Annotated in this window: 44 protein-coding genes and 4 pseudogenes; 30 read left to right on the top strand and 18 right to left on the bottom strand. The window is 63.3% G+C overall.

Features of this window, described 5'->3' with window-relative positions; genetic code table 11:
- A partial coding sequence (locus tag ACODRX_RS20565) for a TonB-dependent receptor (protein ID WP_488873398.1) occupies positions 1 to 1,482 on the bottom strand: 1,482 nt, incomplete at its 3' end.
- A gap of 88 nt (positions 1,483 to 1,570) precedes the next feature.
- Positions 1,571 to 2,059: a nickel-responsive transcriptional regulator NikR gene (gene nikR, locus ACODRX_RS20560; protein ID WP_488873397.1), complete on the bottom strand. Its 489-nt coding sequence runs from the start codon at positions 2,057 to 2,059 to the stop codon at positions 1,571 to 1,573.
- A gap of 200 nt (positions 2,060 to 2,259) precedes the next feature.
- Here nikR and ACODRX_RS20555 point away from each other — a divergent pair, with 200 nt between their 5' ends.
- The 10 genes from ACODRX_RS20555 to ACODRX_RS20510 all read left to right on the top strand — a co-directional run bounded on the left by ACODRX_RS20555 (position 2,260) and on the right by ACODRX_RS20510 (position 11,804).
- Entirely contained in the window at positions 2,260 to 2,619 is a 360-nt protein-coding gene (locus ACODRX_RS20555) for a DUF2946 family protein (protein WP_488873396.1), read from the top strand.
- Between the two features lie 250 nt (positions 2,620 to 2,869).
- Positions 2,870 to 5,071 (top strand): TonB-dependent siderophore receptor, encoded by a 2,202-nt coding sequence (locus tag ACODRX_RS20550; RefSeq protein ID WP_488873395.1) that lies wholly within the window; start codon positions 2,870 to 2,872, stop codon positions 5,069 to 5,071.
- Positions 5,072 to 5,087: 16 nt separating this feature from the next.
- Positions 5,088 to 5,687: an SCO family protein gene (locus ACODRX_RS20545; RefSeq protein ID WP_488873394.1), complete on the top strand. Its 600-nt coding sequence runs from the start codon at positions 5,088 to 5,090 to the stop codon at positions 5,685 to 5,687.
- Between the two features lie 48 nt (positions 5,688 to 5,735).
- A complete protein-coding gene (locus ACODRX_RS20540) occupies positions 5,736 to 6,191 on the top strand; it encodes a copper chaperone PCu(A)C (RefSeq protein WP_488873393.1) in 456 nt (151 codons plus the stop codon).
- Between the two features lie 30 nt (positions 6,192 to 6,221).
- Positions 6,222 to 6,647: a DUF2946 domain-containing protein gene (locus ACODRX_RS20535; RefSeq protein ID WP_488873392.1), complete on the top strand. Its 426-nt coding sequence runs from the start codon at positions 6,222 to 6,224 to the stop codon at positions 6,645 to 6,647.
- Positions 6,648 to 6,725: 78 nt separating this feature from the next.
- Positions 6,726 to 6,995, top strand: coding sequence for a hypothetical protein (locus ACODRX_RS20530; protein WP_488873391.1), 270 nt, complete (start codon positions 6,726 to 6,728; stop codon positions 6,993 to 6,995).
- A complete protein-coding gene (locus ACODRX_RS20525) occupies positions 6,992 to 9,175 on the top strand; it encodes a TonB-dependent receptor (protein WP_488873390.1) in 2,184 nt (727 codons plus the stop codon). Before ACODRX_RS20530 ends, ACODRX_RS20525 begins: the two co-directional genes overlap by 4 nt.
- Positions 9,176 to 9,184: 9 nt before the next feature.
- Positions 9,185 to 10,789 carry a PepSY domain-containing protein gene (locus ACODRX_RS20520; RefSeq protein WP_488873389.1) on the top strand — a complete coding sequence of 535 codons (1,605 nt, stop codon included), beginning with the start codon at positions 9,185 to 9,187 and terminating at the stop codon, positions 10,787 to 10,789.
- A gap of 323 nt (positions 10,790 to 11,112) precedes the next feature.
- A complete protein-coding gene (locus ACODRX_RS20515) occupies positions 11,113 to 11,463 on the top strand; it encodes a DUF2958 domain-containing protein (RefSeq protein ID WP_488873388.1) in 351 nt (116 codons plus the stop codon).
- A 62-nt stretch (positions 11,464 to 11,525) separates the two neighbouring features.
- Positions 11,526 to 11,804: a hypothetical protein gene (locus ACODRX_RS20510; RefSeq protein ID WP_488873387.1), complete on the top strand. Its 279-nt coding sequence runs from the start codon at positions 11,526 to 11,528 to the stop codon at positions 11,802 to 11,804.
- A gap of 66 nt (positions 11,805 to 11,870) precedes the next feature.
- On the opposite strand, the gene ACODRX_RS20505 is transcribed toward ACODRX_RS20510, so the two are convergent.
- The gene (locus tag ACODRX_RS20505) at positions 11,871 to 12,155 is read right to left on the bottom strand and encodes a hypothetical protein (protein ID WP_488873386.1); all 285 of its coding nucleotides are present in this window, start codon (positions 12,153 to 12,155) and stop codon (positions 11,871 to 11,873) included.
- Between the two features lie 501 nt (positions 12,156 to 12,656).
- Between ACODRX_RS20505 and ACODRX_RS20500 the strand changes: the two genes are divergently transcribed.
- The 3 genes from ACODRX_RS20500 (at position 12,657) to ACODRX_RS20490 (ending at position 15,907) form a co-directional block, all read left to right on the top strand.
- Positions 12,657 to 13,484 (top strand): DUF932 domain-containing protein, encoded by an 828-nt coding sequence (locus tag ACODRX_RS20500; RefSeq protein ID WP_488873385.1) that lies wholly within the window; start codon positions 12,657 to 12,659, stop codon positions 13,482 to 13,484.
- Positions 13,485 to 13,559: 75 nt separating this feature from the next.
- Positions 13,560 to 15,632 carry a ParB/RepB/Spo0J family partition protein gene (locus ACODRX_RS20495; RefSeq protein ID WP_488873384.1) on the top strand — a complete coding sequence of 691 codons (2,073 nt, stop codon included), beginning with the start codon at positions 13,560 to 13,562 and terminating at the stop codon, positions 15,630 to 15,632.
- Between the two features lie 62 nt (positions 15,633 to 15,694).
- Positions 15,695 to 15,907, top strand: coding sequence for a hypothetical protein (locus tag ACODRX_RS20490; RefSeq protein ID WP_488873383.1), 213 nt, complete (start codon positions 15,695 to 15,697; stop codon positions 15,905 to 15,907).
- A 204-nt stretch (positions 15,908 to 16,111) separates the two neighbouring features.
- On the opposite strand, the gene ACODRX_RS20485 is transcribed toward ACODRX_RS20490, so the two are convergent.
- On the bottom strand, positions 16,112 to 16,501 hold the full coding sequence (locus tag ACODRX_RS20485; RefSeq protein WP_488873382.1) for a GFA family protein: 390 nt from the start codon (positions 16,499 to 16,501) through the stop codon (positions 16,112 to 16,114).
- Between the two features lie 830 nt (positions 16,502 to 17,331).
- On the opposite strand from ACODRX_RS20485, the pseudogene ACODRX_RS20480 reads away from it, so the two are divergent.
- The 7 genes and pseudogenes from ACODRX_RS20480 to ACODRX_RS20450 form a co-directional block, all read left to right on the top strand.
- Positions 17,332 to 17,535: pseudogene (locus ACODRX_RS20480) on the top strand (DUF736 domain-containing protein); the annotation flags it as partial.
- Positions 17,496 to 17,996 (top strand): annotated as a pseudogene (locus ACODRX_RS20475) (replication initiator protein A); the annotation flags it as partial. The pseudogenes ACODRX_RS20480 and ACODRX_RS20475, both read left to right, overlap by 40 nt.
- A gap of 286 nt (positions 17,997 to 18,282) precedes the next feature.
- The gene (gene parA, locus ACODRX_RS20470; protein WP_488873381.1) at positions 18,283 to 18,921 is read left to right on the top strand and encodes a ParA family partition ATPase; all 639 of its coding nucleotides are present in this window, start codon (positions 18,283 to 18,285) and stop codon (positions 18,919 to 18,921) included.
- Entirely contained in the window at positions 18,918 to 19,190 is a 273-nt protein-coding gene (locus ACODRX_RS20465; protein ID WP_488873380.1) for a chromosome partitioning protein ParB, read from the top strand. The genes parA and ACODRX_RS20465 overlap by 4 nt, the downstream gene beginning before the upstream one ends.
- On the top strand, positions 19,187 to 19,723 hold the full coding sequence (locus tag ACODRX_RS20460) for a DUF2840 domain-containing protein (RefSeq protein ID WP_488873379.1): 537 nt from the start codon (positions 19,187 to 19,189) through the stop codon (positions 19,721 to 19,723). The genes ACODRX_RS20465 and ACODRX_RS20460 overlap by 4 nt, the downstream gene beginning before the upstream one ends.
- Positions 19,720 to 20,295, top strand: coding sequence for a S26 family signal peptidase (locus ACODRX_RS20455; RefSeq protein WP_488873378.1), 576 nt, complete (start codon positions 19,720 to 19,722; stop codon positions 20,293 to 20,295). The genes ACODRX_RS20460 and ACODRX_RS20455 overlap by 4 nt, the downstream gene beginning before the upstream one ends.
- 449 nt (positions 20,296 to 20,744) lie before the next feature.
- Positions 20,745 to 22,715 carry a DUF3363 domain-containing protein gene (locus ACODRX_RS20450; RefSeq protein ID WP_488873377.1) on the top strand — a complete coding sequence of 657 codons (1,971 nt, stop codon included), beginning with the start codon at positions 20,745 to 20,747 and terminating at the stop codon, positions 22,713 to 22,715.
- A 130-nt stretch (positions 22,716 to 22,845) separates the two neighbouring features.
- Here the strand turns inward: ACODRX_RS20450 and ACODRX_RS20445 are convergent, their stop codons facing one another.
- The 5 genes from ACODRX_RS20445 to ACODRX_RS20425 form a co-directional block, all read right to left on the bottom strand.
- Complete coding sequence (locus tag ACODRX_RS20445) at positions 22,846 to 23,847, bottom strand: helix-turn-helix domain-containing protein (RefSeq protein ID WP_488873376.1); 1,002 nt, start codon at positions 23,845 to 23,847, stop codon at positions 22,846 to 22,848.
- A 310-nt stretch (positions 23,848 to 24,157) separates the two neighbouring features.
- Entirely contained in the window at positions 24,158 to 28,195 is a 4,038-nt protein-coding gene (locus ACODRX_RS20440; protein WP_488873375.1) for an SdrD B-like domain-containing protein, read from the bottom strand.
- A gap of 802 nt (positions 28,196 to 28,997) precedes the next feature.
- Positions 28,998 to 30,647, bottom strand: a complete 1,650-nt coding sequence (locus ACODRX_RS20435; protein ID WP_488873374.1) for a putative Ig domain-containing protein — start codon at positions 30,645 to 30,647, stop codon at positions 28,998 to 29,000.
- Between the two features lie 24 nt (positions 30,648 to 30,671).
- Complete coding sequence (locus ACODRX_RS20430) at positions 30,672 to 33,050, bottom strand: IPTL-CTERM sorting domain-containing protein (RefSeq protein ID WP_488873373.1); 2,379 nt, start codon at positions 33,048 to 33,050, stop codon at positions 30,672 to 30,674.
- A 186-nt stretch (positions 33,051 to 33,236) separates the two neighbouring features.
- Positions 33,237 to 34,271, bottom strand: a complete 1,035-nt coding sequence (locus tag ACODRX_RS20425) for a helix-turn-helix domain-containing protein (protein WP_488873372.1) — start codon at positions 34,269 to 34,271, stop codon at positions 33,237 to 33,239.
- 354 nt (positions 34,272 to 34,625) lie between these two features.
- Between ACODRX_RS20425 and ACODRX_RS20420 the strand changes: the two are divergent.
- Positions 34,626 to 34,818, top strand: a pseudogene (locus ACODRX_RS20420) (transposase); the annotation flags it as partial.
- Positions 34,819 to 34,835: 17 nt separating this feature from the next.
- Here the strand turns inward: ACODRX_RS20420 and ACODRX_RS20415 are convergent.
- Positions 34,836 to 35,762 carry a response regulator transcription factor gene (locus ACODRX_RS20415; protein ID WP_488873371.1) on the bottom strand — a complete coding sequence of 309 codons (927 nt, stop codon included), beginning with the start codon at positions 35,760 to 35,762 and terminating at the stop codon, positions 34,836 to 34,838.
- Positions 35,763 to 36,051: 289 nt separating this feature from the next.
- Here ACODRX_RS20415 and ACODRX_RS20410 point away from each other — a divergent pair, with 289 nt between their 5' ends.
- From ACODRX_RS20410 to ACODRX_RS20395, 4 genes and pseudogenes are all read left to right on the top strand, one after another.
- Complete coding sequence (locus tag ACODRX_RS20410; protein WP_488873370.1) at positions 36,052 to 36,966, top strand: LysR family transcriptional regulator; 915 nt, start codon at positions 36,052 to 36,054, stop codon at positions 36,964 to 36,966.
- Between the two features lie 12 nt (positions 36,967 to 36,978).
- A complete protein-coding gene (locus ACODRX_RS20405) occupies positions 36,979 to 37,227 on the top strand; it encodes an EexN family lipoprotein (RefSeq protein ID WP_488873369.1) in 249 nt (82 codons plus the stop codon).
- Positions 37,228 to 37,436: 209 nt separating this feature from the next.
- Positions 37,437 to 38,063: pseudogene (locus ACODRX_RS20400) on the top strand (type IV secretory system conjugative DNA transfer family protein); the annotation flags it as partial.
- Positions 38,064 to 38,079: 16 nt separating this feature from the next.
- Complete coding sequence (locus tag ACODRX_RS20395) at positions 38,080 to 42,069, top strand: DUF7927 domain-containing protein (RefSeq protein WP_488873368.1); 3,990 nt, start codon at positions 38,080 to 38,082, stop codon at positions 42,067 to 42,069.
- Here ACODRX_RS20395 and ACODRX_RS20390 read toward each other — a convergent pair.
- The 5 genes from ACODRX_RS20390 to ACODRX_RS20370 all read right to left on the bottom strand — a co-directional run bounded on the left by ACODRX_RS20390 (position 42,050) and on the right by ACODRX_RS20370 (position 46,710).
- Positions 42,050 to 43,147: an IS630 family transposase gene (locus tag ACODRX_RS20390; RefSeq protein ID WP_488873367.1), complete on the bottom strand. Its 1,098-nt coding sequence runs from the start codon at positions 43,145 to 43,147 to the stop codon at positions 42,050 to 42,052. The two genes, ACODRX_RS20395 and ACODRX_RS20390, sit on opposite strands and share 20 nt — an antisense overlap.
- Positions 43,148 to 43,340: 193 nt before the next feature.
- Complete coding sequence (locus tag ACODRX_RS20385; protein WP_488873366.1) at positions 43,341 to 43,568, bottom strand: hypothetical protein; 228 nt, start codon at positions 43,566 to 43,568, stop codon at positions 43,341 to 43,343.
- A 520-nt stretch (positions 43,569 to 44,088) separates the two neighbouring features.
- Positions 44,089 to 45,567, bottom strand: coding sequence for an aldehyde dehydrogenase (locus ACODRX_RS20380; RefSeq protein WP_488873365.1), 1,479 nt, complete (start codon positions 45,565 to 45,567; stop codon positions 44,089 to 44,091).
- A gap of 10 nt (positions 45,568 to 45,577) precedes the next feature.
- Positions 45,578 to 46,174, bottom strand: coding sequence for a thiamine pyrophosphate-dependent enzyme (locus tag ACODRX_RS20375; protein ID WP_488873364.1), 597 nt, complete (start codon positions 46,172 to 46,174; stop codon positions 45,578 to 45,580).
- Entirely contained in the window at positions 46,171 to 46,710 is a 540-nt protein-coding gene (locus ACODRX_RS20370) for a phosphonopyruvate decarboxylase (protein WP_488873363.1), read from the bottom strand. The genes ACODRX_RS20375 and ACODRX_RS20370 overlap by 4 nt, the downstream gene beginning before the upstream one ends.
- Positions 46,711 to 46,814: 104 nt before the next feature.
- Between ACODRX_RS20370 and ACODRX_RS20365 the strand changes: the two genes are divergently transcribed.
- Positions 46,815 to 47,747, top strand: a complete 933-nt coding sequence (locus ACODRX_RS20365; protein WP_488873362.1) for a LysR family transcriptional regulator — start codon at positions 46,815 to 46,817, stop codon at positions 47,745 to 47,747.
- Positions 47,748 to 47,799: 52 nt separating this feature from the next.
- Here ACODRX_RS20365 and ACODRX_RS20360 read toward each other — a convergent pair whose 3' ends face one another.
- Positions 47,800 to 48,390 (bottom strand): c-type cytochrome, encoded by a 591-nt coding sequence (locus ACODRX_RS20360; RefSeq protein ID WP_488873361.1) that lies wholly within the window; start codon positions 48,388 to 48,390, stop codon positions 47,800 to 47,802.
- Positions 48,377 to 49,705: a sulfite dehydrogenase gene (soxC, locus tag ACODRX_RS20355; protein WP_488873399.1), complete on the bottom strand. Its 1,329-nt coding sequence runs from the start codon at positions 49,703 to 49,705 to the stop codon at positions 48,377 to 48,379. Before soxC ends, ACODRX_RS20360 begins: the two co-directional genes overlap by 14 nt.
- A 354-nt stretch (positions 49,706 to 50,059) precedes the next feature.
- Here soxC and ACODRX_RS20350 point away from each other — a divergent pair, with 354 nt between their 5' ends.
- From ACODRX_RS20350 to ACODRX_RS20335, 4 genes are all read left to right on the top strand, one after another.
- A complete protein-coding gene (locus tag ACODRX_RS20350; protein WP_488873360.1) occupies positions 50,060 to 50,647 on the top strand; it encodes a TetR/AcrR family transcriptional regulator in 588 nt (195 codons plus the stop codon).
- Positions 50,648 to 50,944: 297 nt separating this feature from the next.
- Positions 50,945 to 52,912, top strand: a complete 1,968-nt coding sequence (locus tag ACODRX_RS20345; protein ID WP_488873359.1) for an acetoacetate--CoA ligase — start codon at positions 50,945 to 50,947, stop codon at positions 52,910 to 52,912.
- Positions 52,909 to 54,066 carry a thiolase family protein gene (locus ACODRX_RS20340; RefSeq protein ID WP_488873358.1) on the top strand — a complete coding sequence of 386 codons (1,158 nt, stop codon included), beginning with the start codon at positions 52,909 to 52,911 and terminating at the stop codon, positions 54,064 to 54,066. The genes ACODRX_RS20345 and ACODRX_RS20340 overlap by 4 nt, the downstream gene beginning before the upstream one ends.
- Positions 54,063 to 54,209 (top strand): zinc ribbon domain-containing protein, encoded by a 147-nt coding sequence (locus ACODRX_RS20335; RefSeq protein ID WP_488873357.1) that lies wholly within the window; start codon positions 54,063 to 54,065, stop codon positions 54,207 to 54,209. Before ACODRX_RS20340 ends, ACODRX_RS20335 begins: the two co-directional genes overlap by 4 nt.
- A 20-nt stretch (positions 54,210 to 54,229) precedes the next feature.
- Here ACODRX_RS20335 and ACODRX_RS20330 read toward each other — a convergent pair.
- Positions 54,230 to 54,501 (bottom strand): transposase (locus ACODRX_RS20330; protein WP_488873356.1); only part of this gene is annotated, 272 nt, incomplete at its 5' end.

Below are 54,501 nucleotides of genomic sequence, written 5' to 3'. Positions count from 1 at the left end.
GGGACGATCCTCGATTACGGCATTCGATTCAAGATGGGTTCGCCGGACGGATACGATGGTGGCGCCGCGCACGTCGTTGCTGTGAAAACCCTGGCCCGCATTCAGATACAGCTCGTGCCTGGGCGTGATGGTCCAGGCCAGGCCGGCCTTGGGGCTGAGGCGCGAATCGTGCCCGCGGCCGCTGTTGGCGGTTCCATAGATGGGTTCGCGGCCCTGCACGTTGTAACCCAGCCAGTCCCCGCGCAGGCCAATGTAGCCGCGCAAGGTGTCCGTGAGGTAGACGAGCTGCTGCCCATAGACGGAGATCAGATCCTGCGACACCTTGTCATTGCGCACCGTGCTGGTGCGCTCGCGCGCGGTGGTCGAGTACAGGCCCACCTCACCGATGCGGTCACCGCGCCACTGCGCGCCCACGCTCAGCACGCCATCCAGGCCGGCCAGCCTGACCGCCTGGGTATGCGAGGCCTGCGCGCCGAAGACCCGCCGCCGGTCGGTCTGCTCGAATTGGTCACCCTGCTCAGGGTTGGCAAGAAAGTAGGTGAAGTCGGAAAACAAATCAAACCGGTAGTCGATAGCATAGGCACTGAGGCGCGTCTCGCCCTGCGGCCCCTTGTCGAACCACAGGCCCGACAGCGAGAGCCTGCGCGTGTTGCCACCGTCGGTCGGATTCATGCTGCCAAAGCGCGACAGCTCGCCGCTGTCGATCAGGCGTTCGGGCACCTGGTCGGTCGAGTTCCACCGGCTCTGGTAGGCCATGCCGGTGAGCTGGAATCCGCGTGTCGGCGATCCCTGCGAGTAGCGCAACACGGCATTGGCCTTGCGCAGGTTCTCGGGCACCTCCCACGGGCCATTGTTGCCTTCCAGCTCGATGGCGCCGAGCCAGGTCTGGTCGCCCACCGTGCGTGAGCCTGCCGCCAGCAGCCGGCGGAAATCGTGCGGCCCCAGCGTGGTCTCGATGAAAGGCCGCTCCAGCGCGCTCACATAGTCCAGGCTGGCGCTGCCCGCCAGCGAGAAATCGCCGCCGTCGGCGAAGTAAGGCCCCTTGCGGTAGCGCACGCCCGAAACCAGTTCGGGGATCAGGAAGTTCAAATCCGCAAAGCCCTGGCCATGGCCATGGGTGGGCATGTTCACCGGCATGCCATCGACGGTCACCGAGAAGTCGGTGCCGTGGTCCAGGTTGAAGCCGCGCAGGAAGTACTGGTTGGCCTTGCCGTCGCCCGAATGCTGGGTGGCGACCACACCGGGCACGGCCTCCACGATGTCGCCGGGCCGCAGCTTGGGCCGCGATTGGAACGAAGCTTTCTCGGCCGCCCCCTCGCTGGCGCTGTCGGCCGTGCCTATTGTTGCATCGCGCGGCCCGAACACCTGGACTTCCGGCAGGTGGGAGGACGGCGCGGCGGCCTCTTGTGCGCCAGCAGGCATGGCGCTGGCAGCCAGGGCCGACCAGAAGGCGCTTTGGAGCAGGGTGTGCCAAGTTGCCATGGATGATTTTTGTATGAGAAATTTTAAATTCTTCATACAAAAGCAAGAAGCAGGCCAAATTGCGCTTGGCCTGTTGATGCAGCTTGCTTCAGTTCAATGGCTGGAGGTGGGTATGCGGCGGCTCCTGGCCATGCTGGTGCGGCTCGCCGTCGCCAACCAGCGGCACCAGGTGGATATTGCCGTGGCGCACCCCGCGCAGCGCCACGAGCTGCTCTGCGAACGCTTGTACCTGGGCGGTGGGGCCGCGCAGCACCACGGTTTCCAGGCAATGGAGGTGGTCCAGATGGGTGTGCACGCTGGTGATGACCAAGTCATGGGAGTCGTGCTGCAGGTCCATGATGCGCGCGGACACGGCATGCTCGTGGTGGTCGTAGACATAGCTGACGTTGGCTATGCACCAGGCTGGTGCGGATCTGTGTGTGGATGCTGGCTGCTTTACATCCAGCCGGGCGTCGCCCAGCCGGGTACGGATCAGGTCCCGGACTGCCTCCGAACGATTGACGTAGCCTTTTTCTGCGATCAGCGCGTCGAATTGCTGCGCGAGTGTGTCGTCCAGGGAAATGGTGAAGCGTTGCATGTCGTGGCCGACCTCTCTGGAGGGTGAAACACTGGGAATCCTGCCGCAGCTTGGCGGTTCAGTCGGATTGTCATTCCTAAACCGATATGCACTTGCGTGTTTCCGAACGCCAGGCCTGACGCCATCGGCTGCGGGTGGGGCGATATGTCCATGGGTAGAAAGCAGTAATAACTTCATGACTGCTGCAATAATGTGAAGTTATGAACGCCCTGCGCACGTCCTCAATGCTGATCCGCCTGGTTCTGGCGTGGTTCGTATTGACGCTGGGCGTTGCCGTGGCGTCGCCCGTGGTTCATCCCCAAGCCATGGAAATGGTGTGCTCCGCTGGCGGGAGCATGAAAGTCGTCGTCATCGACGACGACGGCAGCGCGGTCCAGGCGGGGCACCACACGCTGGACTGCCCGATGTGCCTGGCGGCAACGCTGCCTCCAACGCCTGTGAACGTGCGCGCGGACATGCCCCAGCCGCTCGCGTACGCGCTGCGGCCCATTGTCGCGGCGCACATTGCCGCGCTTGTTGGCGCGCCGCTGCCGCCGCGTGGCCCCCCGTCTCTGTCCTGATCCCGCGCAGTTGAGCTGACGACCTTCGGGCGCGCATGGACGCGCCATCCCGAGCGTTCTTTCAGCCGCAGCGCATCGCGCTGGTTGCGCCTGCGTGAGCCTGTCTCTGTCCATGTGAACTGCACCGCCCCAAGCGATTGTGCAGGGCGTGGCATGCAGGCCCGCAACGCACCTGGCCTCTCGGCTGCTGGCCCGCACAGGTCCAGGCGGCTGCCTGTCCCGAGACGATCACGAAGAAATGAGCCCCCGCATGTACCGACCGGCTCCCACCCCGCTGGCCTTGGCGCTCCTGGCTGCCGGCCTCGCCGCATCCACGTCCATCGCGTTCGCGCAGGTGGCTCCACTACCTGCAGCTGTTGCGCCGGAGACTGGCTCGCAGGAGCGTACCTTGTCCACCGTGACCGTCACGGCAACCCCGGATGACTACCGCCCGCCCGAGACGGCTACGGCCACCCGGACCGACACCCCGGCGCTGCAGACCCCGCAAAGCGTGCAGGTGGTTCCCCGCGCCGTCATCGAAGACCAGGGCGCACTGACCCTGACCGAGGCAGTGCGCAATGTCGCCGGAGTACAGTACGACTTCGGATTCAACGGCACGATGCAGCCGCTGCTGATCCTGCGAGGCTTCTCCAGTACCTCGATGACCGCCATGGGCCCCATGTCGGGCATTTCCAGCTACTACCTGGACGGCACCAAGGTCATGGGCGTGCCCGTGAACATGGCCAATGTCCAGTCGGTCGAGGTCATCAAGGGGCCGGCCAGCGTGCTCTATGGCCGCGCGGAGCCGGGCGGTCTGGTCAACATCGTGCCCAAGCCCGTTTCCGCGGCACCGGAGTTCGGTTTCGAGCAGACCATCGGCCAGCGCGGCCTCGCGCGCACGGCCATCGAGGCCTCCGGTGCCCTCAACACGGACCAGACCCTGAGAGGCCGCGTGGCGGCGTCGTACTACAGCGCGGACTCCATCCGCGATTTCGTGCAGGACCGCCTGGGCGCCTTCACGGGCAGCCTGGCTTGGGTGCCCGATGCCCGCACCAATGTGACCGCGACGCTGGACTATTCCAACAATCGCTACCGCACCGACATGGGCATTCCAGCCATTGGCAACCGGCCCGCCGATCTGCCCTGGTCGCGCCAGTTCAACGATTCGCCCTATCTGTCCAGCGCCAAGACCACGAGTTTCAAGCTCGATGCCTCGCACCAGCTCAACGACACCTGGCAGCTCAAGGGCCGGCTGCTGAGCCTGCTCAGTGACACCTCCGAGATGGACATCTATCCCTACCGCGTGGACATGGGCATGGGGATGGCGCCCGACCAGAGCTGTCCCGGCACCGGCAACCCGCTGTGCCGCTACTACTTCGGCGTGCGGCCCGACGGGCGCTACAGGGCCGACCAGTTCAACGTGGACCTGATCGGCAAGTTCCAGGCTGGCGGCCTCGGCCACACCGTGCTGGTGGGACTGGATACCTACCGCACCCGCAAGACCGGCGCGACCTACATGCAGCAGCTGCCGGCGGTGGACATCTACCACCCGTCGCTGGGCAATACGCCAGGGCTTGACCCCGCCATGTCCATGCCGCAGGATTACGACGACGCCAGCCGCTGGGCCAGCTTTTACCTCCAAGACCAGGTTGCCCTGGGCCGTGGCGTGTTCCTGACCGGCGCGCTGCGCCACGACCGCACCAGCGCAGTGTTCGGCAATCCGGGCACCGAGCCCAACCGGCAATCCTTCACCACGCCCCGGCTGGGTGCCGTGTGGCAGTTCGCTCCGAACCAGTCCGTCTATGCGCAGTACCAGGACGCGGTCTCCGCCAACAACGGCCGTGACACCATTACCGGCGCGGCGCTGGCGGCGGAGCGCGCCCGGCAGTTCGAGATCGGCCACAAGATTGAATTCCTGGACGGCAAGCTGAGTTCGACGATCGCGCTGTACCAATTGACCAAGCGCAACAGGGGCGCGCAGGTGCCCATAGACCAGGCGCCGTACTACGACATCGTCACCGTGGGCGAAGCGCGCTCGCGCGGGCTGGAGTGGGACGTGTCGGGCCAGGTCACCCGGCGCCTGTCGCTGATCGCCTCCTACGCCTATACGGATGCCGTGGTCACGCGGGACCCGACCTACCAGGGCAAGGCGCTTGCCAACGTCGCGCGCCACACCGCGAGCCTGTGGGCGCGCTACGCCATCGACAGCCAGTGGACGGCGGGCGCAGGGGTGTTCGCGCAAGGCCAGCGCCAGGGCGACGTGGGCAACACCTTCCAGCTACCCGGCTACGCGCGGATGGACGCCATGGCGGCCTACCGGTTCAGGATGGGCTCCAGCAAGGTGGCGTTGCAGTTCAACTTGGACAACGTCTTCAACCGCAAGTACTACACGGGCAGCCACCAGTTCGTGCAGGACTGGATCAAGCTGGGCACGCCGCGCACCGCCCGGCTCACGCTGCGCGTGGACTACTGAGAAAAAGGGGTTTCCCATGCACCCATCCTTCCTGAACCGGCGCCGTGCGCTCCAATGGGGGGCACTGTCGGCCCTCGTGGCGCTGGGCGGCTGCGGCAAGAAACCCGCCTTCCATGGCCTCGATGTCACCGGAGGACTTTATGGCCGCGACTTCCGGCTAAGCGACCCGGAAAGGCGCGAGCGCACGCTGGCGGACTTCAGGGGCCAGGCCGTGATGGTGTTCTTTGGCTTCACCCAATGCCCCGACGTGTGCCCCACGGCTCTGGCGCGGGCGGTGGAGGTCAAGCAATTGCTCGGCGAGGACGGGGCGCGCCTGCAGGTGCTCTTCGTCACCGTCGATCCCGAACGCGATACGCCCGAGGTGCTCAAGGCTTACATGGCAGCCTTCGATCCCGGCTTCATCGGGCTGTATGGCGACTCGCAGCGCACCGCCGAAACCGCCAAGGAATTCCAAGTCGTCTACAAGAAAGTGCCCACCGGCGCTTCCTACACCATGGACCACTCGGCCCTCACGTACCTCTACGACCCCGCCGGGCGGCTGCGCCTCGTCATGCGCCATCAGCAGAACGCGCAGGAGTTCGCAGACGATCTGCGGCGGCTCCTGCACCCGGCTTGACGCCGCTCCACCCCCCCATCCATTTCCACCCACCCCAAGGAGATCACCATGACACCCGCTCTTCGCTCACTCGTGGCAGCCGCTGCGCTGGCCGCCGCCGCTGCCCACGCCCAGGTCACCGTCAAGGACGCCTGGGTGCGCGCCACCGTGCCGCAGCAAAAGGCCACCGGCGCCTTCATGCAATTGCAATCCGCCCAGGACACCCGGCTGGTCTCGGCCAGTTCGCCCCTCACACCCAACGTCGAGGTGCACGAGATGGCGATGCAGGACAACGTGATGAAGATGCGCCAGGTGCCGGCCGTCGAGGTGCCCGCGGGCAAGACCGTCGAGCTCAAGCCCGGTGGCTACCACATCATGTTCATGAACCTGACCCAGCCGGTGAAGGCGGGCGATACGGTGCCGCTGACCTTGACCTTTGAAGGCAAAGACGGCAAGCGCGAAACCGTCGAGGTCCAGGCGGCTGTGCGCCCGCTCAACAGCGGCGCCGGCGGGCACATGCACTGACCCAGGTGCTCGCCGCACGCTTCGCTGACCATGCACAGACCACACCCACCCGCTCGCATTTCCGCCTGGCGCATCCGCTGCGTCCGGCTGGTGGTGCTTGCGCTGCTGTGGGGGTGGCTGGCCGCACCTTTCGCCCAGACGCTGGGCGCGCCGGAGGGCGGCACCTGGGTCCAGGTGTGCACGAACCTGGGCACCCGATTGGTTCAGCTGGAACAAAGCGATGCCGCACTCGCATCGGAGAACGGCAAGACCGCGCCATCGACATCGCCATCCACTGACTGCCCCTATTGCCGCGTGCACGCCAGCGCGGCACTGGTGCCTGCCGGCATGCCGATGCTGATACCCCCGGGACCAGCTCGCGCACCGCCTTTGCTGCGGGCGCCTCTTTTCGAATTTCCCGACCCGCCCTGGCGCCCGGCATTGCCGCGTGCGCCGCCGTCGACGATTCCCGTTTGAATCGCCCGGTCTACGCACGTCTTGCGCGACCGGAACCTTGTGCCGCCTGCATTTCTGGTGGCTGGACAGGAGTCGCCCATGAATTTCTCGAATACCCCGATGCGCCCGGGTGCGCATCCCTCCCCCTTTCCTTTAAGCACCGCCTCCCACAGCGGAGCAAATACGGCGCTGCGGCGCCTTGCCGTATTTGCCGTGCTCCACCTTGTGCTGCTGGCGGCCATGTATGGCGCCGCAGTCATCAACGCCAGGAGCCACGAACTGGAAGCCGGCGCCTACGGTGCGGGCCAGGTCGTTCACCTCGGTCGCATGGCGCTGCATCCCGTTGCTGGCGGGGAGGCCCGGCCATGACATACACCACACCGCCTTTCCGCCACCGGGCTCTGGCCGCCAGCCTGTGGGCTGCGCTGGGGGCTGCGCCTGCAGCAGTCCATGCGCAGTCCGATGCGGCCACGCTGCCCGCCGTGGTCGTCACGGATGCCACGCCCGAGGCCAACGGCAAGCTCAACCTCGACACGCCCTCCGACACCGGCAGCCGCCTCGGCCTGACGCCGCGCGAGACGCCCGCCACGGTCACGGTCGTGGACCGAGCCACCATCGAGGCCCGCGGGGCGCAGGACACGCAAGAGGTCCTGCGCGCGATCCCCGGTGTCACCGCCCACAACGCGCCCGGCAACATCGGTGTGAGCTACCGAGGCTTCAGCGGAGCCTCGCTGAGCCAGCTTTTCAACGGCATCAACGTGCAGTACACCATCGCCGCGCGGCCCGTGGACAGCTGGATCTACGATCGCGTCGAAGCCGTCGGCGGCGCATCCAGCTTTCTATATGGCGCCGGCGGTGTGGGCGGCACGATCAACTACATCACCAAGCTGGCAGACCGTCACGACATCACGGAAGCGCAGGTGCGCCTGGGCACCAATGGCCTGAAGGAGACCTCCATCGGTCTGAACCGGCGCATTGCCGGCGACGGAACGGGCAGCGCGGACCACTATGCCCGCATCGAACTGAACCACCGCGATGCCGATAGCTGGACCGAGGGCACCGGCACGCGCTCGACCCAGCTCGCGACCTCGCTGCTCTCGGTCATCGGGCGTGACTTCACCCACACCCTGGCCTACGAATTCCAGGACGAGAAGGTCGATCGTCCCTATTGGGGTACACCCTTGCTTAATCCCCTTGCCGGGACGCTGCGCATCGATGATGCGACGCGCTTCAAGAACTACAACAGCGCCGATGGCGTGTATGCCCAGCGGGTGCAGTGGCTGCGCTCGATCGCCGACTGGCGTGTGTCCGACGTCCTGCAGCTGAAGAACACTTTCTATGTCTACGACGCCTTGCGGGACTACCGTAATGTGGAGAGCTACCGCTTCGACGCCTCCAATACGGCAGTCATCCGCTCCAGCGCCTTGTTGCAGCGGCACGATCAGAGAGTCCTTGGCGACCGTATCGAAGGCACGTACCGGGGGCAAATTGCCGAGCGCCGCAGCGACTGGGCTTTCGGGCTGGATGTGAGCGTGAACAAGCAGACCCGTTTTCCCAACAGCCTGTCGGGCACGATCAGCACGGTCAAGCCCTACCACTTCGTCACCGAGAACTTTTTCGATATTCCTGGCATGGCCCCGGGTTTCCGCCCCGACCGCGACAATAAGGTCACGACCACGGCGCTGTACCTGGAGAACCGCACGGCACTTTTACCCTCGCTGAACCTGGTCACGGCATTGCGCCATGAACGCATCGACCTGGACCTGACTAACCGGCGCGAAGTCACGGTCGCCAATCCCGCGAGCTTCCAGCGCAGCTACCACCCAACCACCGGCCGTATCGGCCTGGTCTGGGACATTGCGCCTGGCGCCAATGTCTACGCGCAATATGCCACCGCTGCCGACCCACCATCCGGCGTCCTGTCGACCGCCTCGTTCGCGGACGTGCGCAACAACAGCGAGCTGACGACAGGCCGCCAGGTCGAGGTCGGCACCAAGCTGGACTTCTGGGGGGGCAAGGGCACGGCAACGCTGGCGGCCTACCGCATCACCCGCAGGAACATCGCCACCCAGGACCCGAACAACAGCGCGCTCACGGTGCTGGTGGGCGAGCAGTCGTCCAAGGGAGTGGAACTGTCGATCGGCCTGCAGCCCACCCGGCAGTGGTCGATCCAGGGCAACCTGACCTATGTCGATGCGCGCTACGAGAACTACCAGCAGGGCGGCGTATCGCTAGCGGGCAAGACGCCGACCAACACCCCCGCGACGGTGGCGAACCTCTGGGCCTCGTATGCGTTCACGCCGGCGCTGCAAGGCAGCGTGGGGGTGCGCCGTGTCGGCAAGGTCTATGCGGACGCAGCCAACACCCTGAACTGGCCGGCCTACACGTTGCTCGATCTCGGCCTGAGCTACCGTGTCAACCGTAATGTGTCCGTGGTCGGCCGCATCCGCAACGCCACGGACAGGCGCTACGCGGCCAACCTCACGAGCACGATGGCCTACCTGGGCGCGCCGCGCACGGCCGATGTCAGCGTGCGCGTGGCGTTCTAGGAGCGGGCGATGCGGATCCATGCGAAACGCTGGCTGTTCCTGATTCACCGCTGGCTGGGCATCGTGGCCTGCGCCTTCTTCGCGATGTGGTTCGTCTCGGGCGTGGTCATGATGTACGTGGGCTACCCCAAGCTCACCGAGGCCGAGCGGCTGCAGCACCTGCCGCCGCTGGGAACGGGCAGCGGGCTCCTGGCGCCCCGTGAGGCGCTGGACGCCGCCGGCGTCACAGGGCCGCTGAAGGAGTTGCGGCTGGCCGCAGCCAGCGGCGGCCGGGCGGTCTACCTCGCGGTGCCATTGGAAGCTGGCCCCGCTTCGGGTGCGCGCAGGGCAGCGCCGCCGGGTGGCGGCGTAGTCACTATCGACGCCCGCAACGGCGCCCGATTGCAGGCCGTCGATGAGCGCGTTGTGTTGGCGAGTGCGGCAAGCTATGCCGGCCCCGGGGTGGAGCTGGAGTACCAGGGGGTGATCGGCGAGGATGCCTTCACCCACTCCCGGGGCCTTGATGCGCACCGGCCGCTGCACCGTGTGCAACTGGCCGATGCGCACACCACGCTGCTCTATGTCTCGGGCCGCACCGGCGAGGTGGTGCGTGACGCGCCCCGCGCCGAACGCCTGTGGAATTATGTCGGCGCGTGGATTCACTGGCTGTATCCGTTCCGAGGCAATACCTTCGACCGCTACTGGGCCGACATCGTGAACTGGCTGTCGATCCTCGGCATCGCGATGGCGCTGACCGGCACCATTGTGGGCGTGCTGCGCTGGCGCTTCACGCGGCCCTATCGCAGTGGTTCGCGCTCACCCTACCAGGGGCGCATGATGCGCTGGCACCACATCTCGGGGCTGCTGTTCGCGCTGGTGACCATCACCTGGATCTTCAGCGGGCTGATGTCGATGAATCCATGGCGTGTTTTCGACAACGGGGCGCCGCCACTGCGCACCGACGCGCTGCAGGGCGGCCCGCTGGTGCTCACGCAGCAGGATGCCGCGCCGCAAGCACTGCTGGCTGCTGCAGGCGGCGCGGTGCGCGAGCTGCGCTGGGTGCGCACGCTGGGCCAGACCATGGCGCTCGCCCAAGGCGTGGCTGGCCGGCCCGCATTGATCGACAGCCATACCGCGATGACCCGAGCCCTGGACCCCGAGGCGCTGCGGGCAGCCGTGGTGGGTCTGCTGCCCGCGCCGGTCGTGCGCATCAAGCTGCTCACGGCCTACGACCTCTACTACTACGCACGCGATGCGCACACGATGACCGCGGGCTCCGACAAGCCGCTGCCCATCTTGCGTGTGGTCTTCGACGATACGCATGGCACCTGGGTGCATATCGATCCGCATACGGGCGCCGTGCTGGGGCGCACCGATGGCAGCCGGCGCACCAGCCGCTGGCTGTTCGCCATGCTGCACAGCTGGGACTGGCTCCCGTTGCTGGAGCGCAGGCCCCTGTGGGACATCGTGCTGATCGTCCTGAGCCTGGGCGGCACGGTGCTCAGCGTGACCGGGGTGGTAATCGGCTGGCGCAGGCTGGGCCTGAAGCTGCGCGCCGTGCGCAATGCACCGCGCCATGGTGGACCGAATCCAATCCGGCCCGGTGCTGCTGGATCGCCGGTGCGGCACTCCTGAGTCCTTCTTTGTGCCAAGCAATGATTTCGTGTCTGCGGTACTGCGCGCGCGCTTTCTGGCGGGAAAGACTCGCAGGCTATCCCCGCTGCGCTTCCCTGAAATCCCCGATCCGGCTGACCCAGATCGGATGGGTATGCGCTTTCGTTGGAGGTGTGGGCGGCTGGCTGTTCCCTTCATGGTGCCACGGCGTGCTCGCTGTAAAGGGCGGGCGCGTGCCTTGCACGCTGGCGGCCTGCGGCCGTCGTTGACCCTTGACTGCTTGCGCTGCGCCGTGACCCGGAAGGGCTGGGCAATTCCGCCCGGCAACCTTTCAGGAGTTCACTGTGAACAACGTACTCATCACCGACGAGCAGCGTGCGCTGCTGCTGGCCAACGGCCGCGAATCCATGGAGAACCCGGACTTCGATCCGGTGCCCGTGGTCAAGCTGTTCACGCCGGACGGCGGCGCGACCTGGCTGCTGACCGAGATTGACCCCGATGACCACGACCATGCTCTCGGTCTTTGCGACCTGGGCCTGGGGATGCCGGAAATCGGCTGGGTGAGTCTTTCCGAGCTGGCTTCGGTGCGCGGGCGATTGGGGCTGCCGGTCGAACGTGACCTGTATTTCCGGGCTGACAAGCGGTTGAGCGCATACGCGCGCGATGCGCGGCTTGCTGGGCGGATCGTTGTCTGAACTCCCTGGGGCGCCGCAAGGCGCCCCCTGTGCTTTCTCAACCATTGCAGGAGATCGAGGCCATGAGCAGCCATCACGACTACATTATCGAAATCACGGCCGAGCACGATGCGCTCAAGCCATTCGCGCCGGTGAACGGCCAGCCGCTGCGCTTTGCTATCGGCGACGCGGTGATCTACACCAACGAATTCGGCGCGTGGTTCCGTCGCCGCGTCATCGGGTTCTACAAGCCCACCGTGCCGTCGGGGCTGTATGCGCGCGGCAGGCGCTACTACCTGGACTCGTCCGCGCCCTGGATGCCGGTGGCGGAAGCTAGCCTGCGCCCTGACGACTCGGCCTGATGCCTACGCACCCCTGGCGGGGCGCTGCGCGCTGTGCTTGCCTGCTGGTGAACGCCCTGCGGGCGTTCACCAGAGCTTTCTGCGCCGCTGTGTGGTTTCTGGCATGGCGCCAAGCCGGTGTATGGGTACCAGTGCGTGAGGTGCATCGGCGCGGGGGAAGCGCCGGCGCACTTCGCGTTCCAGTTCGTGCGCGAGGCCGCGAGCGTCTTTCTCGCCGCGCAGGGCTCGTTGCCGCCATTCGCGGGCCTGGGTGCGCAGGTCGTCGTCTTGCAGTTCTCGTATGTCCATGGGTGGCTTCATTGTGCCCATGCCATGAGCAGTTGCAGTCCACAGGGATTTCATGGAAGTCATGTGGGCGTCCCCGGCCCCTTGGGAGATAGCCGGTCGCGCTGTCGTGCGCGTGGCGCATCGAGCCCCCTGCGGGGTTTCGCCCCTGTCGGGCTTCCATCGTTTCCTCCCTCCGGTCGGCTGACGCCTTCGGCCCGGCTTCCAGCTTCGGGCCTGCGCGCTTCGCTTGAGGGTGCGGTCGGCGTGCATGGCGGCCGTTGCCTGTCCAGCCGTCTTCCCTGAGTCCATCACCTTGTCCGCGACTGTAGCCCGCGGCCCGGTGCCGTCAAGGCGCGCCAGGCCGTGTCCTCGGCTGCGCCTGCGGGCCGCACCAACCCTGCGCTTGTTTCCTTGACGGCACCGGGCCGCGCGCTCGTGACCGTCGCGGGCGATGAACTCAGGAAGACGGTGGCAACGAGGCCAACCGGGTTCTTCGTGCCGACCGCACCGAACAGCCACGAGGCTGGGCTCCGAATCTAGGAATCCGGTGTGCGCTTCTTCAACAGCCAAGTCAGGAGAAAGACCATGCAACTCGCATCCCGTTTCGCAAACCATTCCCCCGCACTGCGTTCCGACCATCCCCTGTCGGATGATCAGATTCGCCGGGTGGCCCCGTCCATCTTCGCGGACGCCCCGCATGAAAGCCGTTCCGAACGATACGCCTACATCCCCACGGTGGAGGTGTTGACCGAGCTTCGCAAGGAGGGGTTTCAGCCCTTCATGGTGTGCCAGACCCGCGTGCGCGATGAAGGCAAGCGCGAGCACACGAAACACATGCTGCGCCTGCGCCACGCCAGCCAGATCAACGGCGCGGAAGCCAACGAAATCATCCTGCTGAATTCGCACGACGGCACCAGCAGCTACCAAATGATGGCGGGCGCCTACAGATTTGTCTGTGCGAATGGACTGGTATGCGGTGACACCTTTGCCGATGTGCGCGTGCCCCACAAAGGTGATGTGGCAGGCCAAGTCATTGAAGGCGCTTTCGAGGTGCTGCAAGGCTTCGAGCGGGTGCAGGAATCCCGCGACCTGATGCGCGGCATCACCCTGGACGATGGCGAATCGGAAGTGTTCGCCCGTGCCGCGCTGGCCCTCAAGTACGACGATCCGGACAAGCCCGCGCCCATCACTGAGTCGCAAATCCTGATGCCGCGCCGGTTTGAAGACCGTCGCCCGGACCTGTGGAGCGTGTTCAACCGCACGCAAGAAAACCTTACCAAAGGCGGATTGCATGGCCGCAGCGCCAACGGACGCCGCCAGCAGACCCGCCCGGTGCAGGGCATTGATTCCGACATTCGCCTGAACCGTGCCCTGTGGCTGCTGGCCGATGGCATGCGCCAGTTGAAGGCCTGACCCCTCCCCAACGTTTTCCCCGCCGGAGGGGCGGTTCCCCTCCATTCCCTTGTTTCACTTGACTGGAGATTCACCATGAACGCCGCAAACCAAACCGAAGCCCAAGCCGTCCAAACCGCCGTCAGTAGCGCAGCCAGCAGCGCCGCCAATATGCTGCAGACCGCCGACCCGAGCAAGCACATGATTCTGGTGCCGCTGTCGCGGCTGGTGCTGCGCGCCACGGGCCGCAATGTACGCAAGACCGCGCCGCGCATGTCTCTGCCTGAGCTGGCAGCCTCTATCCAAAGGGTGGGCCTGCTGCAAAACCTGATCGTGATTCCCGGCGCCGATGGCGAGCATTACGAAGTGGTGGCCGGTGGCCGTCGCCTTGCAGCCCTCAAGCTGCTGGCGAAGAAACACCGCATTGCCAAGGATTGGCAGGTACCCTGCCTGCGGGTGGCCGATGGCACGGCCCGCACCGCCAGCCTGACCGAGAACGTGCAGCGCGAAGCCATGCACCCGGCAGATCAGTTTGAAGCCTTCGCGGCACTGGTGGCCGAGGGGCGTCCCATCGAGGACATTGCGGCGGATTTTTCCGTCACCCCACTGGTGGTGCAGCGCCGCTTGAAGCTGGCGAATGTCTCGCCCCGCCTCATGGCCGACTACCGGGCCGATGCTCTCAGCCTTGACCAGTTGATGGCCCTGGCCGGGACGGATGACCATGCGGCGCAGGAAAGCGCGTTCTATGACGCGCCTACGTGGCAGCGCAGCCCGTCCGCGTTGCGTGACCGTCTGACGGAGCGCGAGATAGACGCCTACCGGCATCCGCTGGTGCGGTTCGTCGGACTGGACAGCTACGAAGCCGCAGGCGGTGGCGTGCGCCGTGACCTGTTCGCCGAGGACGATACGGGCGTGTACCTGACCGATGCCGCCTTGTTGGAACGGCTGGCGCAAGACAAGCTGGCGAGCATTGCCGCCGAGGTGAAGGCCGAGGGCTGGGCCTGGACGGACGCAGCGCCCGCCGCCACCTTGGCGGACCTGCAAGCCTTCCAGCGTGCCCCGAGGGCGCGGCGCGAGCCGAACAAGCGCGAAGCGCAGCGCATCGAGAAGCTGCAAGAGAAGATGCAGGCCATCGGTGAAGCCGTGGATGCCGCGATGGACGCCGACGACGAGGACAGGGCCGATGCCTTGCAGGAGGAAGGCGAAGCCCTGGGCGAGCAGTTGCAGGCACTGGAAGATGGCTTGCAAGGGTACAGCGACACGGTGAAGGGTGCAGCCGGTGCCGTTGTGACCATCGACCGCAATGGGCAGGCCGTTATTCATCGTGGACTGATGCGCGAGGCCGAAGCCAAGGCGCTGCGCACGCTGGAGCGGCTGCGCCAAGGGTTCGGCGGTGAGGACGCCGAGAGCGAAGACGAAGGCGGCACGGCGAATGAAGCGCAAGCCCCCGTCATGTCCGACCGGCTGGCCCAGCGCCTGAGCGCGCACCGTACCGCCGCGCTGCAACTCGGGGTGGCCTGCCGTCCGCAGGTGGCATTGGCCGCGCTGGTGCATGGCATGGTGCAGACGGTTTTGCAGGGGCGCTGCTACGGCCACGATATGCCGGTGGGCGTTTGCCTCACGGTGAAAGACCGCTTGGAGGCACTGGCCCCGGACTTGCCGGAATCGCCTGCCGCCGTGGTGCTGCGCGAAATGCAGGAGGTATGGTGCGACAAGTTGCCCCAGGACAGCGCAGAACTGTTCGCCGCCTTGCTGGCAATGGAGCAAGCCGAACTGATGGCGCTGCTGGCCGTGTGCGTGGCATCCACGGTGGACGTGGTGACACCCCGCGCCACGCCGCACCAGCCCGGCGCGGAACTGGCACAGGCCGTGAGCCTCGATATGGCCGCATGGTGGAAACCCACCGCCGAAGGCTACTTCAAGCATGTTTCCAAGGCCGTGATTCTGCAAGCCGTGGGCGAGTTCGCGCCGGATTCCGTCAACCGGCTGGGCAAGCTCAAGAAGGCCGACATTGCCAGCGAAGCGGAGCGGCTGGCCGAGGGCAAGGGCTGGATGCCTGCGATCTTCAAGGGCGAGACACCGGAAGCCACACAGGAAGGCGCGGAGCTGGACGCCCCAGAGGATGCCGAGGCCGTGGAGGATGAACCGGCCCAGACACTTGCCGCTTGACCGTCAACCGCAGAGCAGCACCCCGGCCCCGGTCGGGGTGCTGGCTTGCAGGGAGTTGCATCATGCCCATCACCACGAACCAGCGCCGCCCGCGCATGGCGGCGATCTACGCACCGGGTACGGTGCGCGCCCGCCGCTGGCACGGCGAGGGCGACGTGCGCGGCTACCGCCCGCCCTCGGGCTGGACGGCCTGTGCCGACCTCACCGACATTCACCCCATCACGGGCTGCGCGCTGGCGCGTGCCATATGGTGGATTGTGGAGACGAAGGAGTAGCCGTCGTCAGCACCGGCCCCAGCGTCTTGCCGCTGGGGCCGGTGGATGCAAAATCCGGGCACGGCGGTGGCCGTGCCCGGCGTTGAAGACTAACAGCCGGAACACCACGCCGCCGCCTTCGCAGGGGCTCAGGCGGCGGCGTAAACGGCATCGCGGTCGAGCACGATGCCTGGACGCACAGGCCCTGTGGCCCGTGCATGCCCGCTAGCGATGGCTGTCGCCATCGTGGGTGCTGGCCGAGGGGTTGACCACGGTGCGGCTTTTGCCATCGACGTGGCGAATGGGCAAAGCGTGACGGTCGAAATCGTCAATGCACAGGGCATTGACGCTCAGGAATGCTGGATTGCTGCGGCGCTGGTGGTAGACATAGATGCCGCAGGTGCCGCAGAAATAGTGCTGGGCCACGCCGCTGTTCCAGCGGTACAGGCGCAGGGCGTCCTGTCCGCCCGTGATCTGGAACTGCTCGCGTGCGACGGTGGCCATGAGCGCATTGCGCTTCTGGCACAGCGAGCAGTCGCATACCACGAGTTCTTCGAGTTCCGCCTCGAAACGGAAGCTGACGGCCTGACAGTGGCAGGTGCCCGTGTATCGCATGGTGTTCTTGTCCTTGATCGTTTTACATGCAGCAGCATAGGCGGCGGCTGTAATCCGAGCGGGCCGGTGCGGCGCACCACCGGGCTTTTCGGGCTACGCCCCATGCCTCGTGCCGAGTCACGGCCATCCGGCTGCAATCCCTCCCGCCTTCGCGCCTGCGGCGCTGCGCGCTTCGCTTTCCTCCAGGGGATCGGCGCAAGGCCCATCCCCGCCGCGCTGTGCTTGGCGCCCCTTGAACGCCGCCGAACCGGCGCTGCCGGATCGGCCGGGCCAGCGCCCCGTCCAGTGGGCAGGGTATGGCGGATACGCCAGGGCTTGCTGCGGCAGGTTGTGTAGATGCGTGCCGTTTTCGATGCTGGCGGTTCTCGTCCATGGCGTCACGAAGGAGGTGCGAGCAGTCACGGAGATGGTCCCTCGCCTTGCCGGAAAGGCTCCACTCCGCCTCTGACATGGCCTGCAGGATGCGGCGGGGTGTGCTGGTGCCCTCGTCATGGTGGTCTGAGGAACGGGCCTTGCCGGAGTCAGGGGGCGTGCCGCTGGGACCTTGGTGCGGAGATGCCGAGTTGGTCGTGGCTCCTTTCGATGGTGGTTCAGCCCAAGGCGTCCTTGTCTGGTTGTGAATCCTGGCGGGAGCCGGGCTTGGGTGGCTGCAACCTTCTGGCACAGATTTTTTCCCCTGCTGCGCATTCCTCGCGCAACAAATAATCTGTGCCTCCAGGCGCTCCACTGCGTTGCGCCCGCAGGCGGTGCAGCCAGCCCGTCCCCCGCCGGCCGGATCACAACAAGGACGCGATGGGCGCGAACTTGTTCAACCGAATGGAGATTTCACCATGGCAAATATCGGCAACTTCACCGCAGACAAGGACGGTTTCAACGGCACGCTGCGCACCCTGACCATCAGCGCCAAGGCCAAGTTCAGCCCCAATGACAAGGGCAATAACGAGCACGCCCCGGACTACCGCATTCAAGTCTCTGGCCATGACGTTGGGGCCGGCTGCGCGACTACCAGCGCCTCAAAGCGGCGCTGGATCGCTTGCAGTCCACGACCGTGGCCACGTCCATCCGGGAGACCACGGGAAGGCGGCTGCACCGCTTCTCGTGGATCAACGAGTGGAAGGAACTGGCCGATGCGAAGGGCACGCCGCTGGGCATCGAGCTGATCCTGCCGGACTGGTTCTACGGCGGCGTGCTGGATTCGGCCCTGGTGTTGACCATCGACGCGGGGTATTTCCGGCTCACCGGTGGCATCGAGCGCTGGCTGTACCGGCTGGTGCGCAAGCACGGCGGGCGGCAGCCCGAGGGCTGGTGGTTCGATTTCGAGTCCCTGTACCGCAAGTCGGGCAGCGCAGCGCGCTACTACGACTTCGCCGCCGACCTGCGGGCACTAGTGGCACGCCAGGCCCTGCCGGGCTATCGGCTGGACATCGAGTACCGCTCCGAGATCGCAGCCCCTTTGCTGCTGTTTCGGCCCGTGCCGTCCACGGCACGGGGATAACTGCGCCAAATCCTGTGGATGGGCTCGTGCTATCAGGCAACAAAAGTCTCGTGCTATCAGGCAACAGACCCTCGTGCTATCAGGCAACAAAATCGGCCGCCAGCCCAATACTGGCGCGGGTTTCGGCCGCCTATAACATTAATAACTTAATACCAATAACTGGTAAGAGCGCCGCGCCACGGTGGATAACCGTGAATCGGCGCGAGCAGGCCCGCGATCTTTGCCAGCACCGTGCCGGTTTGGCACGCCGCTCAAAGTCCCGCTCTCCAGAACGGAGGGCCGGGCCATGATCCTCGCCGTGCTCCACCAGAAAGGCGGCGTGGGCAAGACCACGCTCGCCACCCACATCGCCGGCGAGCTGGCGATGCGCGGGCAATCGGTCATCCTGCTGGATGCCGACCCGCAGGGCTCCGCGCTGGACTGGACGCAGCGCAGAAGCCAGCAAGGTCTTCCAAGACTGTTCAGCGCCGTGGGCCTCGCACGCGAAACGCTGCACCAGGAAGCACCAGAACTCGCCAGGCGGGCCGATCACGTGGTCATTGATGGGCCACCCAGGATTGCCGCCTTGGCGCGCTCCGCGCTGCTGGCGGCCGAGCGGGTGCTGATTCCGGTGCAGCCCAGTCCCTACGACCTGTGGGCCAGCGCCGAGATGGTTGCGCTGATCCGCGAAGCGCAGATGTTCCGGCCGCTGCTCCGCGCAGCCTTCGTCATCAACCGGCGCGTGGCCGCGACGGTGATTGGGCGCGAGGCACGCGGCGCGCTCGCCGAGCAGCCGCTGCCCGCGCTGCGCGCCGAGATCCGCCAGCGCATCGTGTTCGCCGACAGCGTGGCCGCTGGCCGACTGGCACGCGAGACAGCGCCCGACGGCGCCGCCGCGCGCGAGATCACCGCGCTGGTCGATGAACTGCTGCGGTGGCCGTCATGACCACGAAGCCGCCACCCAGCAGCAAGCGCCCGGCCAAGCGCGTGGGCATCGGTGCGCGGCCGCCCGCGAATCCGCACGCCGAGGCGTGGATTCGCCAGGGTGATGCCGATGCGCTCAGCAAGGGCGATGTGTTCACCGCCCGCCTGACCCTCGACATCACGCCCGCACTGCGTTCACGCATCAAGGTCTCGGCCTTCACGAAAGGCGTGACCGTGGCCGACCTGCTGCGCGCGCTGCTGGAGCGGGAGTTCCCGGAGAACACACGATGACTGCATCCGCTTCGCCTGCCTCTGTGCCTGTTGCCAGCGCGGCCACGGCTGCGCCTTCCGGCCCGCCCGCCAGCACGCCGCTCACGCGCGTAGCGCTGGCCTACATCGACCAGCGTTTCGACCTCTATCTGCGCTTCGGCGAGCCAGCGCGCACCGTCCGGTACGACCGCTGGCGACGCTGCGCGGTGTTCCTGCCGGGGGCCGTGTTCTGCCGCATCCGCTGGCAGTCCAACGACTTCGGCACCATTCGCTGGCAGCTCATGGTTATGCAGGCTTGCACGCCGCTGGACGACGCACAGCGCATCCCCGGCGTGCAGCCTGGCGCGCGCCTGCTGCTGCATGCCGAAGGGCACAACCAGGTGCGCGCCGTGCTGGAGCGCATCGACGCCATCGAGGCGCGGGGCATCGCGCCTACGGCGGCTTCGCCCGCGTACTGGCGCACGCTGGCCAACCGGCTTGCGGCACGCTTGCCGCTGCCCGACTACACCGCCGAGCGGCATGCCGCCTGGCTGGCAGGGAGAGCGCTGTCATGACCACCGTTTCCACTGTCGGCGCTGCGCAGCAGCTTCGCTTTCGCATCGCGCTGGCAGGCATCGCCGTCTGCGGCCTCGCTGCGCTGGCCTGGGCGGCTTTCGTTCAGCCGATGCCGCGCCTGGTCTACAACCCGTCCGACAGCGTGGCGGTGGGCTGGTATCGCGTCGATCCACCGCACCATCAGCCCAGCTCGCTGCCCCGGCCTGTACCTGTGGGCAGCATCGTGCTGACCCGCTTGCCTGCAGACGCCGCCGCGCTGGCCGCGCAGCGCCGCTACCTACCGGCGCGCGTGCCACTGCTCAAACGTATTGGTGCCATCGCGCCGCAGCATGTGTGCATCTTCGACGCGCTGGTCTGGATCGACGGCGTGCCGGTGGCCGCCGTCTTGCCCGCCGACCGGATGGGTCGGCCGCTGCCATCTTGGCCGCACTGCCGCCGCCTGGAGCCTGGTGAACTGTTCCTGCTGAGCGCCACCAATCCGGCGTCATTCGACAGCCGGTATTTCGGGCCGGTCAGCGCATCCGCCGTGATCGGCGTCGCGCACCCGGTATGGCTGGAGAAACGTCCATGATGGCCGCCAACTCGCTGCACGTTGCCGTGCATCTTGTCGTGCCATCGGGCGTGTCGATCCGCTGGCTTTGCGCATGTCGCTGCGCGTGTAGTGCGAGCGCCGATCCTATGTATCGGGCGCTGCATTTCGCGCTGCCGTCCCACGTGCAGGCATCTTGCCTTGAACGCGCATGGCTTTCAGCCGTCGGCGCGTTCTCCGGCGCGCTGGCCGCTCGCGCAGCAGTGGCGCCGGGGGCACCACGGCCGGGAGCTGATGCGGGAGGCTGGGGTGCAAGGCAAGATTAAAGGGGGCGGCACCGAAGTGCACGCCAAGCCAGTCTGCACGTGGGGTTGGCGCGGCACGCGCCATGGGGCGGCTTCGTGCCGCCAGTTGCCCCAATGCCTTGCTACTGCTGGGAATCTCGCGTGCTTCACCCGACGGGGTGCGATGGCACTGGATGGGGGTGCACCATGACCCGGCGCGGCAGCTCCCCCGGTGAAGACCGTTTCCGCGTCCGCCTGGGCAAGCCCAAACAGCGCGGTGACACCTTCATTGCCCAGGTGCTGCGCCAGACCAGCAAGGCAGCCGGCGCCACAGGTGGCCGACGTGGAGCAGGCGGCAAATCCACCGGCAAGGCCCCCGGTTCGCGCCTGGGGCGCGGCCACACGGCGGCGCGGTTCACGGGCCAAACCTTGTCGCCGTTCTCGCGCCGTGCCACGGTCAAGGTGCGGCTGGTGTATTTGCAACAGGCCAGCGGCCGATCCACCGTGGGCCACCTGCGCTACATCGAGCGCGAAGGCGTCAATCGCCAGGGCGGGCCGGGCCATGCCTACGGGCCGTTGACCGACGAGGCGGACACCCGCGCCTTCGAGGAGCGCGGGCGCGAAGACCGCCACCAATTCCGCTTCATCGTCTCGCCAGAAGACGCCGAGCAGCTTGAAGACCTGCGCACCTACACGCGCCACCTGAAGCAGCGCATGGAAGCCGACCTGGGCACGCGGCTGGACTGGGTGGCCGTCGATCACTGGAACACCGACAACCCGCACACCCACGTAGTGTTGCGAGGCAAGGATGACACCGGCAAAGACCTCATCATCTCGAAGGAGTACATCACCCGCGGCATGCGCGAGCGGGCGATGGAACTGGCCACCGAGTGGCTGGGGCCGCGCACCGAGCTGGAAATACAGCAGGCGTTGGCCCGGGAGGTGGAACAGGAACGCTGGACCAGCCTGGATCAGACCTTGCAGCGAGAGGCCACCAATGGCCGGGTGCTGCGCAGCGAGCGGTTGGAAGCCATCCCCCGCTTGAAACGCCAGCGCCTGCTGCTGGTCGGCCGCCTGCAGCACTTGCAGCGCATGGGGCTGGTCAGCGAGAGGAAGACCGGCGTATGGGTTATCCATGCCGATGCCGAATCCACCTTGCGGGCCATGGGCGAGCGCGGCGACATCATCCGCACCATGCAGCGCGCGATGGGCGGGCGACAGCGCGAGCTGGCCGTATTCCAGCCCGGTAAGGATGGCCGCGCCATCGTCGGCCGCGTAGCGGGCAAGGGGCTGGCCGACGAGCTGTACGACCGGGGCTATCTGGTGGTCGATGGCACCGATGGCAAGGCGCATTACGTGGCATTGCCGCCCAAGACAGAGCTGGCGCAGTACCCCATGGGCGCGGTGGTGGAAGTGAAGGGCTCTACCGACGTGCGCAAGGCAGACCAGACCATCGCCGCGCTGGCAACCGAGGGGCTGTACCGCACCGACCATCACCTCGCTATCGCCAAACAGCCTGAGGTCGTAGCCGCCCACGTTCGCCGCCTCGAAGCCCTGCGCCATGCAGGCATCGTGGAGCGCGTGGCCGAAGGCTTGTGGAAGGTGCCCGGCGACCTGCCAGAGCAGGGCCGCAGATACGACATGGGACGCGACGCGCGGCGCCTGGGCGGCGTGGCCGTCGAACTCAAATCCCACCTGCCCATCGAGCGCCAGGCGCGCGTCATTGGCGCTACCTGGCTGGATCAGCAATTGATCGGCGGCGGCCAGGGCCTGGGCGACCTGGGCTTTGGCGCCGAAGCCAGGCAGGCGATGCAGCAGCGCGCCGACTTCCTCACCGAGCGGGGCCTGGCCGAGCGGCGCGGGCAGCGTGTCATCCTCGTGCGCAATTTGCTGGGCACGCTGCGCAACCGCGAGCTGGCGCAGGCCGCCAAGGACATAGCAGCGGAAACCGGCCTGGAGCATCGGCCCGCCTCGGACGGCCAGCGCGTGGCCGGCATCTACCGTCGCAGCGTCATGCTCGCCAGCGGGCGCTACGCCATGCTCGATGACGGCAGGGCATTCAGCTTGATGCCCTGGAAGCCCGTGATCGAGCAACGCCTGGGACAGCAGCTCGCAGCCACCATGCGCGGCGGTAGCGTATCGTGGGAAGTCAGCCGTCAGCGCGGTCCACAACTTTGAGGATGACACCGTCCTCTGATCTCGGCAGCGCTTCATCCCTCGCTTACTAAAGTGGGACTGATTTGCTTTGAACCTAGCCCCCTCCAGCAATCTTGCTCCTCATCGCCTGAGGAATATGAGTGACTTTGAACTATTGGGTGCGATGAGATATACGAAATTGCGATGGCGATACTCCAGCCACGCTCTGAAATGCTCGGGTAAAATGCGGAGGCGCAGAATAGCCCAGCGATAGTGCGATATCGGTAATCTTCATGTCAGTATGCTTGAGCATTGTAGCAGCTCGCTCGTATCTCACTATATTTAAAATTCCCCGATAGCTCTGCCCTATATTGTTAAACGTGCGTTGCAAACTCCGAGTGCTTGTATTCGCCATTTCCGCAATATCATTGAGTGTTGGGATTTTTTCATCCAAATACGCAGGCAACATCATTTTTAATGATCTAACCAAATCATTTGAGTCGTTTGATTTATTTATTTTTTGTGGTATGTGATTTATTGTCGAAAAACATGGAGGGAGACTCAAATATTTCAGGGGAACATCTATCCAAGATATGTGTTGGCCAGTCAAAAATTTTGTTTGCGGCCATTGTGCTTGGCTGTCAATGGTGGGCACAAATTGTGCCTCGAACCCTATTATCGAAGGAGTCCAGCTACTGTTAACAAACTGCCGCACGATTTCAATGGGAAGGACGTTCTGCATCCACTGAGCATGTTCGAGATGTCTCATGCCGGCAGTGCCTTTGAGCCGACTGCAAACTCTCAAGTTTTCGCCATGAAAAATCAGATGCATTTCCAGATTGGTAACATCAATATACGCTCTGGAGCAAACAGAGCGTAGCGCATAAAACAATGTTGGCGAATTCAATATCAACGCTTGCACATTGCTGTTCCAGTGTTTAAATTTGATGGTTCGCGACGCTAAGTGACCAAAATCAGGAATTCCCTGGTTACGAGCGGCAGCTTCAATAAAATTCAGAGCATTCCTCAATGGGATGTAATCGTCATCTTTTTCTTTGGATAGTGACGGTAATTTGAATTTTGCTAGTAATGAATCTGTGGAGGCCCCAGTGGAACTGTGTATACCAATGAATGGGGTAATGAACTGGCAACGGGCTAAAGGAATAGTAGGCATGATGCTCCAATGCTTTTAAGGATTGAAGGGCGAATGCTTGCTTTTTTTTGGAAGAAAATATCGATTAAGCCAACCTTGGCTTGCTAAGCTATATTATATGCATTTTGTTTCTAAAAGTCACATTCGATATTGAACAAATGCAATCCCAACTCCTGGCTACGCCAAATCACCATTCATAGAACGGGACTACCTGTGATTGATGACGATGACCTTGCATTGGTCTTGGGACGAGGCCAGGAAAAAAACAAAGGAGCGCTAAATGCGCTCCTTTGTTGCTTTCAAGGGCAAACCACAGGTGGGCTATCTACCGTCAGCTCATTCTGCGACGAAGCCCCAGGCCGCCCAGCAAAAGTGAGAGGAGCGCCAAACCTAGACCCTGCAGAGCAGGGACAGGTGTCGGAGAACTCGTGTGCTTGGTTTCGGCAAAGTTGTTGCCGGTGGAGTCCTCCGTGCCCAAAGTCAAAACAATGGTGCTGTCACCTGGACCGGTATCGCCCGTCTGGCTTGTGGCACCTGTCCCCAGCGTGTTGTAGGCATTGGTGTAGCCGCTGGGCTGCGTCTCGGTCACTGTGCACTGTGCGCCCGATTGCAGGCCCGTGAAGCGGTAATTGCCTTCGGCATCGGTAGTCATGGTTTGCTCCAGTGCGGGATTGGTGCAGACCAGACGCACGGAGATGCCTGTCAAGCCGGGATCGGTGGCATGGCCGTCGTCGGAGGTGTTCTTGCCGGTTTCCTCATAGACGCGCCCAGATACGGCCAGTCCGTCCACCGCGCTGACAGTAAGGTCCGCGCAGCCGCCGCTATTGCCGGCATTCGATTCGGCTTGTCCGCTCAACCCTACGCCAGCGCAGTTACGCACGGCTGCCGTGGTGGATGCGGTGGGAGTGACCAACGCAGTTACCGCGATATCACCCATGGCAGCTCCGGGCAGAATCGGCAGCGTGCCGGTGTACTGGCAACTTACTAAGCTGGCCGTTGATGCTGCGCAGTTCCAGCTGGCCGCCGTAATCGGCAGTTGGGCCTGCAAGCCTGCGGGCATAGGGTCATTCATAACGATGGTCGGCACTGGGTTGGCTTGAATAGCACCCACATCATCCCCGGTGTTGTTGGACACGCGAATGGTGAACACTGTCGTCTCGCCGTGCTTCGCTGCCATCGGGGCGGCCGTCTTGCCCAGGAGCAGATCCGCTGCCACCACGCGCGTCTGCACCATGTTAGAGCCAGGGTTGCGAGCCAGCAGGCTGGACGAATCGGCCACGTAGTCGTTGAAGTAGACATTGCCCGTCTGGTTGCCAGAGGCCACTACTGGCATGCTTAGGCTATAGGCACTGCCGGACGACATCTGACCGCCGCCGATGGGGCGCGCCAGGATGGCCGTGGCTTCGCTGGCATTGGCTGGGCAACTACCGCCGCTGAATTGCGCGCACCAAACGGTAGCGCCGCCTGGGTGGTCGGAAGCCTTGCGGCTGATACTGGCCGGCGCCGCCTTGGTGTAGAGCACCACCATTGCTGCGTCACCAGCAGGCGGAGCCACCGGGCCAGCCAGGCGCAGCGTGCCCGCAAAATTGCTGTTGCGGTCGCCCGGAGTGGGCAGCACGTCCAGCAAGCGTACATCATCCAGCGCCTGGCCCACGGCGGCGTAGTTCAGCGTGTAGGTGAAGCCGGTGCCCACCGGCACCACGGCAGCGCTCACGGCCTTGTCGATGACCAAGCCCGCGTTGCCCGAAATGCGCAATGCGTAGTTGCCCACACTGCAAGGCTGGCCGGTGCAGGCAAAGCCTTCTTGGTCCCGGTACGTGGCCTTGACGCGCAGGTTGAGGGCCGAATCGGCGAACGAGGTGTTCAGCAAGTTGGTATTCACCGGTGCATCGACCGCCACGGTGGCTGTGAATTGCAGCGGCGGCAGGTTGCCTGCAGCATTGCCCGCCCCCACTTGGGCGAACGGCTGCTGCGGCAGCGTCCAGCGGCAGGCCGTAAAGCCTTCGGACACTGAATTGGGGGCGAAGGGGGCGCCCGCATTCGTGGGCGTGACGCCAGGTGCCAGGCAAACTGGTTCAATCGCAGTATTGCCAAAGGTGGCGCTGCCGGCACGGTAGCTCATGTACTTCGGCAACACGTCCCATACCGTGATGTCCGCGGTGGGCGTGTCAGTGCTGCTGGTGGCGTTGACCACCAGTCGGTAAGTGACCGCAGCGGCGCGATTGACCGGGCCGTTGGCGATGTTGTTGGGCGCCAGCGCGGTTTTGGTGATGCCCACGTACTGGGTGCTGGTAATGCGCAGCGCGTCGGCGCTCCATATGCTGGCGGGCGATGCAGCGCCCTCGGGGGTACTACGCCAAAGCGCCTGGTTGGGAGCGATGGACTCCAGTGTGGGCGCGCCGGCCACGTGGACCACGTTTTCTCGGCTCACCTCTTGGCCTGCGGCATTGTTTCTGATCAGGATGTCAGTGGCATCATGGCGGTACCCAGTCCGTGCTTGCAGCGGGATCCACCATACCGTTCTGGCGGCAGCTGGATAGCTGGAATAGCTGCCGCGCACGCGTGTCACGTCCGACAGTTGTTTGTTATCCGCCAGTAGGGCATCAATGGATGCATACCAGGTGATGCCGGTTTCGTCACAGGCAGAGGTGCCCTGGGTGCCTACATAGAGATTCGGCTCGCCCACACCGCCGCTGGTGTATTCGCTGGGCACGTTGCTGCTGCTCGTCCAGCCGCCATTTGTTGTGCCCGGGCCTCCCACGCCTAGCGCCCAGTTGATCGGGGGCGTGTTGCCTGTTACGGACTGTTGCACGATGCCGGTGGCGGCATCCTTGCTCCACGCGCTGGTGGTGTTTTTTGCAGGAATGTTCCGGAAATCGGCCAGGCTCAGGCGGGCGTTGTCGATCTTCTCGCACACGTAGCCCACATCCTGAGCCCGGGTCCGGGTTTCCAGGGCGATCCGGGCGGCCAAGTGTTGCCCGGGAGCCACCTGATTGACGTTGTCGTCGCCAGTTACGTTCGGATCCGAGAGCGCCTCGCTGAGGTTGGCAGCAGCGGTGTCCCAGCTTCGTACCGATGTGTACCGCTTGGCAAAGCTGCCTGCGGTGTTGTGATAGATGGAGCCAATACCGGTGCTCGGTGCGGATGTATAGGGGCTGCCATCCAACTTGGTGCCGACCAGGGTGGCGGTGTTGGACATCTTGTAGTCACCGGCGGCGGGGAACTCTTCCATCGGTACCCACACCAGAATGGTCTTATGGGCCACCCACCATTCGTTGCTGCTCGCGTCTAGGTCATTCGGGTTCACGATGACCGTGGCCGAAGGGTTGTAGCCCGCGCGTTCAGGAAAGTGGCGCAGCGAGAAATCGGTATTGGTGACCGTGAAGGAGGCTCGTTTGTCGTCAGCTGTCTCGCTCTGGATGGTGCCCAGCGCGCACACACCGCCACGCGCTACGGAATAGCTGGCATTGACTGGCGCAATGGTCGCGCCCCCAAAGTCGTTCGCTCGGTAGTACGTGTTGTCATATTGCCCGCCGAAAGCGCTCAGCTGACCACGGTAGTCGCCGCAGGCATTCTGCTGGTTGTGCTCCACCCCCGGCCCCATCGGCAGCGAAGCTACGGTGGATTGAATGTTCCAGGTTACTAGCTGCGCGCCTGGGAAATGGTTGATGGCAGTGCTGCCTATGGTGCCCACGGGGCTGCTGTAGTTGTCTTCCAATGTCCAGTCGGGCTGAAGTGCTTCCAGTCCCTTGCGCGAGCCCACGGCCTTGATGCCGATGTTGAAGCCCACGACGTAGCCGTCTTGCCCTTGCGGCCCAGAGCCTGGGATGAACCGCCCGCCCAAGCCGACGGATCCTACCTTGTCCACTTGCCAGCGCGGCGCGGCCGACACAGTAAGTGTGGGCATGCCGTACAGCGGGGGCTGGGCATTGGGATTGTTCACCGCATTGGCTATGTTGGTCGTGACGGGTGCATTGCCGTTCGACCAAAGCGTGATGCTGGGTGGCGCAATCGTGGTGCCGTTGGGGGCAGCGCCACCCACGGTAGCGCGAAAGTACAGGTCACTGGCACTGCCCGCAGCGGGCTGCACACAGACGATGGCCTGACCATCAGCGGTAACGCCGGACTGTGTGGGCGCGGAGCCATCTGCAGGCAGGGTGACGGGCGTGCTGGAGATGTTCTGGCAGCCATTGGCGACGCCGCTGGGTACGTCCTTCACATCGAAGCGCACCAGTTCCTTGGCGTCTGGCTGGGGGGTGATGGGGAATGGCAGTGTGACCGTGCCCATTTTCACGATGAGCACCCGGTTGGCGGCGGCGGGCGATAGCGAATACCCTACGCGCCAGTCCACCGTGTCGTGCGTGCGCACTCTGTTATCCCCAGGGCCGCGGTCGTTGCCTGCTGCGTCGGCGTCGGGGCCAGTACTGAAAGGCGTGGAACCTGAAGCCACCATGCCGACCTTGAAATCCGTAACGGCTGCATGTGCGAAAGGTGTAGCCAGTACACCTGCAACGCCCAAGGCACCCAGAAAGGCTCGGGCCCCCTGCGAGTTAAACCGCGTAGCAACACTTGCCTGCCCACTGCGGTCTTCTCGGTGAGTCCACGTACGCTCTAGTGAGGAACTGTTCTGAGTGTCTTTCTGTGGGCTTATATCCATATGTTCTATTCCTTCAAGTTGCTGAGTACTCCATCCGCAGCCAAAGCGGCTCTTCGGTTGTGACTCAAATTTTTTGCCTCTTTGATTTTTGTAAAGAAGTGCATCGTCGAGTTTCCATTTCGCGCCAACCATTCATTGCTTGAAGGTTGTTCACCGTGTGTTTTTCACGTTGAGCGCAAAAAAGCCGCATCTAGTGCGGCTATAAGGAGCAAGGTGGCAGTTGGATCAGTGAGTGGCAGCGCCTCGAAACCGGTGTAGGTGTCCGAGCGGTAGCGCCGGCCTGAGAATGGGCCGTATACCCTCCCGAGGTGGCCCACTTATCCACCCCGGTGACGATAAGGATCGCGCAGCCGCCGTTGTCGCTGGCCTTCGGCTTGTCCAACCAAGCTCACACGAGCGCAGCTACGCACGGCGGAGGTCCAGGATGCGGTGGGTGTTATCAAGGTGGTTACCGCGATATCACCCACGGTCGCTCCGGCCAAGACAGGCATAAGGCGCTGAGCCATTGCCTGTTTTACGCGCGGCGGTTCAAACCTCGTAGCCCTGCCACCATGGCCAGCAGGCTGAGCGCCAAGAGCATCCAACCACTGTTTGTCGGCACCGGCGTGGGAGTCCCTCCGCCCGCTTTGGTGATAGTGACTGTATCGGTGGCAGTTAGACACACCGCCGGGCTGGCCCTATTGCACAGCTGGTAGTCCACCTGGTAGGAGCCCTCCTTCGTTGTGCCGTCGTACTTGATCGCACCGGTGGTCGTGTCCAGCGTCAGACCTGCCGGCCAGTTATTGGAAATGGCGATAGTCGCATTCCCATTAGGCCCCAAGGTGGCTGGCTGCCCGCCGATGGAGTCATTTGTCAGCACGTTCGCGATGGGCGTCGAAGGCGTGCCTTCCTTGCCAGTGCCAGTCTCGGGCTGCGGGTCGACGGCCGGGGCTGCCTTGCAAGCGCCCCCATCCATGGCATCGGTGGCACTGAGTGGAGCCCCGCCGGCGCTGTCCCCTGCAGCCCAGATACACGAGGGGTTGGCCGGATCGGCGGCAGCCCCAGTGAAGCCTTGGACGTATCCCAGGGTGTTGTCATAGCCCGAGCAGGGAGCGTCGGTCGCCCAATCCCAGCACAGCTTCTTTTCCTGTCGGTCATTTTGCCAATAGCTCCGCCCATTAAGCGTCAAGGCCAAGGAAGAACCCTCGTGGACATACTGAGCGAAGGTGCTCTTGGCGGTAGTGATGTCATTTCCGCTCAAGTCCAGACATTTGCTGCCACCCCAATAATTCGAGAAGCACATGCCATCAACGATGCCATTGGTGGAGGCCGTGGCCGAGCCATTGCCATAGAGAAGCGCTTCGCCCGTTTGGGGGGGATTGTGGCTCACAAAACTTGGCGCCGTATAGCCAACGCAGGCGCCATTGGTGACCATGTCAAAGCAGAGTACACGACTGTCTACTGGCCACGCTTGAACACTTTTGTATTGCACCCAATACATCCGAGAACCAATTTGCAGGGCGGGGGCACTTGTGTGGCCTAAAGGGAAGGCGGCTAGCGGGAAAGCGCTTGGCACTGCAAAGGCACCATCGGCCGCATCCGTGCCCGCGCATGGCGCAAAGTTGGTCAAATCGAGACACAGCATGCGATCACCGTTGGTGGCTGCGTAGTAGCGGTTGGCGTAGAAGCCGGTGCCGGCCAAATTCCAACTTGCAGCATTGAATTGATACGAGCCGCAACTTGTGTGGGTGTTCAAATCCGCGCAAATCACCACGGGCCCAGTCTCAGTCTCGGCATAGAAATACAAGCGGCCAGTGCTGCGATCCAGGTATTCCTGCGGTTCTCTGGCGGATACATACCAGGGACTGGCCGCGGGTGCGAATGGCTCGCTCGCAGTGGCTGGCACTGTTGTGGGAAAGCCCGGGCAGGCATGGCCCGTGGCCTGCACGTTGCAATACAGCGCATCTTCGTCCCAGCCATGGAAGATGAGGTAGGTCTTGTCCTTGTACAGGATGGGGCGGTAGCCGTCACCGGGTGTGGCAGTGTCAGCCATTATGGGCGGCGCCGTTGCCGGCAGAGCTGCTGTGGCGGGGGCGGCGGCAATCAATGCCAGCACCATAACCAGCGCACCCCAAAGTGCGCACGCGGTTTTCTTGATATTGAATCGAGATATTTTCATGCTCATCTTCTGTTCCTCAAGCTGTTAGCGTCACGCCGCCTTTTGGCGTCGCAGCCCCGCAAATCCAACCATCCCGGCCAACGCGGCGAGCAACGACAAACCCCATGCGCCCAGTACGGGCACGGGCGCTACTGTCCCCGTTCCGCCAGCACCTACCGTGAGCGTTGCACCGCCGGTTCCATCGGTGCCAGACGTGGAAGCGTTTTGCGCACCTTGCGCACTGGTGACCGTGACAGGGGGAATGGCGAAGCTGCCGCTACCCGCCGCCGCGAGGGTCACCGTGACGGCGCAGCTTGCGCCTGCCGCCACACTCGCGTTGCTCAGCACCACACTGTTGCCGCCGGGCGCGGCCGTCACTGTGGGCGTAGTGGTGTTACTGCAGGTGGAACTGGCGTTGGGCGTTGCTGCTACGGTCAACCCGTTGGGCAGGTTGTCGGTCAGTTCCAGGCCGGTCAGTGGCAACGCGCCGTCGGCCATGTTGGTGATGGTGATGGTCAATACCGTGGTGCCGCCCGGCTGGATCGTGGTCGGGCTCAGTGCCTGGGTTACGGTCACGTTCGGTGCCGGCCCCGCGCGCAGGCCGGTGGCAACCAGCGAGACCGTGCGTGCTGCATCAGGCGAACCCGCCTGTTTGCGGATGCGGATTTCGTACTGGGCCCCGGCCACCGGGTTCTCCACCAGCACCTGGCGCACGGTATTGGCGTGCTGGTTGGGATCGTCAAGGCCCGTGGCGCGCGCGGCGGGCGCGAACGGAGCCGTCATGATCGGCGTGATCCACGATCCAGTGGGCACGGGGGCGGCCTTCAACGCGCCCATGGGCCCGTCCGTGATGTAGTTGGCGACCAAGTCGAAGTCGTAAACCAGGCGAGACTTCGTGGGATCGACACCTTCGCTGGATTTTTGCGATTCACCCATGTCATCGATCCACGAGATGGTGACCACCAGCGGCGCGCCGCCGGCTGCGGTGAACACGCGGCGCATCTCGCCTCCCACGGCCGGGTTGGCGGTGATTTCCTCGATGTGAGCGCCCTTGCTGTCCTTGGGCGCCAGGGTGTAGTCCAGGCTGGCCGGGCTGCCGTTGCCGTTGCCCTGCCGGATGGCTTTGGCGGCCGCATCAAGGTTGACCAGGCCCCACCCGTACTTGACGTCCGGGCCGGGCTCGCCCTTGTCTGTGGCCGTGCCCGTCAGCAGCGCCTTGAGCGTGGAGGCGAGCATGTAGCCAGGATTGAGCGACTTGTAGTACTGCTGCAGCAGCAACGCGCCACCGGTGACAGATGGGGTGGCCATGCTGGTGCCGGGGTAGTAGTCGTACGAGCTATCCGATGGCACGTCGCTTGCGTCGTAATAGACCGATGACTCGACGTAGTACCCGTGGGAAACCACATCCGGTTTCAAGCGATTGTCATCGGTCGGCCCGAAGTTGCTGAAGTCCGTGATAACACCATCGCCATCGACCGCGCCCACGGTCACCACGTTTTTCGCCGCAGCGGCACTCGTCATCACATCGGCGCCAGGAAATTTATTGCCACCAGGCGGCGTGCCCGCATCGCTTGTTTTCCAGTTGCCGTTGCGCTGCTGCTCGTTGCCACCGGCAATGAAAGGCAAGTAAAAAGGATTGCTGTGGACGATCAAGTCATAGTACGGGGCACTTTGCGCGTAAGCGCCATAGAACCACTGATCGTCGGCGCCGGCGTCTTCGTTGCCCGGACCGTAGGAGTGGTTGGATGCGAGACCGCCGGCACCAGCAAAAGCCGTCATCTCTGCAACATCGTCGTCCCAGTCATAAGCCGTCGCCGTGGCACCATAGGCAATGCCGTGGGCCGTCTCACGGCCCGGGACGGTCTTTTTGCCTGCGACGATGCCGGCCACATGGGTCATGTGGTTATTTCCAGCCACTGAGCCAGGGTTTGTCTGCTGGGCATCCATGGTCACCTGCCCAGCCAGGAGTTCATGCGTAGCACGCACAGGCCCCCCATCCCAGATGCCCGCCTGCATGTTGGTGCCCGTGATGCCGAGGTCGTACATCGCCTTGGCGTTCATCAACAGGGCCTGAGGCTCACTCTTGATCCATCCCCCTTTTTTTACCAGCCCGCCACGGGTGGTGATGTAGATAGGTTTGCCGTTGTCGGCGATGCTTTGCAGGTAATACGCTTTTCCGTCCTTGGTGAAACGACGCTGCTGGCCGGGATGAGCTGCCAAGTATTTCTGCACCGCTGCTTCGTCGCGCTCGCGCTGCGCTTGCAGCTTCTGCGTCAAGGATGCTGCCTCGCTGGGGCTGGCGCCGGACTTTTTGATGACTTCGCGCTCAACTGCAGTTTGCGCCTGAACGTGCTGCATCTGACAGGCAGCAAGAACCGCCAACATCAACGGTGCCAGAGCACTTTTTGGGGAGGGATTTTTCTTGGACATGCGATCCTGGGTAAAACGACAAGCTGACGAGGCAAAGGTCAGCGCAGCCCACCAGCAATGACCCTTCCTATGAGGGATCACCACGCTCGACCACTTGTCCACGACTACGCATGGCTTGCCACCGCGTGGCCGCGCACTTCTCTACCCACCTTTTCAAGGCTATGAAAGCGTAGCGTTCGATACGTTTTATTGCTTCCCAGATTCCGCCAAACTAACGTCTTTCACAGACATGCGGTGGAAGAGACGGAACTTAACTGGGGGAACACCAGCCACGTTTTGGAATGCACGGGTGAAATGTGCCGCGCTCGAATAGCCCATGGACATGGCTATATCTGTGATCTTGATGTCTGTCTCTTTGAGCAACTGCGCGGCCCTCTCGAATCTCACCGTATTCAAGATGTCACGGTAGCCCATCCCTGTTTCCGCCAGCAAACGCTGAAGGCTGCGGGTACTGGTGCTGGCCATGTCGGCAATGTCTCGGAGTGATGGAATTTTTCCATCGATGTACGCTGGCAGCATCAGCCTCAAGGAATGGATCAAACCATTCGGGTCATCCAGAGTCGAGGCGGGACCTGTGTCGTCTTTTCCCACTTCGATAGGAGGCAAACCCAGATACTCCACCGGGACATCGATCCAGGACGACTTCTCCGCCGCAAGAAAGCGCGTAGTGGGCCATAGCGCTTGCACAGAGAGCCCTGGGACATATCGAGCCTCAAATGCCATGGTTTCTGGCGCCCATCGACGCCCAACAAAGCGACGGACGATTTCGACCGGCATGACATTCTGAATCCACTGGGAGTGTTCGAGATGGTGGTGCCCTGCAGTACCCTGGAGATGGGTACACACCCTAAGGCTGGACTCATGAAACTCCAACCACATCTTGAGGTTGGTGTCCTCAAATCGCGCTCGTACGCAAGCTACTCGAAGCGCCTGAAACAGCGTCGGAGCGTTCGCGATTTGCAGACGCGAGCCATAGGTCAAGTGCTCTACCGTACAGAACTTTGCGATCTCCCAACCAAAGTCAGAGATGCCCTGAGCCCGCGCAGCAGCCTCGACGAAATGGATGGCGTTTTTGATGGGAACATAAGCGTCTTCCTTGCCATAGAGGAAGGCTGGCAACTTGTGTTTCTCCAAAAGGGACTCTGTCGGGGCCCCAATGTCACCCAGAATTTCCCAGAATGGAATGATGTACTGACCGCGCGTCAGCGGGATTTCGGCCATTGGGCCCTCCTGTCACTTGCCCGAGAGTCACCCAGGAGGAGAGCAAACGTCACAAGCTACCAACTTCATGCTGGCAACGATTATTAAGTCCTCACTTGAAATTTACTTACCATTTCCCGCCATTACATCTTTCACTTTGAAAATCAGAGAGAGGAAGGATCGCCTCTTGCGGAGCGACAAGCAGATCGGTGACGGCACGCTGGGAGGGGTCTTCAGCTCATTCGGGTGAAGTGCTCATGCCGCCACAGCGTTGAGAGCCTTGCCCGTCGTGACTCCTACTTTGGCAGATACTGACCTGCAACCCGAATTCCGCACCAAGGCAATTAAGAATCCGCCCAACTAAGAGGAAGTGCGATGTGCAAGAGTAGGTACACAGAAGAACAGATCATCGGATTCGTCAAACAGGCCGACGCTGGCATGAGCGTTGCGACCTGTGCCGCCGAGGGGCTTCTGCTCAGCCGCGTTCTATAAGTAGCGGCCGAAGTTTGGCTGTATGGAGGCCAGTACCGCCAAGCGGCTGCGCGATCTAGAGGCCGAGAACAATCGGCATCAACAAGGAAGGATCTATTTAAGACTGTGGCTGTAGTTTAGAAAAACAAGACCTCTTCCGTGAATATTGTGTATAGGCAACTCCATTCCTGTATGGCGAAGGGTTTTATAGCGAAGCTGTGGCAACTTATTCCCAATGCGATGGTAGCTGGTTTTTTTGTAGCCGAGTTCTTCCAGTATTTTTTGCTTGCCAATTGGCTCTGGACTACTTTTAATTAATAGATCAAGCAAATTGAACTCGCTGTCGTTGAGTGAGACGGTGCGAAAATTTGGTGCTATGAGTTGGGGCGCATTCGGATGCAAACTCCATAGTTTTGAAGTTGGTTGTGTTTTTTTATTTTTTAATACTTTAATTAGTCTGTTGTTGTGTAGTATCGAGCAAATGCCAGCGATAACTTCCGTCATTTCCGCTGGCTTGGGGAAGTATTGAAGAGCACCAGCCATTAGTCCTGCGATTCGTTCTTCAAGGCTCGAACCGGAAGCAAGCAAGATAGCTGGTATGCCTTGACTCATCAAATTTTGTATCAGTGTGAAGCCACTTTGATTGGGAAGAGTGGCCTCCGTGACCACCAGATCAACTTTCCTGGTCAGCAGGCCGACATAAAAATCCTCTGCGGACCTTGCATCAAATACATTGAATCCTGATTTTTGAAGAAAAATGCACGCCCTCAGACGAGCGTCATCGTCACTATCTACCACTGCGATGGTTGGTTCTTTTGAGGCGCTTAGGGTCTCTTGCTCAAAAAAGGAATCGTCTTGTATTTTTATAATATCTGAAAGATGTGAATTTTGCATTCCATCGTTTGAAGGGTTGATGCAATTTTTTAACGTTGAAAAGGTCATGAAATGATAATTTTCGAGGTTAATAATAATCAAATTCAATCCATTGATATAATTTTTTATCGAAATGAATTTATTTGATTCTTCATCAATATTTGTCATGCCATGTGAGAATTTTATATATTTCCTTGCTTTGTGAGTTCCCGTATTCCGCCAATTTCATGATTGGCTCCGTGAAGCAGCACGTGGCATATCCATCTATGCCAAGATGTTTATGCAAGGTCCATGGTGGAAATCGAAGGCGTTGTAGATCAACGGTAGACAATCAGAGAGGCTAGGTGGCGATAGCTAAGAACCGTCGGCCGCCTTTCATTGGCTTCTATGGCTCTCATGTGTTCCACCCGCAGACAGTTCGTATGTGCTAATGGAGCAAGGAGAAACGGAGGCCGCCATGGAGCTTAGACATTTACGGTGCTTTCTTGCCGTCGCCGAGGAACTGCACTTTGCTCGCGCCGCCGCCCGGCTACACATGGAGCAGTCGCCCCTGTCGCGCACTATCCGCGAGTTGGAGGAAGACCTGGGCATGCAGTTGTTCGTGCGCACTAGTCGGAGCACACGGCTGACGGTGGCGGGGAGGCTGCTGGTGGAGCACGTGCCGCGCGTGTTTGCTGCATTGGAGCAGGCGCGTGAGAGCGTGAAGGCGGCGGCCAACGGGTTTCACGGCCAGTTGCGCATCGCACTGTCCGACGGCATCACGCCATCGCGCCTGCCGTCCTTGCTAGCCCGTTGCCGAGAAGAAGACCCCGAAATCGAAATCCGCCTGTTCGACGTACCCCTGGCTCAGCAGATCAAGGGTCTGCATGACGACTTGTTCGACGCCGGGTTCTCCATGGCCGAGGACGCGGGCGAAGGCATCTTGGTGGAGCCCACGTGGGAGGATGAGCTGATGGTGGCCGTTCCGGCACGCCATCCCGTGCTCAGCCACAAGCGCATTCCCTTGGAAGAGGTGCTGCGCTACCCGCTGGCCCTGGGCGACCCGGCATTCTGCGAAGGACATGCCCGCCAGGTAGACCGCATCTTGCGCCAACAGGCCCAGGAGCCGCTGATTGCGCAGCATGTGGCCACCTTCGATTTGATGATGGCGCTGGTATCGGCCGGGCTGGCCCTGGGTTTGGCCGGCGCTGCGCACATCGCCTCCAGCCGTGAGCCTAACGTTGTGGGCCGTCCGCTGGCGGGCACGCCGCCCATGCTGACGACCTATCTGCTGCGCCGCGATACCGAGCCCTCGCAAGCGCTGGCGCGCTTCATCGAGCGGCTGCAATCGAACGGGCCGGGCCAGGGCGATGCGGTCCATGACGAGAAATAGCGGAGCTACGCCATGCGCAAGTTCATGATGCTTGTGCCCCTTGCTGTAGCACCGGCCGGCTGCGGCAAGCCCGAGCCCACGAACACAGTGGAATCGCTGGTGGCCAACCCCGAGCGGCTGAAAGACCTGCGCGAGCAATGCAGGCTCAACCACGCCAAGATGGGTGATGCGCTGTGCAACAAGGTGGCCGAGGCCACGCGCAAGCGGTTTCAGGGCAAGGGCACGCCGTACACGCCGCCCAAGGAACCACCGAAGTTCTGAGTGTTTGCCGCGCGCAACGCGCATTTTGCTTTTTTCCAAACACGCCGCAATGCGCTTTCGCTTGCGGCGTTTTTGCGGCTTTCTACCTCGCTTGAATTGATGATTTTTTCATCACCTTGCTGCCGATAACGGTCTTTGACCGGCACCGGGCCGGCCCCTGATCCTGATGCCTGCGGCACATCGCGGTGCCGCCAGGCAGGGAGCTGGAAATGCAGGGAACGAACGTGCTGTTCGGTCAGATCGCCGTGGTGTTCGGCATCGTGATCGCTGGCGTCTGGAGCGCCACGCAATGGACGGCAGCGGCCCTGGGCTACCAGCTACGCCTGGGCGCGCCGTGGTTCGATTTGCTCGGCACGCCGGTCTACCATCCATGGCGGTTGTTCGAGTGGTGGTTCTTCTTCGACGCCTATGCACCACGCGTGTTCGACATAGGCGGTGCGATCGCGGGCGGCAGCGGGCTCTTTGCGGTGCTGGTGGCCATTGGCATGTCCATATGGCGCTCGCGCCAGTCCAAGCTGGTGACGACCTACGGCACGGCGCGGTGGGCCAACGCGGAGGACGTGCGCAAGGCCCGTCTTGACCGACCCGCAGGCGTGTTCCTCGGTTTGCATTACCGGCAGTACCTGCGGCACGAAGGGCCGGAGCACGTGCTGGCCTTCGCGCCCACGCGCTCGGGCAAGGGTGTGGGTCTGGTGGTGCCGACGCTGCTGTCCTGGCCCGCTTCGGCCGTCATCCACGACATCAAGGGTGAGAACTGGCAGATCACCGCCGGCTGGCGTAGCCGGTTCAGCCACTGCCTGCTGTTCAACCCCACAGATTCCAAGTCGGCCGCCTACAAGCATCACGAGCCTGATGGTTCTTTGTTCCGCCGCCCATGCCGACACAACAGCCGGGGTCTCAACCCTGTTCAAGACAGGAACCAACCTGGCGAACCAATCCACGTCTGACTCCCGCATCAGCAGCACAGGCACGGCGGCGCCCGGTGACACCATCCAATGGGTAGTGGACTACAGCAATCTAACCGGCACCACCGCAACGGCCACCATTTCCGACCTGCTTACACAAGGGCAGAACTATGTACCCGGATCGCTGAAGTTACCTCCGGGGCTGACGGCGCGCTACACCGCCAACAATGGCGGCACCTGGGCAAATGGCTCTCCCCCTGCCGGAGCGAATGGCGTTGGCCTATCGGGCAGCGTTGCCGGAAGCAACAGCGGCGCCGCCGCCATGACCCCTTTCCAGGTCACCACGCTGACGTTCAACACGCAAGGCGGCGATGGCTATTCCGTCGAGGGCTACGGCAACAATATCTATACGGTGTACCACCACAATGCGAGCGCCACAGCGGTATTCTGCGCCACTATCAACAATCAGGTCTGTCCCGGCTGGCCCGCACGTTCGACCTATGTCAATGCCACCGCCGATACTCCGATCGGGACAGGGGGCTCCGGTCAGTACACCACTGCCGGAGTCACCGGCTCGCTGATCTTCAACGGCAAACTCTATTGGCCCGTGGAGTCACGCGCTGCCGTAGGTGGTGTCTATCCGGTCGGCATGCAGTGCCTGAATCTGGACACGCTGCTCAGTTGCGGTTTCATCCAATTGGATACCGTATCGGTCTCTCCCCGTGCCGGCCAGTACGGAGAAATCGCGGGGGATGGTATCCAGGCGGCCAATGGAAAATACTACTACGTCAACACCAATGGCAATCTGCTGTGTTTCGATCCTGCGAGCGGTGCAGATGGCGCTTCCTGTGGCATCACCAACCAGGGAATCAGCGCCATTGCGCCTGCCCAGACTTATTTTGCCGAACTCGGCACGTTTGGCAATTACGTGTACTTCACCTACGCACAAGGCGCCAGCAACCAACTGGTCGGTTATGACATCTCGGGTACGACACCGGTGCGGGTCACTAATCAGATAACAGGGCCGTTGCAAACGGGTGGGTACCCGAGCGAAGTATTTCCAGTGGTCTCGCCGAGCGGCACAGTACTTGGCGCTTGTGCGGTCTACAACCAGAAGTGCTATAGCACCTCCGATATCGAAATCACCAACAGTCCTTGGCCGTTGCGACAGTACTCCTACAACCCAAACGCTGCCAATCCTGCTGCGGGGTTTGGCTATGGCACAGGCGTGCTGATGGGTTCCAAGTACTACACCACCGTGGGCAGTTCCAGCACCAATTGCTATGACTTCGCCAACTGGGATGGAACAGGCGCAGTGCCTGCCTGCACCGGATTCAATGGACCGGCCACCCTGCGCAGCTATACGGTGCGGCCCTTGGCCAACCTGCCGGGATGCATGGCCACCAATGGCGATGGCGCACAGATCAAGGTCTTCAACCAGGTCACCGGCGGCGCCTGTGTCAGCGGCTCTGCCACGGTGCCCAAGACCACACCCTCGGCCTACTATTGCGATGGAACAACACACACTTCTCAGTGGGACAAGCTGACGCTGCTGGGCCTTACCGGCGCGGAGTATGGACAAGCCGTCGCCACCATATACGACATGAATGGCGCGGCCGTGCCGGGCTTCTCCAACGTGGTGATGAATGGCACCATGCTGGATATTTCTTCACTGCCCGTGTCTGGCAACTATACGTCGCTCTCCGCGGCGATCACATTGACGGGTGTGACCGACCAGGCGGCCATCAGCAAGGCCTCGGCCACGCTGTCGTGGGCCGGCGGCCCCATGCAGATGTGCTACCAGACCACCGTGTCCCCCATGGCCTGCGGCACCAGCGCCCCGGTGATGAATGTGGCCCGTGCCGTGACCAGTGTGAGCGGTGGCGCGACGGACGGCCCCGCCGGCACCTCCAGCGGCACAGCCCTGTTCACCGCGGCGCCGACGGCGGCGCAGTGCCGGCTGAACTTCACCAAGACGGCCTCCGCCCCGATCCTGCAGCCGGGTGGCGGGATGGGCTACACGATCACGGTCACGAACCAGGGCACCATGCCCTACGCGGATGCAGCCCCGGCCTCGTTCAGCGACGACCTGGGTCAGGTGCTGGCCGGCGCCAGCTACACCGGCATCGCGACGGCCTCCGCAGGCTCGGTCTCGTATGCCGCGCCGGTGCTGTCCTGGAGCGGCCCGCTGGCCGCGGGCGCCACGGCGACAGTGCAGTACACGGTGACGGGTGGAGCCAACCCGCCGGCGACCCTGGCCAATACGGTGCTGTCACCGAATCCATCAAACTGCCAGCCCGGCGCTGCGGCGCCAGAATGCACGGCCGTCGTCACCCCGGTGCCGCAGGTCAGCATCGCCAAGAGCACGCCGGCGACCACGCTGACACCCGGTGGCCAGATCGTCTACACCATCGTCGCCCGCAACATGGGGACGGTGGGCGCCTCCGGCACGGTGGTGTCCGATCCGCTGCCGGCAGGCCTTGCTAGCCAGACCTGGACCTGCGCCGCCAGCGCGGGCGCAGCCTGCCCCAACCCGAGCGGTACAGGCAACCTGAATGAAACGCTGACCAGCTTTCCCGCCGGCAGCTCGGTGACCTATACGGTGACCGCGACCGTGAGCGCCAACCCGCCGGCACATGTCACCAACACGGCGACGGCCGCGCCGCCGCCCGGGGGCGTCTGCGCGCCGAACCAGCTCCAGCCGCCTTGCCAGAGCGTGGTGACGGTGCCGCCGGTGCCCCAGGTCGGTATCCTCAAGAGCACGCCGGCAACCACGTTGACGCCGGGCGGCCAGATCGTCTACACCATCGTCGCCAGCAACACCGGTGCGGTCAGCGCAGCGGGCACCGTGGTGTCCGATCCCCTGCCGCAGGGCATGGCGAGCCAGACCTGGACCTGCATGGCAAGCGCAGGGGCAGCCTGCCCGAACCCGAGTGGTACGGGCGACCTGAATGAGACCTTGGCCAGTTTTCCTTCCGGCAGCATGGTGACCTATACGGTGACCGCGACCGTGAGCGCCAACCCGCCAGCGCAGGTCATCAACACCGCGACGGCCGTGCCGCCTCCAGGGGGCATATGCACGCCGCCTGCGGCGCAGCCATCCTGCCAAAGCAGGGTGACGGTGCCGCCGGTGCCCCAGGTCGGCATCCGCAAGAGCACCCCGGCAATGACGCTGGTGCCGAACGGCCAGATCGTCTATACCATCGTCGCCACCAACACCGGCACGACCAGTGCATCCGGCACCGTGGTATCCGACCCCATGCCCGCAGGCATCACGGGCCAGACCTGGACCTGTACCGCCAGTGCGGGCGCTGCTTGCCCTAACCCCAGCGGCGCCGGCGACCTGAATGAAACGCTGGCCACCTTTCCTGCTGGCGGCGTGGTGACCTATACCGTGACGGCGACCGTGAGCGCCAGTCCACCTCAGCAGGTCATCAACACCGCGGCGACTGTGCCACCGCCCGGAGGCGTGTGCGCTCCGAGCCAAACGCCACCTCCTTGCCAGAGCGAAGTGCGGGTTCCTCCGGTGCCGCAGGTCAGCATTGCCAAGACGGCGAGCACCGACAAGCTGAGCCCGGGCAGCACGATCGTCTACACGGTCACCGTGACCAACACGGGCGTGCTGCCAGCCGACGGGACGCAGGTGTCCGATCCGATTGCAGCGGGCCTGACCGCCTATTCGACGACCTGTGCCGCTGCAGGTGGCGCGGCGTGCCCGAACGGCGCGGGCCCGAACACGGGTGCCTTGAACGAGACGATTGCTACCCTGCCAGTGGGCGGCAGCGTGGTTTACACGATCACCGCAACCGTGAGCGCCAACCCAGCGAGCGCGGTGACCAATACCGCTCGCGCCACGCCGCCACCGAACGGCCTGTGCATGCCGGGCAATACCGAGCCGCCCTGCACGGCGACTGTGACTAGTGTCCTGTCCCAGTAATTCGCCCGCAGAGCCGGGCGAGTTTCTCAAGGATTGAATCGGCGGTGGCGGTCCAGGTGAACGGCTTGCAGTGTTCGTTGTATTGGCTGACGAAGCTGTCGATCTTCTTGGTCAGGTCCTTGACGCTGTTGAACGAGCCGCGCCGGATCGCCTTGTCGGTGATGATCCCGAAGAAGCGCTCGACCTGATTGAGCCAACTGGAATAGGTCGGGACAAAGTGCATGTGCCAGCGTGGGCGCTGCGCCAGCCATGCACGCACCTTCGGATGCTTGTGGCTCGCGTAGTTGTCCACCACGCAATGCACGTCGAGATCTTGCGGCACGGCCTTGTCGATTTCGCGCAGGAAAGACAGGAACTCTTGATGGCGGTGACGAGGCTTGCAGCTGGCCAGCACCGCCCCATTGAGCACGTTCAGCGCGGCAAAAAGCGTGGTCGTGCCATGGCGCACGTAATCATGCGTGACGCCTTCCACGTAGCCCAGCCCCATCGGCAGCATCGGTTGTGTGCGCTCCAGCGCCTGGCACTGGCTCTTCTCGTCCACGCACAGCACCAGTGCGTTCTCGGGTGGATTGAGGTACAGCCCCACCACGTCGCGTAGCTTCTCGATGAACAGCGGGTCGGTGGACAGCTTGAAGCTGTCCACTCGATGTGGTTTGAGCTGGAAGGCTTGCAAGTAGCGCGCAACGGTGCTCTTGCTGATACCCGTTTCGCCCGCCAGCGTGCGCGTGCTCCAATGCGTCGAGCCGTCGCCCGGCTTGGTGTGCAACGTCTTGTTGATCAACTCGGCAACCCGCTCGTCACCCACCGTGCGCGGGCGGCCAGGGCGCAGTTCGTCATACAGCCCAGGCAGCCGATCGCGCGCATAGCGCCCGCGCCACTTCGTCACCGTCGCTCGATTGATCCCCAGCGCTTGCGCTACATCGGTGCTGGCCTTGTCCTCGCCTTCACAGGCCAACACGATTCGCGCACGCAATGCCAAGGCGGCCGGCAGCGATCGCGATCTGGCCATCGAGGCCAGTTCCGCTCGCTCGCCTTGCGTGAGGTTGATGGTCGTCGTGCGGGTATATGCGTTGGGCATGGGACATCTCCGAAGATGCCTCATTCCATGCAGTTTTTGTGCCTACGAATTAACGGGACAGGACACTAGCGCCCCGCCGCCACCATCAACCACACCAGTGCCGATTGATGCACGCTGGATGTTGCTGTTGCTAGGAACGTTGTTGGCTTTGCAGGCAGGCCGCGGGATGCGCAGAAAGGTGTAGCGCACGAAATCAGGGCCTAGCCTGTGAGCCAAACGACTCCTCAATAATGGCGTGCAGCATCTGCTCGGGCGTGAGCTGCTGCGTCATGCGTCCGCGCTGCACGCTGTTGTGCTTGAAGGATCGGGCGCTGCGCTCCATCACCTTGGCCCTGAAGGTGGCGATGGAGTCATTGCCGATATGGCTGTTGAAGGTGTTGAACAGCACCACGCGCTGGCCATCGAAGTGGTTGTGCTTCACAAACGTTCAGATCGGCGGCGCGGGGCTGTAGAGCCATACGGGCGAGCTGAGCCAGACCGTATCGAAGGGCTTGAGGTCGATGGTGCATCGCTTGCCACCCCTCGAACGCGCAGCCTGGGCTGCGCGACCCTCGTTTTGGAGCGCTTGCCCGGGCTATCATGGAGTAGTGCATCGGCCTCGCACTGGAAGTCCGACCCGATGCAGCGCGCCCAGGTTTTCTTTCTCGACGCTCCCATGTGGCACCTAGGCGAATGAGCCATAGCCTCCGCAAGCGACCCATGGCAGAGCTAACCTACCGTTCCGTAACGGCTTTCGGCTCGTCGGAGCTTGCAAAAAGAACTTGACAACGGACATTTTTCATCGCCGGGCCGCCCCAAGATGAAAAAGCGCCCCCTCGGGGGGCAGCGGCTACACGCAGTGAGCAAGCGTGGGGGTCATTTTTCATTGCTTCGTCTCCTTGAGGATGGTGTAGCAAACACATGGCAGAGCCTCCCCTGCCCCGAGGCCAGCCGCACTGCGCTCAGCGCAGCACGAATGGATTGCCGCCTGCCGCGCCGCTGTTGATCCACACCGCCTTGGTCTGCAGGTACTCGCGGACCGCGTCGATGCCGTTCTCGCGGCCCAGGCCCGAGTCCTTGTAGCCGCCGAAAGGCGCCATGAAGCTGACCGCACGATAGGTGTTGACCCAGACGGTGCCGGCCTGCAGCCGCTCGGACATGCGGATGGCGCGGCCAATGTCTTTCGTCCACACGGCTGCGGCCAGCCCGAAGCGCACGCCGTTGGCGATGCGCAGCGCGTCCGCCTCGTCCTTGAACCGGATCACCGACAGCACCGGGCCGAAGACCTCTTCCTGCGCGATGCGCATGTCGTTGGTGACGCCTGTGAAGATGGTGGGCTGCACGAACCAGCCCGGCCCACACCCTGGTGCGTCGCCCTTGGCGCCGCCCAGCACCGCGGTGGCGCCCTCGCTGCGGGCGATGTCGATGTAGTCCAGCACCTTGCGGTACTGCGGCGGCGTGGTCACCGGGCCGACCTGGGTGTCCAGCTCCATCGGGTCGCCCATGCGCGCGGTGCGGGCCACGGCCACCAGCTTTTCGACAAAGGCGTCGTGGATGCTGTCCTGCACCAGCAGGCGCGAGCCCGCGATGCAGGTCTGGCCCGAGGCGGCGAAGATGCCCGAGATGGCGCCGAACACGGCCTGGTCGATGTCCGCATCCTCGAACACCACGTTGGGTGATTTGCCGCCCAGCTCCATCGCCGTGTGCTTGAGCAGGCGGCCGGCCTTCTCGTTGATAGCGCGGCCCGTGGCGTCCGAGCCGGTGAAGCTGATCTTGGCCACCAGCGGATGCTCGATGAGCGGCGTGCCGACTTCGCCTCCAAAGCCGGTCACCACGTTGAACACGCCGGGCGGGAACCCGGCCTCGTCGAACAGCTCGGCAAACTCCAGCGTCGATGCCGAGGTGAACTCCGAAGGCTTGGCCACGACCGTGCAGCCCGCCGCAAGCGCCGGGGCGATCTTCCAGGCCAGCAGCAGCAGCGGCGAATTCCACGGCGTGATGGCAGCCACCACGCCCACGGGCTCATGGCGCGTGAAGGCGAAGTAGCCCTTCTTGTCCAGCGGCAGCGTGCTGCCCTGCACCTTGTCGGCCAGGCCGCCGTAGTAGTAGAACCACTGCGGCAGGTAGTTGAGCTGACCCTGCATCTCGGCCAGCAGCTTGCCGTTGTCGCGCACCTCGGTGGCGGCGAGCCTGGCCGCATCGCGCGCGACCAGGTCGCCCAGCTTGCGCAGCAGCGCGCCGCGCTGGGTGGGCGTCATCTCGGCCCAGGGGCCGCCGGTGAGCGCGCGGTGAGCCGCCTGCACGGCGGCATCAACGTCCTGCGCGTTGCCGCGCGGAATCTCGGCCCACGCTTGGCCGGTATAGGGATTCTGGGTGGCGAACCAGGCGCCGCCCAGCGGCTCGCAGGCCTGGCCGTCGATGCGCAATGGATAGCGTTGCATAAAGGCCCCCCTAGAATGGCCGCAGGCCTAGCGCACAGCGGAAGCGGTTCTTGATGTAGGGGCCATCGCGCGGCGGCAGCGCGCGCGGTGGTTCGTTGGCATCGATGAGCACCCGCACAAAGGTGGTCTGCCGGCGCGCGGCGATGCCCGGCGCGATGTCTTCGCAGGCATCGGTGCTGTTCACCGAGAAGGAATCGGCAATGCCGAAGCCCTTGGCCACCGCCACCAGATCGGTGCCCAGGCTCGCATGGCTGCGCTGCATGCCGGTTTCGCCGAAATGGCCATTGTCCAGAACCACGATCGTCAGGTTCTTCGGCTGCTTGGCGGCAATGCTGCCCAGGCTGCCTATGCCCATGAGCTGCTCGCCGTCGCCGGTGATGACGAGCACCGGCTTGTCCGGCTGCGCCAATGCAAGGCCCAGGCCCAGCGCGGCAGCGCCGCCCATGGCGCCCCACAGGTAGTAGTTGCGCTCACGGTCGCCTGCGGCGAACACGTCGTACGAAGCGGAGCCCAGGCCGCTGACGATCAGCGCCTCGGGCACGGCGGCGATCAGCCGGGCCACGAACTCGCGGCGCTCGGCGCGGGGGGCGCAATGGGGCTGGTTCATTGCTGGCGCTCCCATTGCTTGCGGCCGATCAGGCTCTGGCCCAGCAGCACAGCAACTTTCTGGCCGGCCCCGAAGGCGGCGTCAAAACCGGCACTGACGATTTCCTCGACCTCCTGCGGGCTGGAAACGCGCAGCACATGGATGCCCATCAGCTCCAGCACGGCCTGCGTGGCCCTGCCCATCGGGCCCTGCCACGGGTTGAACTCGGCGTATTCGCCCCGCATGGTGACCAGCGTGAAAAAGGGGAAGTCCGCCGCCTGGAGCAGCGAGAACATGTTCACGCAGTTGCCCACGCCGCTACTTTGCATCAAGAGCACCGCGCGTTGGCCTCCCAGCCAGGCGCCGCTGCACAGCGCCACGCCTTCTTCCTCAGTGGTGAGCACCACATCTTCGATCTCGGGGTCGGCGATGGCGCTGCGGATGACATGCGAATGCCCGGCATCGGGAACGTAGGCGATCTGGCGCACTCCGCCGGTCTTGAGGACATTGAATACGGCCTGCTGCCAGTGAGGCACCGCCTGGATGCTTGGATTCATGGGTCGCGGGTTCAGGAGTGGAACTGGCTGAAATAATAAAATTTGATCCACATGCTTGTGAAATAGAATTTTGGAATTTCACAATCACGCTTTCTGATCACCCCATGGACCTGAAGCAACTGCGCGCCTTTTTGACGGTGGCGGAAACCGGCAACGTCACGCGAGCCGCCGACATGCTGCACCTGGTGCAGCCGGCGGTCTCGCGGCAGCTGCGGCTGCTGGAGGAAGACGTAGGCGCGCCGCTGTTCGAGCGCGAGCGCCACGGCATGGTGCTGACCGACGCGGGCCAGGCGCTGATCGGCTATGCGCGGCGCGCCATGCTGGAGCTGGACCGGGCGCGCGCGGAGATCGCCGGCGCGGCGGCCGGCGGCGTGGGCGGCCTCGTCACGCTGGGCCTGCTACCCAGCACGGTGGACATCCTGTCCAGCGCCCTGGTCTCTGCGGTGGCCGCCGCCCACCCCGCCATCCGCCTGCGCCTGGCGGTGGGATACGCGGGCACGCTGATGCAATGGCTGGCATCCGGCGAGGTGGATGCCGCGCTGCTGTATGGCGCCGAGCGGCCTGACATCCAGACCACGCGCCTGGTCGAGGAGGCGCTCTGGGTCATCGCCCCGCCATCGGCCCGGCTGCGCAGCGACCAGCCGGTGCCGCTGGCCTGGCTGACCGAGCACAAGGTCGTGCTGCCCAGTGCGCCCCATGGCATCCGCACGCTGGTGGAGCACGCCTGCGCGGTCACGCAGACCACGCTGAACATCGGTGCCGAAACCAATGCGCTGAGCGTGCAGCGGGCCCTGGTCCTGGGCGGCCACGGCTGGACGATCCTGCCGCCGATCGCGGTAGCCGAAGACTTGCGCGCACACCGGCTCTGCGGAGCGCCGCTGGCCGACCCGGCCATTTCGCGCACCATCGTGCTGGCCCTGCCAACCAACCGCTCCAGCGGCACGCATGTGCGCCGCACCGTCGAGCTGCTGGAGCAGGAGACACGGCGGGCAATCGCCGCGGGGGTCTGGCTGCAGGGGCGCTGGCTGGGGGACTGAAGGGCCAGGCCGGCAGACGCCACCAGCCAGGCAATCCCCGTGCCATCGGGTGCTATGGCCTCTTGCGCTCCCCGGCAGCGCAATGCCGCATGCAGCGGGGATTCTTCGCGTCGGGCCGGTCGTCCACATAGAAGCCGTTTCGGTTCGGCATCTGGACCGCGACGAGCGATTGGGCATCGACGGTGGCATCGGCCGGCATCAGACCGTTCGCATGCAGGATGTAGCCGGCAACGCTATAGACATCCTCGTTGCTCAGCGACTGCGGCGCCTGGAACGGCATCGCCCGCCGTATGTAGTCGAACAGGGTAGATGCATAGGGCCAGTAGCTGCCCACGGTCTTCAGCGGCTTTTCCGTGGTTAGCGACCCTGCGCCGCCTACCAGCGCCGGGCCCATGCCGCCTTCGAGTTTCGCGCCATGGCAGGCAAGGCATTGGCTTTGGTAGATGCGCTCGCCATTGGCGACAGTTCCCGCGCCGGGAGGCAGCCCGGCCCCGTCGGGAAATACATCGATATTCCATGCGGTGATCTCGGCCTGCGACGCGATGCGCCCCAGGTTCAGCTCCGCCGCCGAGGCCATGGCCGGCACAGCGCAGCCTGCCACCGCGGCAGCCAGCAACCATTGCAAAGGTTTACGCGCGGCCATTGCTCACCTCCCCGCTGGCGGCCACCTTCCAGGGCTGGATGGCGTTGTTGTGATAGAACGAAACCTTGCCACGTGCATCGATCAACTGGCTGAGCAGCGGCTGCACATAGCCGGTTTCGTCCATGGCCCGGCTCATCAGCATCAACTCCTGGCCCTGCCACTCGAAGGGCGCACGGAACGAGGTCAAGGCCTTGCTGAGCACCGGCGCATCCAGCGTGGCAGGCTTCCAGTTGTCGCCGCCATCCACTGAGACATCCACATGGGTGATCCTGCCCCGCCCGCTCCAGGCGATGCCGCGCATCTCATGCAGGCCCTTGCGCCCCAGCCTGTGGGTGCCCGAGGGCGAGGTGATCAGCGACTTGCACTCCATCACGAACGAGAACTTGCGTGCGCGGCCATCAGCCATCAAGTCCGTGTACTTGGCGGTTTCCTCGCGCGTGTAGCCGGGCTGATCGGTCACATGCAGGCGTCTCAGCCACTTGATGCTCATGTTGCCCTCAAAGCCCGGCACGAACAGCCGCAGCGGATAGCCCTGCTCCGGGCGCAGCCGCTCACCATTCTGGCTGTAGGCCAGCAAGACATCGTCAAGGCATTTCTCGATCGGAATGCTGCGCGTCATGGCGGCTCCGTCGGCACCTTCGGCGACGATCCATTTGGCTCCTGGCTTCAAGCCCAGGTATTCCAGCACCATGCGCAGCGGCACGCCGGTCCACTGCGCGCCACTGACCAGGCCAGCGACTTCCGCCGCCGTCTTGCCATAGGGCGGCAGAAATGACGGATTGCCGGAGCACTCGAGGAAGTAGATGCGGGAGATGCTCGGAAACTGGCGGATTTCATCCATGGTGAAGATCATGGCCTTGTTGGTCAGGCCATGGATCATCAGCCGATGCTGGGCCGGATCGACCTGGGGTACGCCTGCATGGTGCCGTTCATAGTGCAGGCCATTCGGGGTGATGATCCCGTCCAACTCCTGCAGCGGCGTCGTGCTGTATGCCGACATCGGCTCCTTCAGGCCCGGGTAGAGGTTGCGGATGGCCTTGTTCTCAAACTTGGAGGGCGTTCCATAGGGCGACGCGGTGGGTGCCCCGAGCGACCGGGTCCACTCCGCAATATTGGGTGGCAGGTTGTTCGCCTGCGGCGCAGGTGCCGCTGCGCCCGTTTGCGCAAGAGCGCGCTCGGGTGGACCCAGCGCCGCCACCGCGGTGGCCACCGCACCCGCGCCGCCGCGGCGCAGAAAACCACGCCGCGCCGCAGAAAGCGGCGGACTTTGCTCGCTCGGATAGCCGATTGCAGAATGGATGGATTCACTGGACATGCGGTCTCCATTTCTCTTGTATCGCTTGAATTCGCAAATACCGACCGATCGGTACTCACGCAAAGCAGTGTAGTCAGCAAGGAGTGCGATGTCTAGCACCCTGCGGCCAGGCACCGATCAGCGGCGACACAAGCTACTCGCTAACTATCCAGGGCAAGATTTGAGGGTGCAGGCACTTGTAATCCAACAGGAAATTTCCCACTCTGCATAGGTGCAGCAATGGACAACAAAGCATCTACTTCGCCCAAAAGAGTGGAAGAAATCTCAGCAACAGCATCCCTATTTCCCCTAGCGGATATGACCGATCGGTACACTGCAATACCATGTACTGCAATCAACCCGGAAGGCTCGCCAGTGGAAATCATCGACTACCCCGAACTGCCTCAGCGTGAGCGAATCCGCAAGATTGCGGCGCAGTTGTTTGCACGGCTAGGCTACAACGCCGTTGGAATGAGTGACCTGCAAGAGGCTGTCAAATTGGGACGCGGGGCTCTCTACCACCATATTCGGAGCAAGGAAGATCTGCTATACGAGATCTCCCGTGAGTACATCTGGGATCTTGCTCAATCTGCACGGCAGATCCAGGCCGAAACCAGCGACCCGGTGGAGCGCATTGACCGCCTGGGAACCTACCTGATTCGCAAGATCGCATCCCACCAGGCTGAACTCACCGTTTGCTTCAGAGAGGTGCAATCCCTCTCCGCGGAAAGGCATGCGGAGGTCATGAATTGGCATGCACAGTACGAGCGCGTCTGGCGAGATGCGATGGTGGATGGCGCGGAAATGGGCCAATTCCGCCCGTACGACCCCGTCGTGCTTAAGGGCGTTCTGGGCATGTATTTCTATAGCTATTTGTGGATGAAGCCTGACCGGGCGCTCGGTCCGGAAATCATTGCAGACCGGTTGAACGGCCTCGCCCAAAGGATGCTGGCCTTGACCTAGCTTGCCCTCGCGGCAAAGCCGAGGGTTTGTACCGACGCGCAAAGATGTCGCCTGGGTCACACTACAATCCATACCGACCATTCGGTACACAACAATAAAACGAATGATAGGCCGGTAGGTTTGGTGACCCAGAGGGATGAATACCTCTAGCAGAGTTGATTCCTCACCTGAGAACCTATCACCAATCACGAGCGGTGACCGATGAATCCATTTCTCGCAGCTCTGTCGGGGCGTTGGATTTTGATTATTTTCATAAATCTGTACCGATCAGTCGGTACTTAAAATAGGAAAAGTAAGATGCCAGCTAGCCAACAGCCCGCACTCTGGATCCCTGGAGTGGAGCAACTCGAACACTCCAACATCGCTCGCTTTGCTTGCCGCTACGGTTTTGACCCGAGGAGGTACGACGAACTGCATCGCTGGTCCATCAGCGACCTGGATGGCTTCTGGAATGCCGTTTGGGACTTCAGCGAGGTTGTCGGCCAGCGCGGCGAGACCACACTCGTGCGCCGAGGGTATGGCGAAATGTTCGGCGCGCGCTGGTTCCCGCAAGCCCGGTTGAACTTTGCCGAGAACCTGCTTTGCGGGGATCAAAGCCGCGTCGCAGTCATCGAGTTCAACGAGTCCGGCCTGCGGCGCAAAGTGAGCATGGCCGAATTGCGCGATCGCGTTTCGCGGCTGCAGCAAGGCTTGCGCAAACTGGGAGTGAGGCGAGGCGATGTAGTCGGCGGCATTCTTCCCAACAGCCTGGAAGCCTTGGTTGCGCTGCTTGCCGCAGCTTCTATTGGAGCGGTGTGGGCGTCCTGCTCGCCAGACTTCGGAGCCCCCGGCATCATTGATCGCATTGGCCAGGTCCACCCGAAGGTGCTCTTTGCGGTGGAGAGCTACCTCTACAACGGCAAGAGTTTCGATATCACGGCGAATCTCGGGCAGATCGTCCAGGAGCTTCACGATCTACAGCATCTGGTGATTCTTGGCGACAGCAAGAAAGTCGCACAGCGCCATGGCGCCACGGTGGTCTCGTGGGACGATGTCAATTCCAAGCAGCCTCAAGCAATCGAATTCGAAAGACTGCCCTTTGAACACCCCCTATATGTAATGTTCACCTCGGGAACCACAGGGCTTCCCAAGGGCATCGTGCACACCGCTGGCGGAACGCTCATGCAGCATCGAAAGGAGCACCTGCTTCATTGCGACGTGCGGCCTGGCGACGTGATGAGCTGGTACACCAATACCGCCTGGATGATGTACCACTGGCTCATCTCGGGGCTGGCCAGCCAGGCAACGATCGTGCTCTACGACGGCGCTGCCGTTGTCAGCGCAAGGGATGGGAGCGATCTGGGCCATCTATGGCGCATGGCGCAGGAGGCTGGCATCACCCATTTTGGAACCAGCCCTCGATACCTCGCAGTGCTTCAGGAAGCGGGCTATGCGCCAGGGCGCGAGCATGATCTGGGAGCCCTTCGTAGCGTACTTTCCGCAGGAGCCCCCGTACAACCCGAACAGTTTGACTGGCTGTATTCAGCGGTCAAGCAGGACATGATCTTCGCCTCCATCTCAGGAGGAACAGAAATCATTGGTTGCTTTGTGCTGGGCTCGCCCCTGCACGCCGTGAGGCGCGGTGAAATCACGTGCAAGGCGCTCGGCCATGCGGTGGACGTTCTCGACGCACGCGGCGCATCCATTGTGGGGCGAAAAGGGGATCTGGTATGTACGGAGCCTTTCCCCAGCGCGCCACTCACATTCTGGGGGGAAGACGGGGACGCTCGTTACTACGCCGCCTACTTCAAGGAACGTCCAGGCATCTGGACCCATGGCGATCTTGCAGAACAGACGCCGTGGGGCTCCATGATCATTTACGGCCGCACCGATACCACCCTAAAACCAGGGGGCGTTCGCATCGGAACTGCCGAGATCTACCGCGTTGTCGAAGCACAGCCCGAGATTCAAGACTCAATTGTCTTTGGCCATCCCATCGATGGCGACGAAGAAATTGTGCTGTGCATCGTGATGCAGGACGGCGTTGAACTCGACGACGAGTTGAAGAAGCGCATTCGGGCGGATATCCGCCAGAAAGCATCTCCGCGCCATGTTCCACGCCACATCTTTCAGGTGACTGCGATCCCCTACACGCTCAATGGCAAACGCGTGGAAGGCGCGGCCCGGGCGATGGCGGCTGGCCTGCCGGTCAAGAACAAGGGCTCGCTCATCAACCCCGAGTCGCTTGCGCAATACGCTGAACTGATGAAGCCGGAGCATGTATGAACAGACGTTCTTGGGGAGCCATCGCCGGGGTCGGCGAGCTCAAGCCGATGCGAAAGACACAAGGTGCAACGACCTTGGATCTGATTGCGCAGGCAGCACGCATGGCAGTGGCAGATGCCGGATTGGAAAAGGATGCCATCGACGGACTGCTGGTTGGCCCGCAAGTCGGCGAGACCCCTCAGCATGTTCCCGCCACGGTGGCAGAGTACCTGGGGATTCAGCCGCGTATGGCCAATGTGGTTGATCTCGGCGGCGCTTCGGGCCCTGGCATGGTATGGCGTGCCGCTGCCGCGATCGCTGCAGGCATGTGTGAGGCTGTTGTCTGCGTGTTGGCGAACACCCGTGAAGATGAGGCGCCCCGGTCGCCCAACCGCAATCCCATTCGAGAGTTTGACGTCCCGTTTGGGGCATCGGGTGCGAATATCTCGTACGCGATTCCGATGCAAAGGCACATGGCCCAGTACGCCAGCACACCCGAGCAATTCGCCGCCATTGCCGCTTGGGCCCGCCATAACGCGCAGTCCAATGAAAACGCCATCTTCTACGGCCAGCCCGCGAGCGTGGAAGAGGTCCTGGCATCCCCCGTCATTGCGGCGCCACTGCATTTGTACGAGATCGTGATGCCGGTCGCCGGCGGCGAAGCGGTCGTGGTCGTAAGCCCCGAGCGTGCGAGGTCGCTTCGCCATCCGCCGGTGCACCTGCTGGGCGCTGGTGAAAAAATAACCCACAGAGCCATCAGCCAAGCACCTTCTTTGACCAGCGGCCCGCTCAAGCCCGCGATGGCGCAGGCAATGGCCCAGGCGGGAGTGAGCGTGGAGCAGATGAGTCTGCTCTCGTTCTACGACTGCTACACCATCATGGTCGCACTGACGATCGAGGACGCGGGCTTGTGCGGCCCAGGTCAATTCGGGAACTGGCTCGCCGAACACAGCCTTGGATTTGACGGTGACAAGCCCCTCAATACGCATGGCGGTCAATTGGGCTATGGCCAACCCGACCTTGCTGGCGGCATGACCCATGTGGTCGAGGCGGTTCGGCAGCTTCGCCACGCCGCAGGCAATCGCCAGATCCGCGCGGCAGACCTCGCCCTGGTGACGGGCAACGGCGCCACCGTAAGCGAAGCCGTGGCCCTGGTATTGGGAGCCGACGCATGAGCATCATCGAACAGTTCGAGCGGCTTAACGCTCCAGCCCCCATACCCACGGCAATTTCCCAGCCGTTCTGGGATGCCGCCGCCAACAAGAACCTCATCCTGCAGAAGTGCGGCGACTGTGGGACATGGGTCTTCTTGTATTGACCCACCGGAATCTGCACAGGTCAGGCCGCTAATGCACATGCCTCAGCGGGAGTTTTCATGCCCAGCGCCTGGTGCGGGCGTCGGTAGTTGTAGAAGCCGATCCAATCGGCAATGACACGGCTGGCGTGCTGCAGGCTCTCGAAGCGATGCCGGTGCGTGCATTGCTCCTTGAGTGTGCGGATGACGCGCTCGACCATGCCGTTTTGCTGCGGGCAGTGCGGCGTGATGAACTCCTGGCGCAGCCCGTAGCTCTTGACTAAGGCCGTGTAGTGCCGGCTGGTGAAGACCAGGC

This window comes from Comamonas sp. FG99 (genome assembly GCF_057808605.1).
This window is presented reverse-complemented; position numbering and strand designations above follow the sequence as displayed.

What these genes read in the sequence shown, in the direction of transcription:
- ACODRX_RS20500 (WP_488873385.1), top strand. Translation starts at nt 12,657, where the DNA reads ATGCAACTCGCATCCCGTTTCGCAAACCATTCCCCCGCACTGCGTTCC.
- ACODRX_RS20395 (WP_488873368.1), top strand. Translation starts at nt 38,080, where the DNA reads ATGGTTCTTTGTTCCGCCGCCCATGCCGACACAACAGCCGGGGTCTCA.
- ACODRX_RS20510 (WP_488873387.1), top strand. Translation starts at nt 11,526, where the DNA reads ATGAGCAGCCATCACGACTACATTATCGAAATCACGGCCGAGCACGAT.
- ACODRX_RS20505 (WP_488873386.1), bottom strand. Translation starts at nt 12,155, where the DNA reads ATGACTTCCATGAAATCCCTGTGGACTGCAACTGCTCATGGCATGGGC.
- ACODRX_RS20495 (WP_488873384.1), top strand. Translation starts at nt 13,560, where the DNA reads ATGAACGCCGCAAACCAAACCGAAGCCCAAGCCGTCCAAACCGCCGTC.
- ACODRX_RS20490 (WP_488873383.1), top strand. Translation starts at nt 15,695, where the DNA reads ATGCCCATCACCACGAACCAGCGCCGCCCGCGCATGGCGGCGATCTAC.
- ACODRX_RS20550 (WP_488873395.1), top strand. Translation starts at nt 2,870, where the DNA reads ATGTACCGACCGGCTCCCACCCCGCTGGCCTTGGCGCTCCTGGCTGCC.
- nikR (WP_488873397.1), bottom strand. Translation starts at nt 2,059, where the DNA reads ATGCAACGCTTCACCATTTCCCTGGACGACACACTCGCGCAGCAATTC.
- parA (WP_488873381.1), top strand. Translation starts at nt 18,283, where the DNA reads ATGATCCTCGCCGTGCTCCACCAGAAAGGCGGCGTGGGCAAGACCACG.
- ACODRX_RS20555 (WP_488873396.1), top strand. Translation starts at nt 2,260, where the DNA reads ATGAACGCCCTGCGCACGTCCTCAATGCTGATCCGCCTGGTTCTGGCG.
- ACODRX_RS20455 (WP_488873378.1), top strand. Translation starts at nt 19,720, where the DNA reads ATGACCACCGTTTCCACTGTCGGCGCTGCGCAGCAGCTTCGCTTTCGC.
- ACODRX_RS20460 (WP_488873379.1), top strand. Translation starts at nt 19,187, where the DNA reads ATGACTGCATCCGCTTCGCCTGCCTCTGTGCCTGTTGCCAGCGCGGCC.
- ACODRX_RS20415 (WP_488873371.1), bottom strand. Translation starts at nt 35,762, where the DNA reads ATGACAAATATTGATGAAGAATCAAATAAATTCATTTCGATAAAAAAT.
- ACODRX_RS20380 (WP_488873365.1), bottom strand. Translation starts at nt 45,567, where the DNA reads ATGCAACGCTATCCATTGCGCATCGACGGCCAGGCCTGCGAGCCGCTG.
- ACODRX_RS20340 (WP_488873358.1), top strand. Translation starts at nt 52,909, where the DNA reads ATGAACAGACGTTCTTGGGGAGCCATCGCCGGGGTCGGCGAGCTCAAG.
- ACODRX_RS20405 (WP_488873369.1), top strand. Translation starts at nt 36,979, where the DNA reads ATGCGCAAGTTCATGATGCTTGTGCCCCTTGCTGTAGCACCGGCCGGC.
- ACODRX_RS20520 (WP_488873389.1), top strand. Translation starts at nt 9,185, where the DNA reads ATGCGGATCCATGCGAAACGCTGGCTGTTCCTGATTCACCGCTGGCTG.
- ACODRX_RS20465 (WP_488873380.1), top strand. Translation starts at nt 18,918, where the DNA reads ATGACCACGAAGCCGCCACCCAGCAGCAAGCGCCCGGCCAAGCGCGTG.
- ACODRX_RS20335 (WP_488873357.1), top strand. Translation starts at nt 54,063, where the DNA reads ATGAGCATCATCGAACAGTTCGAGCGGCTTAACGCTCCAGCCCCCATA.
- ACODRX_RS20435 (WP_488873374.1), bottom strand. Translation starts at nt 30,647, where the DNA reads ATGAGCATGAAAATATCTCGATTCAATATCAAGAAAACCGCGTGCGCA.
- ACODRX_RS20390 (WP_488873367.1), bottom strand. Translation starts at nt 43,147, where the DNA reads ATGCCCAACGCATATACCCGCACGACGACCATCAACCTCACGCAAGGC.
- ACODRX_RS20530 (WP_488873391.1), top strand. Translation starts at nt 6,726, where the DNA reads ATGAATTTCTCGAATACCCCGATGCGCCCGGGTGCGCATCCCTCCCCC.
- ACODRX_RS20535 (WP_488873392.1), top strand. Translation starts at nt 6,222, where the DNA reads ATGCACAGACCACACCCACCCGCTCGCATTTCCGCCTGGCGCATCCGC.
- ACODRX_RS20410 (WP_488873370.1), top strand. Translation starts at nt 36,052, where the DNA reads ATGGAGCTTAGACATTTACGGTGCTTTCTTGCCGTCGCCGAGGAACTG.
- ACODRX_RS20345 (WP_488873359.1), top strand. Translation starts at nt 50,945, where the DNA reads ATGCCAGCTAGCCAACAGCCCGCACTCTGGATCCCTGGAGTGGAGCAA.
- ACODRX_RS20430 (WP_488873373.1), bottom strand. Translation starts at nt 33,050, where the DNA reads ATGTCCAAGAAAAATCCCTCCCCAAAAAGTGCTCTGGCACCGTTGATG.
- soxC (WP_488873399.1), bottom strand. Translation starts at nt 49,705, where the DNA reads ATGTCCAGTGAATCCATCCATTCTGCAATCGGCTATCCGAGCGAGCAA.
- ACODRX_RS20445 (WP_488873376.1), bottom strand. Translation starts at nt 23,847, where the DNA reads ATGCCTACTATTCCTTTAGCCCGTTGCCAGTTCATTACCCCATTCATT.
- ACODRX_RS20370 (WP_488873363.1), bottom strand. Translation starts at nt 46,710, where the DNA reads ATGAATCCAAGCATCCAGGCGGTGCCTCACTGGCAGCAGGCCGTATTC.
- ACODRX_RS20425 (WP_488873372.1), bottom strand. Translation starts at nt 34,271, where the DNA reads ATGGCCGAAATCCCGCTGACGCGCGGTCAGTACATCATTCCATTCTGG.
- ACODRX_RS20365 (WP_488873362.1), top strand. Translation starts at nt 46,815, where the DNA reads ATGGACCTGAAGCAACTGCGCGCCTTTTTGACGGTGGCGGAAACCGGC.
- ACODRX_RS20375 (WP_488873364.1), bottom strand. Translation starts at nt 46,174, where the DNA reads ATGAACCAGCCCCATTGCGCCCCCCGCGCCGAGCGCCGCGAGTTCGTG.
- ACODRX_RS20525 (WP_488873390.1), top strand. Translation starts at nt 6,992, where the DNA reads ATGACATACACCACACCGCCTTTCCGCCACCGGGCTCTGGCCGCCAGC.
- ACODRX_RS20360 (WP_488873361.1), bottom strand. Translation starts at nt 48,390, where the DNA reads ATGGCCGCGCGTAAACCTTTGCAATGGTTGCTGGCTGCCGCGGTGGCA.
- ACODRX_RS20450 (WP_488873377.1), top strand. Translation starts at nt 20,745, where the DNA reads ATGACCCGGCGCGGCAGCTCCCCCGGTGAAGACCGTTTCCGCGTCCGC.
- ACODRX_RS20540 (WP_488873393.1), top strand. Translation starts at nt 5,736, where the DNA reads ATGACACCCGCTCTTCGCTCACTCGTGGCAGCCGCTGCGCTGGCCGCC.
- ACODRX_RS20545 (WP_488873394.1), top strand. Translation starts at nt 5,088, where the DNA reads ATGCACCCATCCTTCCTGAACCGGCGCCGTGCGCTCCAATGGGGGGCA.
- ACODRX_RS20485 (WP_488873382.1), bottom strand. Translation starts at nt 16,501, where the DNA reads ATGCGATACACGGGCACCTGCCACTGTCAGGCCGTCAGCTTCCGTTTC.